General features: G+C 56.2%; 51 protein-coding genes and 1 pseudogene (2 of these 52 cut by a window edge). 41 read left to right on the plus strand and 11 right to left on the minus strand.

The genetic code is table 11. From position 1 onward, the window contains the following. The 5 genes in view from arnA to arnF are tightly spaced (each overlapping or abutting the next) and all read left to right on the plus strand, a layout consistent with a single transcriptional unit that may run on beyond the window. A protein-coding gene (gene arnA / locus NL510_RS02370) for a bifunctional UDP-4-amino-4-deoxy-L-arabinose formyltransferase/UDP-glucuronic acid oxidase ArnA (protein WP_253381281.1) crosses the window boundary here: on the plus strand, nt 1–1,244 show its 3' portion. 739 nt of this gene lie to the left of the window's left edge; only the last 1,244 of its 1,983 coding nucleotides appear in the window; its start codon lies beyond the left edge, outside the window; the stop codon is at nt 1,242–1,244. Further along, entirely contained in the window at nt 1,241–2,143 is a 903-nt protein-coding gene (gene arnD / locus NL510_RS02375; protein WP_253381283.1) for a 4-deoxy-4-formamido-L-arabinose-phosphoundecaprenol deformylase, read from the plus strand. The genes arnA and arnD overlap by 4 nt, the downstream gene beginning before the upstream one ends. Beyond that, on the plus strand, nt 2,140–3,795 hold the full coding sequence (arnT, locus tag NL510_RS02380; protein ID WP_253381285.1) for a lipid IV(A) 4-amino-4-deoxy-L-arabinosyltransferase: 1,656 nt from the start codon (nt 2,140–2,142) through the stop codon (nt 3,793–3,795). Before arnD ends, arnT begins: the two co-directional genes overlap by 4 nt. Then, nucleotides 3,792–4,130 carry a 4-amino-4-deoxy-L-arabinose-phosphoundecaprenol flippase subunit ArnE gene (arnE, locus tag NL510_RS02385; RefSeq protein WP_253381287.1) on the plus strand — a complete coding sequence of 113 codons (339 nt, stop codon included), beginning with the start codon at nt 3,792–3,794 and terminating at the stop codon, nt 4,128–4,130. The genes arnT and arnE overlap by 4 nt, the downstream gene beginning before the upstream one ends. After that, a complete protein-coding gene (arnF, locus tag NL510_RS02390) occupies nt 4,127–4,528 on the plus strand; it encodes a 4-amino-4-deoxy-L-arabinose-phosphoundecaprenol flippase subunit ArnF (protein WP_253381289.1) in 402 nt (133 codons plus the stop codon). The genes arnE and arnF overlap by 4 nt, the downstream gene beginning before the upstream one ends. Here arnF and NL510_RS02395 read toward each other — a convergent pair. The 3 genes from NL510_RS02395 to NL510_RS02405 all read right to left on the minus strand — a co-directional run bounded on the left by NL510_RS02395 (nt 4,517) and on the right by NL510_RS02405 (nt 7,021). Then, nucleotides 4,517–5,566: an AI-2E family transporter gene (locus NL510_RS02395; RefSeq protein ID WP_253381291.1), complete on the minus strand. Its 1,050-nt coding sequence runs from the start codon at nt 5,564–5,566 to the stop codon at nt 4,517–4,519. The genes arnF and NL510_RS02395 overlap by 12 nt on opposite strands. Nucleotides 5,567–5,725: 159 nt before the next feature. Next, complete coding sequence (locus tag NL510_RS02400; protein WP_253381293.1) at nt 5,726–6,283, minus strand: DcrB family lipoprotein; 558 nt, start codon at nt 6,281–6,283, stop codon at nt 5,726–5,728. A 72-nt stretch (nt 6,284–6,355) separates the two neighbouring features. Then, a complete protein-coding gene (locus NL510_RS02405; RefSeq protein WP_253381295.1) occupies nt 6,356–7,021 on the minus strand; it encodes a 7-cyano-7-deazaguanine/7-aminomethyl-7-deazaguanine transporter in 666 nt (221 codons plus the stop codon). Nucleotides 7,022–7,188: 167 nt separating this feature from the next. Between NL510_RS02405 and tusA the strand changes: the two genes are divergently transcribed. From tusA to NL510_RS02425, 4 genes are all read left to right on the plus strand, one after another. Beyond that, nucleotides 7,189–7,431 (plus strand): sulfurtransferase TusA, encoded by a 243-nt coding sequence (gene tusA / locus NL510_RS02410; RefSeq protein WP_253381297.1) that lies wholly within the window; start codon nt 7,189–7,191, stop codon nt 7,429–7,431. Nucleotides 7,432–7,622: 191 nt separating this feature from the next. Next, nucleotides 7,623–8,594 (plus strand): TRAP transporter substrate-binding protein, encoded by a 972-nt coding sequence (locus tag NL510_RS02415; RefSeq protein WP_253381299.1) that lies wholly within the window; start codon nt 7,623–7,625, stop codon nt 8,592–8,594. Between the two features lie 12 nt (nt 8,595–8,606). Beyond that, nucleotides 8,607–9,116: a TRAP transporter small permease gene (locus NL510_RS02420; protein ID WP_253381301.1), complete on the plus strand. Its 510-nt coding sequence runs from the start codon at nt 8,607–8,609 to the stop codon at nt 9,114–9,116. Nucleotides 9,117–9,126: 10 nt separating this feature from the next. Next, complete coding sequence (locus NL510_RS02425) at nt 9,127–10,413, plus strand: TRAP transporter large permease (protein WP_253381303.1); 1,287 nt, start codon at nt 9,127–9,129, stop codon at nt 10,411–10,413. A 43-nt stretch (nt 10,414–10,456) separates the two neighbouring features. Here the strand turns inward: NL510_RS02425 and zntA are convergent, their stop codons facing one another. The 4 genes from zntA to rsmD all read right to left on the minus strand — a co-directional run bounded on the left by zntA (nt 10,457) and on the right by rsmD (nt 14,493). Continuing rightward, the gene (gene zntA, locus NL510_RS02430; protein ID WP_253381305.1) at nt 10,457–12,628 is read right to left on the minus strand and encodes a Zn(II)/Cd(II)/Pb(II) translocating P-type ATPase ZntA; all 2,172 of its coding nucleotides are present in this window, start codon (nt 12,626–12,628) and stop codon (nt 10,457–10,459) included. Between the two features lie 76 nt (nt 12,629–12,704). Further along, nucleotides 12,705–13,331, minus strand: a complete 627-nt coding sequence (locus tag NL510_RS02435) for a lysoplasmalogenase (RefSeq protein WP_253381307.1) — start codon at nt 13,329–13,331, stop codon at nt 12,705–12,707. 294 nt (nt 13,332–13,625) lie between these two features. After that, the gene (locus tag NL510_RS02440; protein WP_253381309.1) at nt 13,626–13,907 is read right to left on the minus strand and encodes a DUF1145 family protein; all 282 of its coding nucleotides are present in this window, start codon (nt 13,905–13,907) and stop codon (nt 13,626–13,628) included. Beyond that, complete coding sequence (gene rsmD, locus NL510_RS02445) at nt 13,891–14,493, minus strand: 16S rRNA (guanine(966)-N(2))-methyltransferase (protein ID WP_253381311.1); 603 nt, start codon at nt 14,491–14,493, stop codon at nt 13,891–13,893. The genes NL510_RS02440 and rsmD overlap by 17 nt, the downstream gene beginning before the upstream one ends. Before the next feature lie 127 nt (nt 14,494–14,620). Between rsmD and ftsY the strand changes: the two genes are divergently transcribed. The 6 genes from ftsY to livJ all read left to right on the plus strand — a co-directional run bounded on the left by ftsY (nt 14,621) and on the right by livJ (nt 21,515). Beyond that, nucleotides 14,621–15,994 carry a signal recognition particle-docking protein FtsY gene (gene ftsY / locus NL510_RS02450; protein WP_253381313.1) on the plus strand — a complete coding sequence of 458 codons (1,374 nt, stop codon included), beginning with the start codon at nt 14,621–14,623 and terminating at the stop codon, nt 15,992–15,994. A 2-nt stretch (nt 15,995–15,996) separates the two neighbouring features. After that, the gene (gene ftsE, locus NL510_RS02455) at nt 15,997–16,662 is read left to right on the plus strand and encodes a cell division ATP-binding protein FtsE (RefSeq protein WP_006177946.1); all 666 of its coding nucleotides are present in this window, start codon (nt 15,997–15,999) and stop codon (nt 16,660–16,662) included. After that, complete coding sequence (gene ftsX, locus NL510_RS02460) at nt 16,655–17,710, plus strand: permease-like cell division protein FtsX (RefSeq protein ID WP_253381315.1); 1,056 nt, start codon at nt 16,655–16,657, stop codon at nt 17,708–17,710. The genes ftsE and ftsX overlap by 8 nt, the downstream gene beginning before the upstream one ends. Before the next feature lie 250 nt (nt 17,711–17,960). Beyond that, nucleotides 17,961–18,818: an RNA polymerase sigma factor RpoH gene (gene rpoH / locus NL510_RS02465; protein WP_253381317.1), complete on the plus strand. Its 858-nt coding sequence runs from the start codon at nt 17,961–17,963 to the stop codon at nt 18,816–18,818. A 133-nt stretch (nt 18,819–18,951) separates the two neighbouring features. After that, nucleotides 18,952–20,217 carry a 4-aminobutyrate--2-oxoglutarate transaminase gene (locus tag NL510_RS02470; protein ID WP_253381320.1) on the plus strand — a complete coding sequence of 422 codons (1,266 nt, stop codon included), beginning with the start codon at nt 18,952–18,954 and terminating at the stop codon, nt 20,215–20,217. A gap of 197 nt (nt 20,218–20,414) precedes the next feature. Further along, entirely contained in the window at nt 20,415–21,515 is a 1,101-nt protein-coding gene (gene livJ / locus NL510_RS02475) for a branched chain amino acid ABC transporter substrate-binding protein LivJ (RefSeq protein ID WP_253381322.1), read from the plus strand. A gap of 112 nt (nt 21,516–21,627) precedes the next feature. Here the strand turns inward: livJ and panM are convergent, their stop codons facing one another. Further along, nucleotides 21,628–22,011, minus strand: coding sequence for an aspartate 1-decarboxylase autocleavage activator PanM (gene panM / locus NL510_RS02480; protein ID WP_253381323.1), 384 nt, complete (start codon nt 22,009–22,011; stop codon nt 21,628–21,630). Nucleotides 22,012–22,435: 424 nt separating this feature from the next. On the opposite strand from panM, the gene livK reads away from it, so the two are divergent. The 10 genes from livK (at nt 22,436) to ugpQ (ending at nt 32,477) form a co-directional block, all read left to right on the plus strand. Further along, on the plus strand, nt 22,436–23,545 hold the full coding sequence (gene livK / locus NL510_RS02485; protein ID WP_253381326.1) for a high-affinity branched-chain amino acid ABC transporter substrate-binding protein LivK: 1,110 nt from the start codon (nt 22,436–22,438) through the stop codon (nt 23,543–23,545). A 46-nt stretch (nt 23,546–23,591) separates the two neighbouring features. After that, nucleotides 23,592–24,518 (plus strand): high-affinity branched-chain amino acid ABC transporter permease LivH, encoded by a 927-nt coding sequence (gene livH / locus NL510_RS02490; RefSeq protein WP_253381328.1) that lies wholly within the window; start codon nt 23,592–23,594, stop codon nt 24,516–24,518. Further along, the gene (locus NL510_RS02495) at nt 24,515–25,792 is read left to right on the plus strand and encodes a high-affinity branched-chain amino acid ABC transporter permease LivM (RefSeq protein ID WP_253381330.1); all 1,278 of its coding nucleotides are present in this window, start codon (nt 24,515–24,517) and stop codon (nt 25,790–25,792) included. Before livH ends, NL510_RS02495 begins: the two co-directional genes overlap by 4 nt. After that, complete coding sequence (gene livG / locus NL510_RS02500) at nt 25,789–26,556, plus strand: high-affinity branched-chain amino acid ABC transporter ATP-binding protein LivG (protein ID WP_253381332.1); 768 nt, start codon at nt 25,789–25,791, stop codon at nt 26,554–26,556. The genes NL510_RS02495 and livG overlap by 4 nt, the downstream gene beginning before the upstream one ends. 17 nt (nt 26,557–26,573) lie before the next feature. Next, nucleotides 26,574–27,287 (plus strand): high-affinity branched-chain amino acid ABC transporter ATP-binding protein LivF, encoded by a 714-nt coding sequence (livF, locus tag NL510_RS02505; RefSeq protein WP_253384719.1) that lies wholly within the window; start codon nt 26,574–26,576, stop codon nt 27,285–27,287. 246 nt (nt 27,288–27,533) lie between these two features. Next, nucleotides 27,534–28,850 carry a sn-glycerol-3-phosphate ABC transporter substrate-binding protein UgpB gene (ugpB, locus tag NL510_RS02510; RefSeq protein ID WP_253381334.1) on the plus strand — a complete coding sequence of 439 codons (1,317 nt, stop codon included), beginning with the start codon at nt 27,534–27,536 and terminating at the stop codon, nt 28,848–28,850. A gap of 79 nt (nt 28,851–28,929) precedes the next feature. Continuing rightward, on the plus strand, nt 28,930–29,817 hold the full coding sequence (ugpA, locus tag NL510_RS02515) for a sn-glycerol-3-phosphate ABC transporter permease UgpA (protein WP_253381336.1): 888 nt from the start codon (nt 28,930–28,932) through the stop codon (nt 29,815–29,817). Further along, entirely contained in the window at nt 29,814–30,659 is an 846-nt protein-coding gene (gene ugpE, locus NL510_RS02520; protein ID WP_253381338.1) for a sn-glycerol-3-phosphate ABC transporter permease UgpE, read from the plus strand. The genes ugpA and ugpE overlap by 4 nt, the downstream gene beginning before the upstream one ends. 1 nt (nt 30,660) lies before the next feature. Next, nucleotides 30,661–31,731 (plus strand): sn-glycerol-3-phosphate import ATP-binding protein UgpC, encoded by a 1,071-nt coding sequence (locus tag NL510_RS02525; RefSeq protein WP_253381340.1) that lies wholly within the window; start codon nt 30,661–30,663, stop codon nt 31,729–31,731. After that, nucleotides 31,728–32,477, plus strand: a complete 750-nt coding sequence (ugpQ, locus tag NL510_RS02530) for a glycerophosphodiester phosphodiesterase (RefSeq protein WP_253381342.1) — start codon at nt 31,728–31,730, stop codon at nt 32,475–32,477. Before NL510_RS02525 ends, ugpQ begins: the two co-directional genes overlap by 4 nt. Here the strand turns inward: ugpQ and NL510_RS02535 are convergent. Beyond that, the gene (locus NL510_RS02535; protein ID WP_253381344.1) at nt 32,458–32,838 is read right to left on the minus strand and encodes a DUF2756 family protein; all 381 of its coding nucleotides are present in this window, start codon (nt 32,836–32,838) and stop codon (nt 32,458–32,460) included. The genes ugpQ and NL510_RS02535 overlap by 20 nt on opposite strands. Nucleotides 32,839–32,964: 126 nt before the next feature. Here NL510_RS02535 and ggt point away from each other — a divergent pair, with 126 nt between their 5' ends. The 8 genes from ggt (at nt 32,965) to NL510_RS02575 (ending at nt 43,350) form a co-directional block, all read left to right on the plus strand. After that, on the plus strand, nt 32,965–34,707 hold the full coding sequence (gene ggt / locus NL510_RS02540) for a gamma-glutamyltransferase (RefSeq protein WP_253381346.1): 1,743 nt from the start codon (nt 32,965–32,967) through the stop codon (nt 34,705–34,707). Nucleotides 34,708–34,987: 280 nt separating this feature from the next. Next, nucleotides 34,988–36,025, plus strand: coding sequence for an oxidoreductase (locus NL510_RS02545; RefSeq protein WP_253381348.1), 1,038 nt, complete (start codon nt 34,988–34,990; stop codon nt 36,023–36,025). 123 nt (nt 36,026–36,148) lie between these two features. Further along, nucleotides 36,149–36,844 carry a pirin family protein gene (locus NL510_RS02550; RefSeq protein WP_253381350.1) on the plus strand — a complete coding sequence of 232 codons (696 nt, stop codon included), beginning with the start codon at nt 36,149–36,151 and terminating at the stop codon, nt 36,842–36,844. A gap of 91 nt (nt 36,845–36,935) precedes the next feature. Next, a complete protein-coding gene (gntR, locus tag NL510_RS02555) occupies nt 36,936–37,931 on the plus strand; it encodes a gluconate operon transcriptional repressor GntR (RefSeq protein WP_253381351.1) in 996 nt (331 codons plus the stop codon). A 126-nt stretch (nt 37,932–38,057) separates the two neighbouring features. Beyond that, nucleotides 38,058–38,585 (plus strand): gluconokinase, encoded by a 528-nt coding sequence (gene gntK / locus NL510_RS02560; protein ID WP_253381353.1) that lies wholly within the window; start codon nt 38,058–38,060, stop codon nt 38,583–38,585. Between the two features lie 3 nt (nt 38,586–38,588). Further along, nucleotides 38,589–39,929: a gluconate transporter gene (gene gntU / locus NL510_RS02565; protein ID WP_253381355.1), complete on the plus strand. Its 1,341-nt coding sequence runs from the start codon at nt 38,589–38,591 to the stop codon at nt 39,927–39,929. A gap of 140 nt (nt 39,930–40,069) precedes the next feature. Next, on the plus strand, nt 40,070–42,169 hold the full coding sequence (locus NL510_RS02570; protein ID WP_253381357.1) for a RecQ family ATP-dependent DNA helicase: 2,100 nt from the start codon (nt 40,070–40,072) through the stop codon (nt 42,167–42,169). After that, entirely contained in the window at nt 42,166–43,350 is a 1,185-nt protein-coding gene (locus NL510_RS02575; RefSeq protein WP_253381359.1) for a DNA-processing protein DprA, read from the plus strand. Before NL510_RS02570 ends, NL510_RS02575 begins: the two co-directional genes overlap by 4 nt. Before the next feature lie 36 nt (nt 43,351–43,386). Here the strand turns inward: NL510_RS02575 and yhgN are convergent, their stop codons facing one another. Continuing rightward, nucleotides 43,387–43,980 carry an NAAT family transporter YhgN gene (yhgN, locus tag NL510_RS02580; protein WP_003861574.1) on the minus strand — a complete coding sequence of 198 codons (594 nt, stop codon included), beginning with the start codon at nt 43,978–43,980 and terminating at the stop codon, nt 43,387–43,389. Between the two features lie 179 nt (nt 43,981–44,159). On the opposite strand from yhgN, the gene asd reads away from it, so the two are divergent. The 6 genes and pseudogenes from asd (at nt 44,160) to glgP (ending at nt 54,864) form a co-directional block, all read left to right on the plus strand. After that, complete coding sequence (gene asd / locus NL510_RS02585) at nt 44,160–45,263, plus strand: aspartate-semialdehyde dehydrogenase (RefSeq protein WP_253381361.1); 1,104 nt, start codon at nt 44,160–44,162, stop codon at nt 45,261–45,263. Nucleotides 45,264–45,494: 231 nt separating this feature from the next. Next, nucleotides 45,495–47,682 (plus strand): annotated as a pseudogene (gene glgB, locus NL510_RS02590) (1,4-alpha-glucan branching enzyme). Next, a complete protein-coding gene (gene glgX / locus NL510_RS02595; protein WP_253381363.1) occupies nt 47,679–49,652 on the plus strand; it encodes a glycogen debranching protein GlgX in 1,974 nt (657 codons plus the stop codon). The pseudogene glgB and the gene glgX overlap by 4 nt, the downstream one beginning before the upstream one ends. Nucleotides 49,653–49,669: 17 nt before the next feature. Then, nucleotides 49,670–50,965, plus strand: a complete 1,296-nt coding sequence (gene glgC / locus NL510_RS02600; protein WP_253381365.1) for a glucose-1-phosphate adenylyltransferase — start codon at nt 49,670–49,672, stop codon at nt 50,963–50,965. Continuing rightward, nucleotides 50,965–52,398, plus strand: coding sequence for a glycogen synthase GlgA (gene glgA / locus NL510_RS02605; RefSeq protein WP_253384721.1), 1,434 nt, complete (start codon nt 50,965–50,967; stop codon nt 52,396–52,398). Before glgC ends, glgA begins: the two co-directional genes overlap by 1 nt. 18 nt (nt 52,399–52,416) lie before the next feature. Continuing rightward, nucleotides 52,417–54,864, plus strand: a complete 2,448-nt coding sequence (gene glgP / locus NL510_RS02610; protein ID WP_253381367.1) for a glycogen phosphorylase — start codon at nt 52,417–52,419, stop codon at nt 54,862–54,864. An 85-nt stretch (nt 54,865–54,949) separates the two neighbouring features. On the opposite strand, the gene glpD is transcribed toward glgP, so the two are convergent. After that, the gene (glpD, locus tag NL510_RS02615) at nt 54,950–56,458 is read right to left on the minus strand and encodes a glycerol-3-phosphate dehydrogenase (protein WP_253381369.1); all 1,509 of its coding nucleotides are present in this window, start codon (nt 56,456–56,458) and stop codon (nt 54,950–54,952) included. A gap of 188 nt (nt 56,459–56,646) precedes the next feature. Here glpD and glpE point away from each other — a divergent pair, with 188 nt between their 5' ends. Beyond that, nucleotides 56,647–56,979, plus strand: coding sequence for a thiosulfate sulfurtransferase GlpE (gene glpE, locus NL510_RS02620; protein ID WP_253381371.1), 333 nt, complete (start codon nt 56,647–56,649; stop codon nt 56,977–56,979). Nucleotides 56,980–57,026: 47 nt separating this feature from the next. After that, a protein-coding gene (gene glpG, locus NL510_RS02625; RefSeq protein ID WP_253381373.1) for a rhomboid family intramembrane serine protease GlpG crosses the window boundary here: on the plus strand, nt 57,027–57,671 show its 5' portion. 186 nt of this gene lie beyond the right edge of the window; the window shows 645 of its 831 coding nt (coding positions 1–645); the start codon lies at nt 57,027–57,029; its stop codon lies off the right edge, out of view.

Raw genomic sequence — 57,671 nt, forward strand, 5'->3', positions numbered from 1 at the left:
TGCGTGACGATGTCCCGGCGGCTAAACCGGGAACCGTTATCTCCGTCTCGCCGATGATTGTAAGCTGCGGCGAGCAGGCGCTGGAGATAGTCACCGGGCAAACCGACAACGGCGTGTACGTTCAGGGCGCACAGCTGGCACAGTCTCTCGGGCTGGTGGCGGGCGCGCTTATCACCAGCGCCCCAGTTGTGGCGATCAAACGCCGCACGCGCGTGCTGATCCTCGGCGTGAACGGGTTTATCGGAAACCACCTGACCGAACGCCTGCTGAAGGACGATGGCTACGAAATTTATGGCCTGGATATCGGTTCTGACGCCATCAGCCGCTTCCTGGACAACCCGCGCTTCCACTTTGTAGAAGGGGATATCAGCATCCATTCCGAGTGGATCGAATACCACATTAAAAAATGTGATGTGGTGCTGCCGCTGGTGGCGATTGCCACGCCTATCGAGTACACCCGCAACCCGCTGCGCGTGTTCGAGCTGGACTTCGAAGAAAACCTGAAGATTATCCGCGACTGCGTGAAATATGATAAACGCATCATCTTCCCGTCCACTTCGGAGGTGTACGGCATGTGTACCGACGATAACTTCGACGAAGACGCTTCCAACCTGGTGGTGGGACCTATCAATAAACAGCGCTGGATCTATTCGGTTTCAAAGCAACTGCTGGATCGCGTTATCTGGGCCTACGGCGACAAAGAGGGGCTGCGCTTTACCCTGTTCCGTCCGTTTAACTGGATGGGGCCGCGGCTGGATAATCTGAACGCGGCGCGCATCGGCAGCTCCCGTGCCATCACTCAGCTGATCCTCAACCTGGTGGAAGGTTCGCCTATCAAGCTCATTGAAGGCGGTAAACAGAAGCGCTGCTTTACCGACATCAGCGACGGTATCGAAGCGCTGTTCCGCATCATTGAAAACAAAGATGGCCGCTGCGACGGGGAAATCATCAACATCGGCAACCCGGAAAACGAAGCGAGCATTCGTGAACTGGCAGAAATGCTGCTGGCAAGCTTCGAGCGCCACCCTTTGCGTGACCAGTTCCCGCCGTTTGCCGGTTTCCGCGAAGTGGAGAGCAGCAGTTACTATGGCAAAGGTTATCAGGACGTTGAGCACCGTAAACCGGGCATTCGCAATGCAAAACGCTGCCTGAACTGGACGCCGACCGTGAAGATGGAGCAGACCATCGATGAGACGCTCGATTTCTTCCTGCGTACCGTGGAGCTGTCGGAACAAGCTTCATGAAAAAAGTTGGCTTACGTATTGATGTCGATACCTTTCGTGGCACGCGTGACGGCGTGCCACGCCTGCTGGAGCTGCTGAGCAAGCACAATGTGCGCGCCAGCATTTTCTTCAGTGTAGGGCCTGACAACATGGGGCGCCATTTGTGGCGTCTGATTAAACCGGCATTTCTGTACAAAATGCTGCGCTCGCGCGCAGTGTCCCTTTACGGCTGGAATATCCTGCTGGCCGGAACGGCATGGCCCGGCAGACGCATCGGCGCGGGTAATCACGCGGTTATCCGTGAGGCGGCTCTCCACCATGAGGTGGGATTACACGCCTGGGATCACCACGCCTGGCAGGCCTGGGCTGGCGTGTGGGACATTCCGCGCCTGACGCGTGAAGTGGAACGCGGCATGCTGGAACTGGAAGCCATTATCGGCCAGCCCGTGCGCTGTTCCGCCGTGGCGGGATGGCGCGCCGACCAGCGCGTGGTCACAGCCAAACAACCTTTCGCGTTTCGCTACAACAGCGATTGTCGCGGGACGGGCCCGTTTTTGCCGCTTGTAGGGGACAACAGGTTTGGTACGGTGCAAATTCCGGTCACGCTGCCCACCTGGGATGAAGTGGTCGGGCGCGACGTTACTGTAAAGGGTTTTAATCGCTACATTCTGGGCTGCATGCACCGCGACAAGGGCACACCGGTCTATACCATCCACGCTGAAGTGGAAGGGATTGCGTATCAGCATGATTTCGACGCCTTGTTAACGATAGCCGCTCAGGAGGGCATTACGTTTTGTCCGTTGAGCGAGCTACTGCCAGAGGATCTCAGCACGCTGCCGGTGGGCAATATTGTGCGTAATGAAATGGCTGGCCGGGAAGGCTGGCTTGGCTATCAACAAACCGTGAGCCCGGTATCATGAAAACAGCCCGTTATGGCGTAGCGCTGCTCGCCGTGTTTATCGTTTATTATTTTATTCCGGTCGATTTCCGCCTGTTATGGCAGCCTGATGAAACCCGCTATGCGGAAATCAGCCGTGAAATGCTGGCATCGGGCGACTGGATTGTGCCGCATTTTCTCGGCCTGCGTTATTTTGAAAAGCCGATTGCCGGATACTGGGTCAACAGTATTGGGCAAATGCTGTTCGGACACTCCAATTTTTCCGTGCGCGCGGGGTCAATCTTCTCGACCGGGTTAACGGCGCTACTGGTAATCTGGCTGGCCTGGCGAATCTGGCAGGATAAGCGGGTTGCCATTTTCTCCGGTCTTATCTTCTTAACCCTGTTTCTGGTCTACGGCATTGGCACCTATGCGGTGCTCGATCCGATCGTTACCCTGTGGCTGGTCGCCGCAATGTGTAGCTTCTGGCTGGCCTCGCAGTCGACGACGGTTGCCGGAAAAGCGGGCGGCTATGTGCTTCTCGGGCTGGCCTGCGGCATGGGGGTGATGACCAAAGGCTTCCTGGCGCTGGCGGTGCCGGTGATTGGCGTGCTGCCGTGGGTGGTGGCCCAAAAGCGCTGGAAAGAGGTGCTGATTTTCGGCTGGCTTGCGGTGCTGAGTTGCGTGCTTATCGTTCTGCCCTGGGGGCTGGCAATTGCCCAGCGTGAGCCTGATTTCTGGCGCTACTTCTTCTGGGTTGAACATATTCAGCGTTTTGCCCAAAGCGACGCCCAGCACAAAGCGCCATTCTGGTACTACCTGCCGTTCCTGATTGCGGGAAGTCTGCCGTGGCTGGCGCTGCTGCCGGGCGCACTGCATCTGGGCTGGCGTGACCGGCAAAACGCAGCGGGCGGGCTGTATCTGCTTGGATGGGTAGTGATGCCGCTGATTTTCTTCAGCATTGCTAAAGGTAAGCTGCCGACCTATATCCTGCCGTGCTTTGCCCCGCTGGCGATCCTGATGGCGCGCTATGCGGTTAGCGCGGCAGAAAAAGGCGCCAGGGTGTTACGCATTAACGGTGGGATTAACCTCGCGTTCGGGGTGGTCGGTATTCTGGCGGCGCTGGTGGTCTCACCGTGGGGGCTGGCAAAACATTCGGTCTGGACCTCGTTCGAGCTGGAAAAAGTCCTCTGCGCGGTGGTGGCCTTCCTTGTCTGGGCTGGGGTGGGCTGGGTAACGCTCAAACAGAGCCCACGGCGCTGGTGGCTTGCGGCGCTGTGTCCTGCGGGGCTGGCGATGCTCATTGGCTTTGCCGTCCCCAACCTGGTGGTGGATTCAAAACAGCCGCAGTCGCTGGTCGAAACCGTACGTCAGCCGCTGGAGGAGAGTAAATTCGTGCTGGTGAACAACGTCGGCGTCGCCTCCGGGCTGGCGTGGGAACTCAAACGTAATGACATCATTCTGTACGGTCAGAGCGGTGAGTTACGCTACGGGCTGAATTACCCGGACGTTCAGGGCCGGTTTGTAGGGAGAGATGAAATTGCGCAATGGCTGGCGGAGCACCGCCAGCAGGGTGCGGTGTCGGTGGTCATTTTGTTGTCGAGAGACGACAACCTGGCCCACGCCAGCCTACCAGAACCGGATAACCTGACCGTTCAGGGCCGTCTGGCCTGGCTGCAATATTTGCCGCAATGATGACCTGGATCGGGCTGATACTTGCAAGCTTGCTCAGCTGTGCAGGGCAGCTATGCCAAAAACAAGCGACCCGTCCGGCGAAAGCCGGGCGGCGTGGCGCGCATGTTGCGCTGTGGCTGGGCCTGGCGCTGCTGGCGCTGGGGGGTGGCATGCTGCTCTGGCTGGTAGTTTTGCAACGTCTTCCCGTCGGGATTGCCTATCCGATGCTGAGCCTCAATTTTGTCTGGGTAACTCTGGCGGCGAAGGCCTTCTGGAAAGAGAGGATCGCGCCGCATCACTGGGCAGGCGTCGGGTTGATTATTATCGGCATTATATTGCTGGGAGGAAGCCTGTGAGGGCGGCATTGTGGGCCTTATGCAGCGTAGTGCTGGTCAGTGCGGCGCAGCTTTTACTGCGTTACGCCATGCTGGCTCTGCCGCCTGTGAATGAGGTGCAAGGGTTTATCACCGCCCTCTGGCATGTTTCAGCCGGTACGGGCGCGCTGGTGCTGGGGCTGATGGGGTATGCAGCGTCAATGGGCTGCTGGTATCTGGCGTTGCGCCGTATGGCGCTCAGCAAAGCCTATGCCTTGCTGAGCCTGAGCTACGTCCTGGTGTGGGGAGCCGCAATTTTAGTGCCCGGCTGGGAAGAGCGCTTCTCCTGGCCTGGCTTAGCGGGGGTGGGGCTGATTATTCTGGGCGTAGCGACCATTTTTCGGCCACCGCGTCGTCAGGCGAACAGATCAACCCGGTAATCGGCTCTTGGGCCGTCCTGGCCCGAGCAGTATCGCCAGCTTGCTGCCGCCTTTCGTGGTCTCCATCCAGATTTTACAGACGCTGGTGAGCGGTACTGACAGCAGCATCCCGACCGGACCCAGCAGCCATCCCCAGATCAGTAGCGATAAAAACACCACCATCGTCGACATCCCCAGCCGGTGCCCCATCATACGCGGCTCAAGAATATTGCCCAGCAGCATATGAACGACGAGGAACAACGCCCCCACCAGCATGCATTCGTAAAATCCATTGAACAAGAATGCCTGGATCATCGGCGGCACGGCGGAGAGCGCCGCGCCTATGTTTGGCACGTAGTTCAGCAGAAACGCCAGTACGCCCCACATCAGGGCGAACTGCACCCCCATCACCACCAGCCCCAGCCAGACAATGACGCCGGTCCAGAGGCTTAATAAGGTTTTCAGCGCCAGATATTTTGAAACGCCCTTTAATGCACGATGCAAACCGGCAATGTGAATTTGCGGGTTGTTCAACGCGAAGCGCAGTTTGTACGGCACGTGGCGAACTTCAAACAGCATGAATACTACCGTCATCACCAGCAGCAAAATACTGGCCATCGCGCCGGAAAGACCGGTCATCAGCGTGGTGGCATAGGTCATGACTTTTTCTGAATCCATCCGGCGCAGCATCCGCTCGGGTGAGAAATGCAGGTTAAGAAACGGCATCGCCTCCTGCAAATCCACCAGCTTGCGGGTCAACTCTTTATTATATTGCGGCAGCATGGTCGAAAACTCGCTTAACGAGGCGGCCAGCACGCCAAAGAGCGCGGTCAGAACAATTAGCATGACAATAACGACGATGGTAATCGCCACCGGCCTTTTTATGCCCCGGCGTAAAAACCAGGTCACCAGCGGGTTAAGCACAATGGCGAAAAAGAGCGCCAGCAGGAGTTGAACAATAATGTCGGCCGCCGCATGGATACCCGCGAGGATAACCACAAGGCAGGCGAGTTTTAACAGGATATGAAGACCCGCTTTGTCGGGCTGGTTGGGTAGCATGCTTTTTCCTTAATGTGATAGCTCGTTAAGTGTAGTGCGCCCGCGCCGCTTCGTCTGGAAGGGTAATCTGAAAGTTATTGCTGTTTTTGTATCCCGTCGTGACGGTAAAAAAATGGCCCCCGGTGCCAGCACCGGAGGCCACGTCACCTTCGTGAAGCGTTACTTAATCACGATAGTGTTGATGATGTTTTCCGCAGCGGTCTGCGCTTTTTGCTGATCGTCTGCTGGCAGGGTGATCTGAATAGTCAGCAGCTGGTTGTCGACCTTGCCCAGCACCACAGAAGAGTAAGCGGTCTGGCCTTTAGCCGAAATAATGCTGTCCAGCTGTTGTAGCGTGTGGCCTTTCAGTTCGATGGACTTGTTGGTCACTACCTGCAACTGCGGGTCGCGACCACGCTGCTGCTCTTCCAGACGTTTGGTCAGCACGGCCAACTCTTCGCGGGTATCGTCGCCGACAATCACAATCACCGCTTTCTGACCGGTTGCATCGGAATAGACGTGCATATTATTCGACTGGGTACCCAGCTTTCCGCTCTGGTCGGTCATATCCGCAGGCAGAGAGAAACTCAGTTTGCCGTCCAGCAGGTTCACCGGCTGGCCGGTCGCGTTGCTCTCTGCAGACGCGCCCTGAGCAGGCGTTTTCGTGTCGCTGTTATCACAGGCCGCCAGACCTACAACCAGCAGGCCAATCCCGACGTATTCAACCAGATTGCGCATTGACTTCTTCCTTTCGATAAACGGCCATAACGGCTCATGCACTTATCTTATCACAACTGATAAAGCGAACCTTTAACCCGCCTGCAATGCTGTGATTTCAGATTTATCTGCCAGCCTTTTCAACAGCATATTTAACAGTACGCCGTACATTGGCAGGAAGAACACCATGCTGATGAGCACCTTGAAGCAGTAGTCGACCACGGCTATCTCCATCCAGTGTTCGGCCATAAACGCGTCCGGACTGCGCCAGAAGGCAATGAAAAAGAAGGCCAGCGTATCGCTCACGTTACCGAACAGCGTGGAAGCGGTTGGCGCCATCCACCAGCGGTGATTTTGACGCAGGCGGTTGAACACATGCACATCAAGAATTTGTCCCAGCGCGTAGGCCATAAAGCTGGCGGCGGCGATACGGGCAACAAACAGGTTGAAGTGGGTTAACGCCTCAAACCCTTGCCAGCTCCCCATATAAAACAGCGACGAAATCACGTACGACACGAACAGCGCCGGGAGCATCACGGCAAAAATAATGCGTCGGGCCAGTGGTGCGCCAAAAATACGCACCGTTAAGTCGGTGGCGAGAAAAATAAACGGAAAGCTGAATGCGCCCCAGGTGGTATGGAAACCGAAAAGGGCGATCGGGAGCTGCACCAGATAGTTGCTGGAGGTGATCACCAGCAGATGAAAAAGCGAAAGCCAGAACAACGCTTTTACGCGCTGCGATTGAGAAAACTGCGTCATATTGTGACCTTTTTGAACGTTGGGGTGAGGGAACCCAATAAAAACCGCCGCATGATACTGCTTTGACTGGACTTTGCAATGGCTAATTTTCACGCAATCGTTAACCTGGTTTGCTTTGCTGACGTCGGGGGGTAAACTACAGCCGTTTTTACCTGAAAGAGAAAAGCATGAAAGACCAGTTTTCCAGCCCGGATCATACCCTTGACGCCCAGGGCCTCCGCTGCCCGGAGCCGGTAATGATGGTGCGCAAAACCGTGCGCACTATGCAGACCGGCGAAACGCTGCTGATTATCGCCGACGATCCGGCCACCACCCGCGACATCCCCGGTTTTTGTACCTTCATGGAACATGAGCTGGTCGCGCAGGCGATCGCGTCGTTACCGTATCGGTATATGATTCGTAAGGGATGAGGGCGGCGCCATGCCCTGCATCCGGCTCTCCTGTCGGGGAGGAGAGATCCAACCGTTATAAACCATCGTTTCAGAAATTTGCACTTTTGTGAGGCGCTTCACCTCCGCTTTTCCAGCCGTAGTCTAGTTTTTAAGCGTATAAAAATAAAACGCTGTTTTAACGCTTACCTCACTACCCTGGAGTTGACTCGATGAAAACGACCCTTAAGCCGTTGCTGGCCGCTCTGTGTCTGTCTGCTGTTACCTGCTCCGTTGCCGCTCAAACCATTAAAGCTGCTGATGTTCACCCGGAAGGCTACCCCAACGTGGTGGCAGTGCAGCAGATGGGTGAAAAACTCAAACAACAAACCGACGGTAAGCTGGAGATTAAGGTTTTCCCCGGCGGCGTGCTCGGGGATGAAAAGCAGATGATCGAACAGGCGCAGATGGGGGCGATCGACATGATCCGCGTCTCGATGGCGCCGGTTGCCGCCATCCTGCCGGATATCGAAGTCTTTACCCTGCCCTACGTGTTCCGCGATGAAGACCATATGCACAAGGTGATCGACGGGGAGATAGGCAAGCAGATTGGCGACAAGCTGACCGCCAACCCCAAATCGCGGCTGGTGTTCCTCGGCTGGATGGACTCCGGTACCCGCAATCTCATCACCAAAGAATCCATCGTTAAACCTGAAGATCTAAAAGGGAAGAAAATTCGCGTGCAGGGCAGCCCGGTCGCGCTGGCGACGCTGAAGGCCATGGGGGCAAACTCGGTGGCGATGGGCGTCAGTGAAGTCTACAGCGGTATGCAAACCGGCGTCATTGACGGTGCGGAAAACAATCCGCCGACTTTTATCGCCCACAACTACATGCCGGTCGCCAAAAACTACACCCTGAGCGGCCACTTTATCACCCCGGAAATGCTGCTCTATTCGAAAGTGAAATGGGACAAGCTCAGCACTGACGAGCAACAAAAAGTGCTGACCCTGGCCCGCGACGCGCAGCTTGAGCAGCGCAAGCTCTGGCAGGCCTATAATGACCAGGCGCTGGCGAAAATGAAAGCGGGCGGGGTGCAGTTCCACGACATTGATAAAACGGTGTTTATTAAAGCCACAGAGCCGGTGCGCGCCCAGTATGGCGACAAGCACCAGGGTCTGATGAACGCCATCGCTGAAGTCCAGTAAACCGGAGTACGTATGTCCGAATTCTACCTGAAGTGGATGGACCGCCTGTACCTGCTGGCCATGACCGTGGCGGGCCTCTCGCTGCTGGTGATGACAATAGTGATCCCGATTGGCATTTTCTCGCGCTACGTGCTCAATCGCGGCGAATCCTGGCCGGAACCTATCGCCATTATCTGCATGGTGACGTTTACCTTTATCGGTGCGGCTGTCGGCTACCGCGCCGGGTCGCATATTGCGGTGAACATGCTCACCGATAGGCTGCCCGACATGCTGAAAAACCTGTGCGTCCGCGTGGTCGACCTGCTGATGCTGCTGATCTCCGCGCTGATGTTCTGGTACAGCCTCTGGCTGTGCGTAGACCTCTGGGAACAGCCCGTTGCCGAGTTCCCGCTGCTGACCTCCGGCGAAAGCTATCTGCCGCTGCCGGTCGGCTCGGCGATTCTGATCCTGTTTGTTATTGAACGTCTGCTATTCGGCTCACAGGAAAACCGTCCTGTGGTGTTGATCGGTAACCACAGTTAAGGGGTGAACGATGGATGCTTTTATTTTGTTATTCACCCTCGCCATTTTGCTGGCGCTGGGGATGCCGGTGGCGTTTGCCGTCGGCTTAAGCGCCGTGGCGGGCGCGCTATGGATTGAACTGCCGCTGGAGGCGCTAATGATCCAGATAACCAGCGGGGTGAACAAATTTACCCTGCTGGCGATCCCGTTCTTCATCCTCGCCGGGGCAATCATGGCGGAAGGGGGCATCGCCCGGCGGCTGGTGAATTTTGCCTACGTTTTTGTCGGTTTTATTCGCGGCGGGCTGTCGCTGGTGAACATTGTGGCCTCGACGTTTTTTGGCGCAATTTCCGGCTCGTCGGTGGCGGATACGGCCTCTATCGGCAGCGTAATGATCCCTGAGATGGAGAAGAAGGGATATCCGCGTGAATACGCGGCGGCGGTGACGGCCAGCGGTTCGGTACAGGCGATCCTGATCCCGCCGAGCCACAACTCGGTGATTTACTCTCTGGCGGCGGGGGGGACGGTTTCTATCGCGACGTTGTTTATCGCGGGGGTACTGCCGGGATTGTTGCTGGGGCTTTGCCTGATGATCCTGTGTCTGGGTTTTGCCCATAAGCGGGGTTATCCCAAGGGCGAAAAAATCCCGTTTAAGCAGGCGCTGAAGATTTTGCTCGATGCCCTGTGGGGGCTGATGACGGTGGTCATTATCCTCGGCGGGATCTTGTCCGGGATATTCACCGCAACAGAGTCTGCCGCGGTGGCCTGCCTGTGGGCGTTCTTCGTCACCATGTTTATCTATCGTGATTACACGTGGAGCGAACTGCCGAAGCTGATGTGCAGGACGGTAAAAACGGTCACCATCGTCATGATCCTGATTGGCTTTGCCGCCGCGTTTGGCGCGGTAATGACCTACATGCAGTTACCGACCCGCATCACCGAATTCTTCACCTCGCTGTCCGATAACAAGTACGTGATCCTGATGTACCTCAACGTCATGCTGCTACTGATTGGCACGCTGATGGATATGGCGCCGATCATTTTGATCCTGACGCCGGTCCTGTTACCCGTGACCAACTCGCTGGGGATCGATCCGGTGCATTTCGGAATGATCATGATGGTCAACCTGGGGATTGGGCTGATCACTCCGCCGGTCGGATCGGTGCTGTTTGTGGCCAGTGCGGTAAGCAAGCAGAAGATTGAAACCGTAGTACGCGCCATGCTGCCATTTTACGCCATGCTGCTGGTCGTGCTGGGAATGGTGACGTACATCCCGGCAATTTCATTGTGGCTGCCGGGCGTATTAGGAATGCAGTGAATGATGTTTTGCCGGGTGGCGACTACGCCATACCCGGCATGTTTTACCTTTGGCGCAATAGCCTCAGCGCGTTTGCCGTCACCAGCACTGTGGCGCCGGTATCCGCCAGAACCGCCAGCCACAAACCGGTCATACCCAGCAGCGTGGTGACAAGGAAAATTCCCTTCAGGCCCAGCGCAATAGCGATGTTCTGGCGGATATTGGCGCCTGTGGCGCGTGCGAGACTCACCATCTGCGCCAGCCCGGTCAGGCGATTGTGGGTCAGTGCCGCGTCGGCGGTCTCCAGCGCCACGTCGGTGCCGCTGCCCATCGCAATGCCGATGGTTGCGGCCTTCATCGCCGGGGCATCGTTAATCCCATCACCTACCATCGCCAGTGGGGCCTGAGCGTTCAGCGCCGTGACTGCGCCGACTTTATCCGATGGCAGCAATCCGGCTTTACATTCCAGCCCCAGCTCGGCGGCAATCACCGCCGCCGCGCGCGGGTTATCGCCGGTCAGGATCACGCCCTGTACGCCCAGCTGGCGCAGCGCCGCGACGGCTTCTTTTGCATCATCACGTAGGGTATCGCGCAGTGCGAGCATACCTTTCGCCACGCCGTCCTGCATAACTGCCACCACCGTCTGCCCGGCCTGCTCCAGCGCCTGGACCTGTGCGGAAGGCGTGTGACCTGCCGCGACGATCAGCACTTTTTTGCCTTCGACCACTGCCTCAATCCCTGACCCAACCAGCGCTCTCTGGGTGGTTGCCGGAGGGATAGTCAGCCCGCGTGACTGCGCCTCACGCACAATCGCCTGCGCCAGCGGATGCGTTGAACCCTGCTCAACGGCAGCGGCCAACATCAGCAGTTCATCTTCGCTGATGTACAGTGGGTAAACGCCGGTCACCTGCGGCTTACCGACGGTCAGGGTGCCGGTTTTATCGAAGGCGATATGCTGAACCTGGCTTAGCTGCTCCAACGCCGCGCCGCCTTTAATCAACGCGCCGCGGCGGGCCGCTGCCGCCAGGCCAGACGTAATGGCCGCAGGGGTAGAGATCACCAGCGCACACGGGCAGCCAATCAGCAGCAGGGTCAAGCCTTTGTAAATCCAGCCCTCCCAGGGTGCGCCAAAAAACAGCGGCGGAACGACGGCAACCAGCAGGGCAACCAGCATAATGGCGGGAGTATAAATCCGGCTGAAGCGGTCGATAAAGCGCTCGACCGGCGCACGGCGCGCTTCGGCTTCTTCGATAAGCGTGAGGATGCGATCAATGGCGCTGTCGCCCGGCTCTGAAAGTACCTGTAGCTGCACCAGGCGGTCGACACTGGTGGCTCCGGCAGGCACTTTTTCCCCTGCTGCGCGTTCCACCGGAATGGATTCCCCGGTCAGTGCGCTTTCATCGAAGCTAGCTGTGGTGGTGATGAGCGCACCGTCCGCAGGCAAACGTCCGCCCGCGGCGACTTCAATCACGTCACCCGGACGCAGGGTAGCGATCGCCACCGTTTCGCGGTTGCCCTTCATCACCCGCGTGGCGGTCTCCGGCTTCAGCGCCATCAGCGCGCTGACCCCTTTACGGGCACGGCTTGCCGCCCAGCCCTCAAGCCGTTCGCCGATTAAGAACAACAGCAGCACCATCGCCGCTTCCGCCGTTGCACCGATGAACAGCGCGCCAATCGCCGCCACGCTCATCAGGGTTTCGATGGCAAACCAGCTACCGCTTTGCATCAGACGCAGCGCCTGGCGGGTAATCGGGAACAGCCCAACCAGCGTGGTCGCAATAAACGCCAGGTTGGCGAACAGAGGGGTAATCTGCTCCAGACCCCAACTGATAACCATCATGATGCTGAGCGCGATCAGGGGCAGGTTTTCTTTTAACGGGACGGTTTTTTCAGCGGGGGCCGTTTCGCTACGCAGGGTATAACCCGCCTTGCTGACGGCGGCTTCCACCTGTTTACTGACGTCGTTATCGGCGCTGACCAGCAGCTTTTCGGTGGCGAACAGCACTTGCACGTGACTGACCCCCGCCACCTGTCTGACGGCTGTTTCCACCTTGCGCGCGCAGGCGGCACAGTCCATGCCGTTGACGACCCAACTGTAGCGATTTCCCCTGTCAGGCAGCGCTTCACGCTGCGTTTCGCAAGGGCCTTCGCAGCAGCAGGTCCCTTTCGATGGAACAGGGCTGAGCTTAAATGCCGAAAATTGAGGCACTTTTTTTGGGATTTCTGGAGTCGACATGGCAGTCTCCGGCAATGATAATTTTCTCATTAACCGCAGTATGCACTCTGGAGCCGACTCCAGAGTCAAGCGTTATTTAGATATACAGCGAACGCACAATCAGGAAGTGCCCGGCAAAGTAACAGGCGGCGGCAATCGCGTTATCCGCCCGGAAACGGCGACGATAATGGCTGCCCAGCCAGACGATATGACCCAGTAACAACAGCGCCGCGCCGAAGAACGCGGACATTGCCGGAGAGGTTGGACGGAAGAACCACAGCTCACCGGCCAGCCACACCATCACCAGCGTCATGGCGATAAAGGTACAGACCGGCAAACGCATCTCTTCGAGGCGCGTCCAGATCACCGCGACCAGCAGCGCGCCAATCACCAGCAGCACCAGCGGAAGCGGCCAGAAGAAAGAGAGCGTCATTTGGCTGGCAAAGTAGATGGTATAGAGCAAATGCGACAGGAAAAACGCACCCACAGCATACAGCAGGCGCTGGCGCGGGAGCAGGGTTAGCGCATCCCCTACCAATGAGGCACACAGCCCGGCGAGCACCAGATAACAAATGGCGTTGAACATCGGCGCTTGCCAGGCCAGCAGCAGCAGGAGTAGCAGCGTGACGGGTTTAAACAGCCAGCGCTGCCAGGCGGGGCCACGGTAGGACGCATCGACATAAAGCCATGCGGAAAAACAGACAGCGATAAATGACCAAAGCATAGTAACTCCCTGTAGCGGGTGAGGCTGAATAATCAGTTTCTGATTTAGTGTAGTGATGCCGACAGGCGTTTGGCAATGCCGGTGCAGGCAAGGTATTCTGAAATGCGCATAATCTGATGGGATTTTTTATGGAGCAAACTGCCGCTGTTTTTGGTGATGGTGAGCAATAAGCGTCAAAAACGATTAACCACCGGCGTTCGCGTCAGCAGCAGGTAACCTCCGCGGGAACGGCTATACGCTTACGCCAGAGCTGTAATTCCCCTCCCCCCTGAGGGCGAGGGGACAAAAATCACCTTACTGCTTCACCTGCGCCTTAAACTTCTTCATCCACACCAGCAGTTCAAACACCCCGAAAATAAACACCCGAAGCTGCTGCCAGCCAGTCATTTGCGGGCCATCTTTCGGCAGGCCGTTTTTCAGCATCACCATCTGCAGGGCGTGCATGAACGAGGTAAAAATCAACGCCACGTTGACGAAGATGTTCATCGGGCGCGGGAACGGGTGCACCAGGTTGAGAATTAGAAACGCCCAGACGCCCAGCATCAACAAACGTCCCAGGTTAATCAGTACGGGCATCGGAGCCTCCTTGTGCCTGACGGTGATAAAGACGATAAGCCACCTGTCCGGCGACCTTTTCGCGGTGCAGATCCCAGTGCGCGGGGACTGGCGGTAAACCCTTTTCCACTTCACTTTCAACGTAAATCAGCGCGTCGTCTGCCAGCCAGCCATTTTTTTCCAGCAACGATAACGTCTCTTCCAGCAGCCCCTTACGGAACGGCGGATCGACAAACACAACATTATGCGGCGTCCCCGGCTGCGCGAGAAACGTCAGCGTATTGGTATTCACTACCGTTGCATTCGCTGTTTTCAGCGTAGACAGATTTTGCTTCAGCGTCTGCGCAACGTTGCGCTCCATCTCCAGCAGCGTGGTGCTGGCGGCATAGCGCGACAAAGCTTCCAGCCCGAGCGCGCCGCTTCCGGCGAAGCAGTCCAGGCAGTGGGCATCCACCATTGACGGCGCCAGCCAGTTAAACAACGTTTCGCGAACGCGGTCGGTGGTGGGGCGTAAACCGGGGCTATCCGGCACCGGTAATTTCCGGCCGCGCCATTGGCCGCCGATAATACGAATTTGACCGGCCGGGGCGCGGTTGGGTTTCTTCATCTCAGGAAAGCTCTGTTAACAATTGGCCTGCGATTGCGGGCGGTGATGTCAATTAAGTAAAGTGTTAGACTATTTCATCATTTTTTTAGCTTCCCTGTATATAGCGCCGCGAGGAGTGGAGTCGCAGATGGCAAAACAAAAAAAACGTGGCTTCTTTTCCTGGTTGGGCTTCGGTGAAAAAGAGCAAGAGACAGAACAGAAAACCGAAGAACAACAAGCCGTTGAAGAGCCGTCGCAGCCTGAAACGCCTGTAGAAACCGCCGCGGTTGTCGACGCGGAAGAGCCCGTTCACAGCAAAGAAGAGATTGCCTCTTTTGCTCAGGAGGTGGTTGAGGTCACCGAACAGGTTCAGGAGAGCGAGCAGCCTGAGCCGGTTGCGAAGGAAGAGGTTTCAGCCGAAACGGAAACCGTTGAAATTGTCGACGCGGTGGAAGAAGACGCAGAGCGTGAACCCGAACTACCCGACGAAGAGCCTGAAACCCAGGCGCTGGCGGCAGAAGCTGCGGAAGATGCGGTTATCGTGGTGCCGGTGGTAGGGCCAGCGGAAGAGGACATCGTTCAGGAGCAGGAAAAACCGACCAAAGAAGGTTTCTTCGCCCGTCTGAAACGCAGCCTGTTAAAAACCAAAGAAAACCTGGGTTCCGGATTTATCAGTCTGTTCCGCGGCAAAAAGATCGACGACGATCTGTTTGAAGAGCTGGAAGAGCAACTGCTTATTGCCGACGTCGGTGTGGAAACCACCCGTAAGATCATCGCAAACCTGACCGAAGGCGCAAGTCGCAAACAACTGCGCGACGCCGAGGCGCTGTACGGCCTGTTGAAAGACGAGATGGGCGAAATTCTCGCAAAAGTTGACGAACCGCTTAATATTGAAGGCAAAACGCCATTTGTTATTCTGATGGTTGGCGTCAACGGCGTAGGGAAAACCACCACCATCGGCAAGCTGGCGCGTCAGTTTGAGCAGCAGGGGAAATCGGTCATGCTGGCGGCGGGTGATACCTTCCGTGCGGCTGCGGTTGAGCAGCTTCAGGTCTGGGGGCAGCGCAATAACATCCCGGTGATTGCTCAGCATACCGGCGCGGATTCCGCCTCCGTTATCTTCGATGCCATTCAGGCGGCGAAATCGCGTCACGTGGACGTGTTAATTGCCGATACCGCAGGACGTTTGCAAAATAAAGCGCATCTGATGGAAGAGCTGAAAAAAATCGTCCGGGTGATGAAAAAGCTGGACGAAGACGCACCGCATGAAATTATGCTGACTATCGATGCCAGCACCGGACAGAACGCCATCAGCCAGGCGAAGCTGTTCCATGAGGCGGTAGGACTGACGGGGATCGCGCTGACCAAGCTGGACGGCACCGCGAAAGGCGGGGTGATCTTCTCCGTGGCCGATCAGTTCGGTATTCCTATCCGTTACATCGGTGTGGGCGAGCGTATTGAGGATTTACGTCCGTTTAAGGCGGACGACTTTATTGAGGCATTATTTGCCCGAGAGGACTAACAATGATTCGCTTTGAACACGTCAGCAAGGCCTATCTCGGCGGGAGACAAGCGCTGCAGGGGGTAACATTCCACCTGCAGCCGGGCGAGATGGCATTCCTGACCGGCCATTCCGGCGCGGGGAAAAGTACCCTGCTCAAGCTTATCTGTGGGATCGAACGGCCCAGCGCCGGGAAAATCTTTTTCAGCGGCCATGACATCAGCCGCCTGAAAAACCGTGAAGTGCCGTTCCTGCGTCGTCAGATCGGTATGATTTTCCAGGATCATCACCTGCTGATGGATCGCACCGTTTTCGATAACGTGGCTATCCCGCTGATTATTGCCGGCGCCAGCTATGATGATATCCGCCGTCGCGTCTCTGCGGCGCTGGACAAAGTCGGGCTGCTGGACAAAGCGAAGAACTTTCCGATCCAGCTTTCTGGCGGTGAACAACAGCGCGTGGGGATCGCCCGTGCGGTGGTGAACAAGCCTGCGGTGCTGCTGGCGGATGAACCGACCGGTAACCTGGACGACGCCCTGTCAGAAGGGATTTTACGTCTGTTTGAGGAATTCAACCGCGTAGGGGTAACGGTATTGATGGCGACGCACGATATCGGGCTAATTTCCCGTCGTTCGTACCGCATGCTAACCCTGAGCGACGGTCATTTGCACGGAGGCCACGGTGAATAAGCGTGATGCACTGAACCAGATTCGGCAGTTCGGGAACCGGTTTGACCGCTTCCGCAAGCCGCAGGGTGGTAGTGACGGTAATCGTCATGCGCCAAAGCGCGCGAAAGCGACGCCGAAGCCGAATGCCCGCAAAACCAACGTCTTTAACGAGCAGGTGCGTTACGCCTTCCACGGCGCAGTGCAGGACCTGAAAAGCAAACCACTGGCGACGTTTCTGACGGTGATGGTTATCGCCATCTCCCTGACGCTGCCAAGCGTGTGCTACATGGTGTATAAGAACGTTAACCAGGCCGCATCGCAGTATTATCCGTCGCCGCAGATTACGGTCTATCTGGATAAAGCCCTTGATGATAACGCCGCCGCACAGGTGGTCGGGCAAATCCAGGCCGAGCAGGGCGTGGAAAAAGTAAACTATCTCTCGCGTGATGAAGCGCTGGGTGAGTTCCGTAACTGGTCAGGCTTCGGCGGCGCGCTGGACATGCTTGAAGAGAACCCGCTGCCTGCGGTGGCAGTGGTCATTCCCAGGCTCGACTTCCAGGGGACCGATTCACTCAATACGTTGCGCGACCGTATCACCCGCATCAACGGTATTGATGAAGTGCGGATGGACGATAGCTGGTTTGCCCGTCTTGCCGCGCTCACCGGGCTGGTGGGGCGCGTGTCGGCGATGATTGGCGTACTGATGGTGGCGGCGGTATTCCTCGTCATCGGTAACAGCGTGCGCCTGAGCATCTTTGCGCGTCGTGACACCATCAACGTGCAAAAGCTGATTGGCGCAACGGATGGCTTTATCCTTCGTCCGTTCCTTTACGGCGGCGCATTGCTTGGTTTTTCCGGCGCATTTCTTTCATTGATCTTGTCAGAAATTTTGGTGATGCGGCTGTCGTCTGCCGTCACCGACGTGGCGCAGGTCTTCGGAACTAAGTTTGATATCAGTGGCTTAGGCTTTGATGAGTGCCTGCTTCTGCTGTTGGTTTGCTCGATGATCGGCTGGGTAGCCGCATGGCTGGCAACCGTCCAACATTTACGCCACTTTACTCCCGATTAATAAAAGCGTGATATAATCTTTCCCTGCATCAGGCTAATCACTCTGCAGGGAAAGAGCACGTTTTTCTCTTGCCCCTGTCTCATTTAATGTCACAATTTGAGTGTAATTTATCCACTGTTACACTGGAACTTGTGGGTAAAATCACGGTCTGATTAAAGAGTGAATGATAACCTCGTTGCTCAAACGCTTTGGCATGGTTGTTGCCTGATGGGGATAACCTGGACCAGAAGAGAAACATTGAGAGGAATGAATGACCAAAGAAATGCAAACTTTAGCTTTAGCCCCTGTTGGTAACCTGGAGTCTTATATCCGGGCTGCAAACACCTGGCCGATGTTAACGGCCGAGGAAGAAAAGGAGCTTGCTGAAAAGCTGCATTACCAGGGCTGCCTGGAATCAGCTAAGACGCTGATCCTGTCTCACCTGCGCTTTGTTGTTCACGTTGCTCGAAATTACTCGGGCTACGGCCTGCCGCAGGCGGACTTGATTCAGGAAGGTAACATCGGCCTGATGAAAGCTGTACGTCGCTTTAACCCGGAAGTGGGTGTGCGACTGGTCTCCTTCGCCGTGCACTGGATCAAAGCTGAAATTCACGAATACGTTCTGCGTAACTGGCGTATTGTGAAAGTCGCCACGACAAAAGCGCAACGCAAGCTGTTCTTCAACCTGCGTAAAACCAAGCAGCGTCTGGGCTGGTTTAACCAGGATGAAGTTGAAATGGTGGCGCGCGAGCTGGGCGTATCCAGCAAAGATGTGCGTGAGATGGAATCCCGTATGGCCGCGCAGGACATGACTTTTGACATGTCTTCTGACGACGACGCCTCCGATAGCCAGCCAATGGCGCCGGTCCTGTATCTGCAGGATAAAACCTCTAATTTTGCGGACGGCATTGAAGAGGATAACTGGGAAGACCAGGCCGCGAACAAGCTGAGCTTTGCAATGGAAGGCCTCGACGAACGTAGCCAGGACATCATTCGCGCCCGCTGGCTGGACGAAGATAACAAGTCCACGCTGCAGGAACTGGCCGACCGCTATGGCGTCTCCGCTGAACGCGTGCGTCAGCTTGAAAAGAACGCCATGAAGAAACTTCGCGCCGCTATCGAAGCGTAATTTCAGCGAAGTCCCCCGATAACCCCTGGGTGCGAGTCCGGGGGTTTTGTTTTTTTATCGCCCACTCTGGCGAATTCCTCCCCCCTGGCAAACACTTACCAGTGCGCAACGCATGCGATTTTCGGGGGACAGGGTGAAAAATAACGAACTGAATGAACGACGTTTACAGGCAACGCCAAGGGGCATCGGCGTCATGTGCGGGTTCTACGCTGAAAAAGCCGAAAACGCTACGCTGTGGGATAGAGAAGGCAACGAGTATATCGACTTCGCCGCCGGAATCGCGGTGCTGAATACCGGTCACCGTCATCCCAAAGTGATCGCCGCTATCGAACAACAACTCCGCGCCTTTACCCATACCGCCTACCAGATTGTGCCGTACGAAGGCTATGTGACGCTTGCCGAGCGCATTAACCAGCGCGTACCGATCGACGGCCCGGCCAAAACCGCCTTTTTCTCGACCGGCGCTGAAGCGGTCGAAAACGCCATCAAAATTGCCCGCGCCTGGACCAAACGCCCTGGCCTTATCGCTTTCAGCGGCGCCTTCCACGGCCGCACCTCCATGACCATGGCCCTGACGGGTAAAGTGGCACCCTATAAGCTTGGCTTTGGCCCCTTTCCTGGCTCGGTCTATCACGCGCAGTTCCCTCACGATCTGTACGGTATCAGTACGGCTGAAGCCTTAAAAAGCCTGGATCGCATCTTTAAGGCTGACATCGCCCCGGATCAGGTCGCGGCCATCATCCTTGAACCGGTGCAGGGCGAGGGCGGTTTCAACGTTGCGCCCGCAGATTTTATGCAGGCCCTGCGCGCGCTGTGCGATACCCACGGGATTTTGCTGATTGCTGACGAGGTGCAAACTGGCTTCGCCCGCACCGGCAAGCTCTTTGCCATGGAACACCACTGCGTCAAACCGGATCTTATCACCATGGCCAAAAGCCTGGCGGGCGGGATGCCGCTCTCTGCGGTGTCGGGGCGGGCAGAGGTGATGGATGCGCCCGCGCCTGGTGGGCTGGGCGGGACCTATGCCGGTAACCCGCTGGCGATTGCGGCGGCACATGCAGTGCTGGATGTCATTGATGAAGAGGATCTCTGCACGCGGGCGGCGCACCTGGGCCATCACCTCGTCGAGGTACTGCATAAAGCGAAAGAAGGTTGTCCGTATAGTGCTGATATTCGTGCCCAGGGTTCGATGGTGGCGGTGGAGTTTAGCGATCCCCAGACTGGTGAGCCGTCGCCGGAGTTTACCCGTCAGGTACAGGATCGCGCCTTGCAGGAAGGGCTACTGCTCTTGAGTTGCGGCGTGTATGGCAACGTTATTCGCTTCCTGTATCCGCTCACCATCCCCGAGGCTCAGTTCCGTAAAGCGCTGGATATTATTTCCGCCTCGCTGACACGATAAAGCCGAAAGCCCGGCATAAATCACCGTCGGGCTTATCATATATTCATTTCAAATTAGCTATTCCAAAATCATAAAAATGGGGTATGTTTTAGCAGAGTATGCTGAAAAAGCGCGAGTAGCAGACCTATTATTGAAATAAAGCGCTACACAACAACACCACAACAATCGTTATAACCATAATAATGGGGATTATCAGGATGAAAATGAAGGGTAAAGCGTTACTGGCAGGATGTATGGCGTTGGCATTCAGTTCCATGGCGCAGGCCGATATTAAAGTGGCGGTTGTCGGGGCAATGTCCGGCCCGGTCGCGCAGTACGGTGACCAGGAATTTACGGGCGCAGAACAGGCGGTTGCAGACATTAATGCTAAAGGCGGAATCAAAGGCGAAAAACTGCAGATCGTAAAATATGATGATGCCTGTGACCCGAAACAAGCCGTAGCGGTTGCTAACAAAGTGGTGAACGATGGGATCAAATACGTTATCGGTCACCTCTGTTCCTCCTCCACGCAGCCCGCGTCTGACATCTACGAGGACGAAGGCATTCTGATGATCACCCCGGCAGCAACAGCGCCAGAGCTGACCGCGCGCGGCTATAAGCTTATCCTGCGCACCACCGGCCTGGACTCCGACCAGGGCCCAACCGCCGCCAAATACATCGTTGATAAAGTGAAACCGAAGCGCATTGCCATCGTTCACGACAAACAGCAGTATGGTGAAGGACTGGCGCGCTCGGTGCAGGATAACCTCAAGAAAGCGAATGCGGAGGTGGTGTTCTTCGACGGTATCACCGCCGGAGAGAAAGACTTCTCTACCCTGGTGGCGCGTCTGAAGAAAGAGAATATCGACTTCGTGTACTACGGGGGTTACCACCCGGAAATGGGTCAGATCCTGCGTCAGGCGCGCGCAGCCGGTCTGAAAACCCAGTTTATGGGGCCGGAAGGCGTGGCGAACGTCTCTCTGTCTAACATCGCGGGTGAAGCGGCGGAAGGTCTGCTGGTCACCAAACCGAAGAACTACGATCAGGTGCCGGCGAACAAACCGATCGTGGATGCGATCAAGGCGAAAAAACAGGATCCAAGCGGCGCGTTCGTCTGGACCACCTACGCTGCGTTGCAGTCCCTGCAGGCGGGCCTGAACCAGTCAGCCGATCCGGCGGAGATTGCCACCTGGCTGAAAGCGAATTCGGTAGAAACCGTGATGGGGCCGCTCTCCTGGGATGAGAAGGGCGACCTGAAAGGCTTCGAGTTCGGCGTGTTTGACTGGCATGCTAATGGCACGGCGACCAACGCCAAATAATTTTCCCGCCGCCTTTCGCGCCGCAGGTGCGTTGGCTGCATTATTCAACCCCGGTCACTTACTTATGTAAGCTCCCGGGGGTTTTCATCACTTGCTGCCTTCCTGCTTTCTTTTAGCGCTTCTCCCACCCGTTCGCCTGCGCCGTAAACCCTAACGCCTGCATAAACGCCGCCATCACGCCCCGGTCTTCCACGCCCACGTCGGCCATCCACCAGGAGGTCACGCTCGGGTTTTCGCGGATCGCTTCTTCAATCAAATATTGCCCGACCCCACGGCGGCGGGTCACGTCGCGCACGCGAAGCGAGTCCAGCGCCCCTTGCGTGCCGCTCAGCGTGACGCGTACGGCGGCCAGAAGGCGCTCGTTAAAGCGTGCGGCATAAATGCGGTGGTTCTCATCGACGGCGAGCGACGAAGAGGAATATTCCGGCCAGATCTTGCCCAGGTCGATATGATCCTGTTCGCTAAAGGTCACCAGACGAACGATAGTCAGTTTCATTAGCTGCTTGTCCAAATCAAAAAGAGTAGGGCCAGTGTACTCAATTTATTTGCTCAGGCGCGTTCTCTTTTTATTCCCGTTTGCCAGGTAATTCGTTTTTTAGCGTGGCACTGCGCAGTTCGAAAACATATGGATCGAAAAATAAGCAGAGTTTTAACCTGACAGGCAGTGATTTATTCGGCGCTTTGTACCGTTATTTTATGCTGTAAACTGCGCTTTTATTTGTTTATCTCTGCCTTATTTCAGAATATTATCTTTTCTTAATCTCCTGAAAAATAGAGATATTAGTCTGGTTTTTGACGAAAAGCTGCGCTAAACCCTTAAAGGCACTGGTAAAAATAGCGTTGTTCATTAAAAGTACAGAATGCTTTTTAACCATAATAAAACAAAATATAAACATCACATCACGAATGGGGATTCAGAGATGAAAAAGAACGCGAAGACATTAATCGCGGGGATGGTCGCACTGTCGATCTCGCATGTTGCTATGGCGCAGGATATTAAAATTGCGGTAGTGGGCGCGATGTCCGGTCCTGTTGCCCAGTGGGGTGATATGCAGTTCAACGGCGCGCGTCAGGCTATTAAAGATATCAACGCTCAAGGCGGCATCAAAGGCGACAAGCTGGTGGCGGTGGAATATGACGACGCCTGCGATCCTAAACAGGCCGTCGCGGTCGCCAACAAAATCGTTAATGATGGCATCCAGTTCGTGATTGGCCACCTCTGCTCCTCCTCCACGCAGCCCGCGTCTGATATCTACGAAGACGAAGGCATTCTGATGATCTCTCCGGGCGCTACTAACCCGGAGCTGACCCAGCGCGGCTATCAGCACATCATGCGTACCGCAGGTCTGGACTCTTCTCAGGGGCCAACCGCCGCTAACTACATTCTCGAGACCGTCAAACCGCAGCGCATTGCCATCATCCATGACAAACAGCAGTACGGCGAAGGCCTGGCGCGATCCGTGCGGGACGGCCTGAAAAAAGGCGGCGCGAATATCGTCTTCTTTGATGGCATTACCGCCGGTGAAAAAGATTTCTCCGCGCTGATTGCGCGTCTGCAGAAAGAGAATATCGACTTCGTTTACTACGGTGGCTACTACCCGGAAATGGGCCAGATGCTGCGCCAGGCGCGCGCAACCGGCCTGAAAACCCAGTTCATGGGGCCTGAGGGCGTGGGCAATGCGTCCCTGTCGAATATTGCGGGCGACGCGGGCGAAGGCATGCTGGTCACAATGCCAAAACGCTATGACCAGGATCCGGCGAACAAGGCTATCGTGGATGCGCTCAAGGCGCAGAAGAAGGATCCGAGCGGTCCGTACGTCTGGATCACCTATGCCGCCGTGCAGTCTCTGGCCACCGCGCTGGAGCGTACCGGCAGCAAAGCGCCGCTGGATCTGGTGAAAGATTTAAAAGCACACGGGGCGAACACCGTGATTGGGCCGCTGAACTGGGATGAGAAAGGCGATCTGAAGGGATTTGAGTTTGGTGTCTTTAAGTGGCACGCCGATGGTTCATCCTCGGTCGCCAAATAATTATCCCGCCGCCCGGGCCGCCGGGCGGGTATAAAAAGGTTTGCATATGTCCGAGCAGTTTCTCTATTTCCTGCAGCAGATGTTTAACGGCGTCACGCTGGGAAGCACCTACGCGCTGATCGCCATCGGCTATACGATGGTTTACGGCATAATCGGCATGATCAACTTCGCTCACGGCGAGGTGTACATGATCGGTAGCTACGTCTCCTTTATGATTATCGCCGCGCTGATGATGATGGGCATCGACAGCAGCTGGCTGCTGGTCGCCGCCGGGTTTATCGGCGCAATTGTGATTGCCAGCGCCTACGGCTGGAGCATCGAACGCGTGGCCTACCGACCGGTGCGTAGCTCCAAACGCCTGATTGCGCTCATCTCCGCCATCGGGATGTCTATCTTCCTGCAAAACTACGTCAGCCTGACTGAAGGCTCGCGCGACGTGGCCCTGCCAAGCCTGTTTAACGGCCAGTGGATTGTGGGGACCAGCGAGAACTTCTCTGCCTCTATCACCACCATGCAGCTGGTTATCTGGATTGTGACCTTCCTGGCGATGCTGGCCCTGACCATTTTCATCCGCTACTCCCGCATGGGACGCGCCTGTCGCGCCTGTGCGGAAGACCTGAAAATGGCGAGCCTGCTGGGGATTAACACCGACCGCGTGATTGCCCTGACCTTTGTGATCGGCGCAGCGATGGCGGCGGTGGCAGGCGTACTGCTCGGCCAGTTCTACGGCGTGATTAACCCGTACATCGGCTTTATGGCTGGGATGAAAGCCTTCACCGCAGCGGTACTGGGCGGAATCGGCAGTATTCCGGGCGCGATGATCGGCGGGCTTATCCTGGGCGTGGCTGAAGCGCTCTCCTCGGCCTACCTGAGTACCGAATATAAAGACGTGGTGTCGTTTGCCCTGCTGATTCTGGTTCTGCTGGTCATGCCTACCGGTATTCTGGGCCGTCCGGAGGTAGAGAAAGTATGAAACCGATGCATTTTGCAATGGCGCTGCTCTCTGCCGCTATGTTCTTCGTGCTGGCGGGCGTCTTTATGGGCGTTCAGTTAGAACTGGACGGCACGAAACTGGTGGTAGATACCGCGTCCGACATCCGCTGGCAGTGGGTGTTTATCGGCACGGCGGTGGTGTTCCTGTTCCAACTGCTGCGTCCGGTTTTCCAGAAGACGCTGCAAAACGTCTCTGGTCCGAAATTCATGCTGCCGGCTATCGATGGCTCTACCGTGAAGCAGAAGTTATTTCTCGTGGCGCTGATGGTGGCGGCCGTGGCATGGCCGTTTATGGTCTCACGTGGGACGGTAGACATTGCCACCCTGACCATGATCTACGTTATCCTCGGTCTGGGTCTGAACGTGGTGGTCGGTCTTTCTGGTCTGCTGGTGCTGGGTTACGGCGGCTTCTACGCCATCGGCGCGTACACCTTCGCCCTGTTGAACCACTATTATGGCCTCGGCTTCTGGACCTGCCTCCCGCTGGCGGGGCTGGTGTCTGCGGCGGCGGGTTTCCTGCTTGGCTTCCCGGTGCTGCGCCTGCGCGGTGACTACCTGGCGATTGTGACCTTAGGCTTCGGTGAAATCGTCCGTATTCTGCTGCTCAACAACACTGAAGTGACCGGTGGCCCGAATGGTATCAGCCAGATCCCGAAACCGACCTTTTTCGGCCTTGAGTTCAGCCGTACCGCCCGCGAAGGCGGCTGGGATACCTTCAGCAACTTCTTTGGCATTAAGTATGACCCGTCTGACCGCGTGATCTGGCTCTATCTGGTGGCGCTGCTGCTGGTGGTGATTACGCTGTTGGTGATAAACCGCCTCCTGCGCATGCCGCTGGGCCGCGCGTGGGAAGCGCTGCGTGAAGATGAGATTGCCTGCCGCTCGCTGGGCCTGAATCCGACCCGCATCAAGCTGACTGCATTTACCATCAGCGCCGCGTTTGCCGGTTTTGCCGGGACGCTGTTTGCCGCGCGCCAGGGCTTTATCAGCCCGGAATCGTTCACCTTTGCCGAATCTGCCTTTGTGCTGGCGATTGTGGTGCTCGGCGGGATGGGTTCGCAGTTCGCCGTTATCCTCGCCGCCATCCTGCTGGTGGTCTCGCGCGAGCTGATGCGCGACTTTAACGAGTACAGCATGCTAATGCTGGGTGGATTAATGGTGTTGATGATGATCTGGCGTCCGCAGGGCTTGCTACCGATGACGCGTCCCCAGCTAAAGCTGAAACGCACCCAGGTGAAAGGAGAGCAGGCATGAGTCAGCCATTATTATCGGTCAAGGGTTTGATGATGCGTTTTGGCGGCCTGCTGGCGGTCAACAATGTGTCTCTGGATCTGCACAGAAAAGAGATTGTCTCCCTGATTGGCCCGAACGGCGCGGGGAAAACCACGGTGTTTAACTGCCTGACCGGTTTCTACAAACCGACGGGCGGCGCCATCATGCTGCGCGACCAGCACCTGGAAGGGCTGCCGGGCCAGCAGATTGCCCGCATGGGCGTGGTGCGTACCTTCCAGCACGTGCGGCTGTTCCGCGAAATGACGGTGATTGAAAACCTGCTGGTGGCACAGCACCAGCAGCTCAAAACCGGTCTGTTCTCCGGCCTGCTGAAAACGCCAGCCTTTCGCCGCGCGCAGGAAGAGGCGCTCGACCGCGCTGCCACCTGGCTCGACCGTATTGGTCTGCTCCAGCACGCCAACCGTCAGGCGAGCAACCTGGCTTACGGCGATCAGCGTCGGCTCGAGATTGTGCGCTGCATGGTGACCCAGCCGGCGATCCTGATGCTTGACGAACCGGCGGCGGGCCTCAACCCGAAAGAGACCAAAGAGCTGGACGAGCTGATTGCCGAGCTGCGCGATCGTCACGACACCACCATCCTGCTGATTGAGCACGACATGAAGCTGGTAATGGGCATTTCTGACCGTATATACGTGGTAAATCAGGGCACGCCGCTGGCGAACGGCACGCCGGAAGCGATCCGCAACAACCCGGATGTGATCCGCGCCTATTTAGGTGAAGCATAATGGGGGCGAGCCATAAGATGGATAAAGCGATGTTAACGTTCGACAAGGTCAATGCGCATTACGGTAAGATCCAGGCGCTGCACGATGTCAGCCTGTATATTAATCAGGGCGAAATTGTCACCCTGATTGGCGCCAACGGGGCGGGTAAAACCACGCTGCTCGGCACCTTGTGCGGCGACCCGCGCGCTACCAGCGGGCGGATTGTGTTTGATGACAAAGACATTACCGACTGGCAGACCGCCAAAATCATGCGCGAAGCGGTAGCGATTGTTCCGGAAGGGCGGCGCGTGTTCTCCCGTATGACGGTTGAAGAGAACCTGGCGATGGGGGGCTTCTTTGCCGAGCGCGAGCAGTTCCAGACCCGCATCAAGTGGGTATATGAACTCTTCCCGCGCCTGTGGGAGCGTCGCATCCAGCGTGCGGGCACCATGTCCGGCGGGGAGCAGCAAATGCTGGCGATTGGCCGCGCGCTCATGAGCCAGCCGCGCCTGCTGCTGCTGGATGAACCGTCGCTCGGTCTTGCGCCGATCATCATCCAGCAGATTTTCGACACCATCGAGCAACTGCGCAAAGAGGGGATGACCATCTTCCTCGTCGAGCAAAACGCCAACCAGGCGCTGAAGCTGGCCGACCGCGGCTACGTGCTGGAGAACGGCCGCGTGGTGCTGTCCGACACCGGCGACGCGCTTTTGGCGAACGAGGCGGTGCGGAGCGCGTACCTGGGCGGCTGAGTCGTCTGTGACGCCCGGCGGCGCTACGCTTACCGGGCCTACGGGATAGCCCAGGCCGGGTAAGGCGAAGCCGCCACCCGGCTTTTTTTGCCGCATACCTTCTTCACATTTCCATCATCCCCCTGACGCCTTGTTGTCACATCTCTGTAAATAAACAGTTATTTTTCTGTCATTCGAGCATGTCATGTTACCTCGCGAGCACAAAACGCGTGATTTCGCGCATCCGGCACAATAAGAGAGATGACAATGATATTGTTACGACACACGGCTTTAGGTCTGGCGCTGGGTCTGGCTTTTGCGGCGAACGCAATGGCGGTGACGACCATTCCATTCTGGCACTCCATGGAAGGGGAGTTGGGGAAAGAGGTTGACTTCCTGGCGCAGCGTTTCAACGACTCCCACCCGGATTACAAAATTGTGCCGGTCTATAAAGGCAACTACGAGCAGAGCCTGAGCGCAGGTATTGCCGCCTTCCGTACCGGCAACGCGCCCGCACTGTTGCAGGTTTATGAAGTCGGCACCGCCACCATGATGGCCTCTAAAGCCATTAAGCCCGTGTATGAGGTGTTCAACGACGCGGGTATCAATTTCGACGAATCCCGTTTCGTCCCCACCGTTGCCGGTTACTACACCGACTCCAAAACCGGACGCCTGCTCTCTCAGCCGTTTAACAGCTCTACGCCCGTGCTGTACTACAACAAAGATGCCTTCAAAAAAGCCGGTTTAGACCCGGAGCAGCCGCCGAAAACCTGGCAGGAACTGGCAGAGTACACCGCGAAGCTGAAAGCGGCGGGCATGAAGTGCGGCTACGCCAGCGGCTGGCAGGGCTGGATCCAGATTGAAAACTTCAGCGCCTGGCACGGCCTGCCGGTTGCGACCCAAAACAACGGTTTCGACGGCACGGACGCGGTACTGGAATTTAACAAGCCTGAGCAGGTGAAACACATTGCCCTGCTTGCCGATCTCAACAAGAAGGGTGATTTCAGCTATTTCGGTCGTAAAGATGAATCCACCGAGAAGTTTTATAACGGTGACTGTGCTATCACCACCGCCTCTTCCGGCTCGCTGGCGGACATCCGTCACTACGCCAAATTCAACTACGGGGTGGGCATGATGCCTTACGACGCTGACGTACAAGGCGCGCCGCAGAACGCCATCATCGGCGGGGCGAGCCTGTGGGTGATGCAGGGTAAAGGCAGCGGCACCTACAAAGGGGTGGCCGAGTTCCTCGACTTCCTGGCAAAACCTGAAAATGCCGCCGAGTGGCATCAGAAGACCGGCTATCTGCCGATCACCACTGCCGCGTATGATCTGACTCGCGAGCAGGGTTTCTACAGCAAAAACCCGGGCGCGGATATCGCTACCCGTCAGATGCTAAACAAGCCGCCGTTGCCATTCACCAAAGGACTGCGTCTGGGCAACATGCCGCAGATCCGTACCATTGTCGATGAAGAGCTGGAAAGCGTGTGGACCGGTAAGAAAACGCCACAGCAGGCGCTGGACTCAGCAGTAGAGCGCGGTAATCAACTGCTGCGCCGCTTTGAGCAGTCGACGAAATCGTAATTAAAACCTGCCCCTCACCCTCACCCTCGGCTCTTTGGGGAGAGGGCCGGGATGAGGGGAAACCAACCTGAGCTAACCTATGTCATCTTCCCGTCCGGTGTTCCGTTCCCGCTGGCTACCGTACCTGCTGGTCGCGCCGCAGCTGGTCATCACCGTTATCTTTTTTATTTGGCCTGCGGGCGAAGCGCTGTGGTACTCGGTACAACGCGTCGATCCGTTCGGGCTTTCGAGTCAGTTTGTCGGCCTGGATAACTTCGCTGCCCTGTGGCACGACAGCTATTACCTCGACGCCTTCTGGACGACGATCAAATTCAGCACCCTGGTGACCGTCAGCGGTTTGGTCGCCTCGCTGTTCTTCGCCGCACTGGTGGATTACGTGGTGCGCGGCAGCCGTCTTTACCAAACGCTGATGCTGCTGCCTTACGCCGTCGCGCCCGCCGTGGCCGCCGTGCTGTGGATCTTCCTCTTTAACCCCGGGCGCGGGTTGATTACCCATGTGCTGGCGGAGCTGGGCTATGACTGGAACCACGCCCAGAACAGTGGGCAGGCGATGTTCCTGGTGGTATTCGCCTCGGTGTGGAAGCAGATCAGCTACAACTTCCTGTTCTTCTTTGCCGCGCTGCAATCCATTCCGCGCTCGCTGGTTGAAGCCGCGGCGATTGATGGCGCAGGCCCGGTCCGCCGCTTCTTTCGGCTTTCGCTGCCGCTGATCGCCCCAGTGAGTTTCTTCCTGCTGGTGGTCAACCTGGTGTACGCCTTCTTCGACACCTTCCCGGTGATTGACGCCGCCACCGCAGGCGGCCCGGTACAGGCCACCACCACGCTGATTTATAAAATCTACCGCGAAGGGTTTGCCGGGCTTGATCTTTCGGCCTCCGCCGCCCAGTCGGTGGTGCTGATGTTCCTCGTCATCACCCTTACGGTGGTGCAGTTCCGTTATGTCGAAAGTAAGGTGCGCTACCAATGATTGAGAACCGTCGCGGGCTGACGATTTTCAGCCACACCATGCTGATTTTGGGGATTATCGTTATCCTGTTCCCGCTGTACGTGGCCTTTGTGGCCGCCACGCTTGACACCAAAGCGGTGTTCGACACGCCGATGACGCTGATCCCAGGCGGGCATCTGTTGGAGAACATGGTGACCATCTGGACGCAGGGTGTGGGGGCTAACAACGCGCCGTTCTGGCTGATGATGCTCAACAGCTTCATTATGGCGTTCGGCATCACGGTGGGCAAAATCACGGTGTCGATGCTCTCGGCCTTCGCCATCGTTTGGTTCCGCTTTCCGCTGCGTAATCTGTTCTTCTGGATGATTTTCCTCACCCTGATGCTGCCGGTGGAAGTGCGCATCTTCCCGACCGTGGAAGTGATCGCCAACCTCGGCATGCTGGACAGCTACGCGGGCTTAACTCTGCCGTTGATGGCCTCGGCAACCGCCACCTTCCTGTTCCGTCAGTTTTTTATGACCCTGCCGGACGAGCTGATTGAAGCCGCGCGCATCGACGGCGCGTCGCCGATGCGCTTTTTCCACGACATTGTGCTGCCGCTGTCGAAAACCAACCTCGCGGCGCTGTTTGTGATCACCTTTATCTACGGCTGGAACCAGTACCTGTGGCCGCTGCTGATTATCCAGGATGTCAACCTCGGTACCGCCGTGGCGGGCATCAAGGGCATGATCGCCACTGGTGAAGGCACCACCCTCTGGAACCAGGTGATGGCGGCGATGCTGCTCACCCTTATCCCACCCGTCGTCATTGTTTTAGCCATGCAGCGTGCGTTTGTCCGCGGCCTGGTCGATAGCGAGAAATAAAATGGCAGGTTTAAAACTTCAGGCAGTCAGCAAAAGCTGGGACGCTAAATCTCAGGTTATTCAGCCGTTAACCCTCGACGTGGCGGACGGTGAATTTATCGTGATGGTCGGCCCGTCCGGCTGCGGAAAATCCACCCTGCTGCGCATGGTGGCGGGGCTTGAGCGCGTCACCGGCGGCGATATCTGGATTGACCGCCAGCGGGTTACCGAGATGGAGCCGAAAGACCGTGGCATCGCAATGGTGTTCCAGAACTATGCGCTCTATCCACACATGAGCGTGGAAGAGAACATGGCCTGGGGGCTGAAAATTCGCGGGATGGGCAAAGGCCATATCGACGAGCGAGTAAAAGAGGCAGCCCGCATTCTGGAGCTGGACGGCCTGCTGAAGCGTCGCCCGCGCGAGCTTTCCGGCGGCCAGCGTCAGCGCGTGGCGATGGGGCGCGCCATTGTGCGTGATCCGGCGGTATTCCTGTTTGACGAACCGCTCTCTAATCTTGATGCCAAACTGCGCGTGCAGATGCGCCTTGAACTGCAGCAATTGCATCGCCGTTTGAAAACCACCTCCCTGTACGTGACCCACGATCAGGTTGAGGCGATGACCCTCGCCCAGCGCGTGATGGTGATGAATAAAGGCATCGCCGAGCAGATTGGCACCCCGGTTGAGGTGTACGAGAAACCTGCCACCCGCTTTGTCGCAAGCTTCATCGGCAGCCCGGCAATGAACCTGCTGGAAGGGCACATCAGCAGTTCAGGCACGCACTTTGAACTGGGAAGCGGTATGGCGTTACCGATCAACTGGTACTATCGTGGCTACGCAGGGCGTAAAATGACGCTGGGTATCCGCCCGGAGCATATTGCTTTAACCGCTCAGGCAGAAGGCGGTGTTCCGTTGGTGATGGACACGCTGGAGATGCTGGGCGCGGACAACCTGGCGCACGGGCGCTGGGGTGAGCAAAAGCTGGTGGTGCGCCTGCCACATCAGGAGCGCCCGAAAGCAGGCAGCACGCTGTGGCTGCATTTGCCGGAAAATCACCTGCACTTATTTGACGGTGAAACAGGACAACGCATATGAGTAACTGGCCTTATCCCCATATTGTCGCCCACCGTGGCGGTGGAAAACTGGCACCGGAAAACACCCTTGCGGCGATCGACAAAGGGGCCTGTTTCGGTCATACCATGATTGAATTTGACGCCAAACTGTCGAAGGATGGCGAAATATTCCTGCTACACGATGACAACCTCGAACGCACCAGCAACGGCTGGGGCGTGGCGGGCGAACTGCCGTGGCGCGATCTGCTGAAGGTGGACGCCGGAAGCTGGTTCAGCGGGGAATTCAAAGGCGAACCGCTGCCGCTGCTGGCGGAAGTGGCCGACCGCTGTCGTCAATACGGGATGATGGCTAACATCGAAATCAAACCCACCACCGGTACCGGGCCACTCACGGGCAACGTGATAGCGCTGGCCGCACGGGAGCTGTGGGAAGGAATGACCGCGCCGCTGCTGTCATCGTTTGACATCGATGCCCTGGAGGCCGCGCAGGCGGCGGCGCCTGAGCTACCGCGCGGGCTGCTGCTGGACAACTGGCGCGAAGACTGGCGCACGCTGACGGCCCGTTTAAACTGCGTGTCAATTCACCTGAATCACAGGCTGCTGGATAACGCGCGGGTGAAGATGTTGAAAGAGGCCGGGCTGCATATCCTGGTCTACACCGTCAACAAACCCCAGCGGGCAGCCGAATTGCTGCGCTGGGGCGTGGATTGCATCTGTACCGATGCAATTGACCTGATAGGCCCGAACTTTAGTTCTGCGGATTATTAAGCATACTGCCATTGGACTGCGGCGACAGCATATGTTGCTGGCCGCTGTTCAGGGTTGATCCCCCGCCTAACATGCCGCCGTTTTTGTTTTGCAGCGGCTGCTCACGTACCTGCCCCTGCTGAATGCGCTGGGTGTTGCTATTCATCTGATTTTGCAGGCTTTGCTGCTGTATCTGCGTCTGGGTTCTCAACTGCTGGTTGAGCATCCCCTTTTGCTGTTGCTGCTGGCTCATCATCTCCGACTGCATCCGCTGCTGGCTCGGAATAACATAGCCTGGCTGGTTCGGGTTATTCATCGTATTCAGTGGCTGTGCGAGCGCGGCGAAGGGAAGCAGCGCCGTAAGGATCAATAATCGTTTCATCGTCAATTCCTCCTTTGAGGGCCTCTCTTAAGTTTACTCTGATTCCACCATTACGATGATTTTTTAGGAGTTGTGAACCAGGCTTAATCGGGGAATATGGACCCTATCACCTGGAGAATAATACTGATGAAACCAACGTTTTTGCGCTGGGTAGCGATCGCTGCGCTGATGGCTGGCGGTACGTTTAGCGTGGCGGCCAACCCGCCGGCGGCCCTGCCCGTATCCTACGGCGTAGAAGAAGATGTTTTCCATCCCGTGCGGGCGACCCATGGCATGGTGGCTTCTGTGGACGCACTGGCAACGCAGGTGGGCGTGGATATTCTTCGGCAGGGGGGGAACGCCGTGGATGCGGCGGTCGCCGTTGGCTATGCCCTGGCGGTGACGCACCCGCAGGCGGGTAACCTGGGCGGCGGCGGGTTTATGATGCTGCGTACCAAAGATGGTAAAACGACGGCTATCGACTTCCGCGAGATGGCGCCTGACCGGGCATCACGCGACATGTTTCTCGACGACCAGGGCAACCTGGACAGCAAAAAATCTTTGACGTCGCACCTTGCCACCGGTACGCCGGGCACCGTCGCGGGTTTCTCGCTGGCGCTGGAAAAATACGGCACGTTGCCGCTGAATAAGGTGGTGCAGCCCGCCATTAAGCTGGCGCGCGAGGGGTTCGTGGTAAACGACGCGCTGGCCGACGATCTCAAAACCTACGGCAGTGAAGTCATTCCCTATCACGAAAACAGCAAGGCTATCTTCTGGAAAGACGGCGAGCCGCTGAAGAAGGGCGACAAGCTGGTGCAGGCGGATCTCGCGAAAAGTCTCGAGCTGATTGCTGAAAATGGCCCGGATGCCTTCTACAAAGGGGCGATTGCCGACCAGATTGCCGACGAGATGCTTAAAAACGGCGGGCTGATCGTCAAAGCGGATTTAGCGGCGTACAAAGCGGTAGAGCGTGAGCCGGTTAGCGGAACTTATCGCGGCTACGCGATCTTTTCTATGCCGCCCCCGTCCTCCGGCGGTATTCATATCGTGCAGATCCTCAATATTCTTGAAAACTTCGATATGCGCACGTTCGGCTTCGGCAGCGCGGACGCTATGCAAATTATGGCCGAGGCGGAAAAACACGCTTACGCCGACCGCTCGGAATATCTCGGCGATCCGGACTTCGTGAAGGTGCCGTGGCAGGCGCTGACCAACAAAGCCTATGCTAAATCGATTGCCGAACAGATTGATATCAATAAGGCCAGGGCGTCGAGCGAGATCCGACCCGGCAAGCTGGCACCATATGAAAGCAACCAGACCACCCACTTTTCGGTGGTGGATAAGGACGGCAATGCGGTGGCGGTGACCTATACGCTCAATACTACGTTCGGTACCGGAATCGTGGCGGGCAATAGCGGTATTCTGCTGAACAACGAGATGGATGACTTCTCCGCCAAACCTGGCGTGCCAAACGTCTACGGGCTGGTGGGCGGCGATGCCAATGCGGTAGGGCCGAAAAAACGTCCGCTGTCGTCGATGTCGCCCACCATCGTGGTGAAAGACGGTAAAACCTGGCTGGTAACCGGCAGCCCGGGCGGCAGTCGAATTATTACGGCCGTGCTGCAGATGGTGGTGAACAGCATCGATTTTGGCATGAACGTCGCCGAAGCGACCAACGCCCCGCGTTTTCACCATCAGTGGCTGCCGGATGAACTGCGCGTTGAGAAGGGCTTTAGCCCGGACACCCTCAGGCTGCTGGCGCAGCGCGGGCAGAAGGTGGCGGTGAAAGAGGCGATGGGCAGTACCCAGAGCATTATGGTCGGGCCGGACGGCGCGTTATTTGGGGCGTCGGACCCGCGTTCGGTAGATGATTTAACTGCGGGGTACTGATTTTTCATCTCCTCCACAGGCCCTTTTCCCGGCGGGAACGCTACAGACCTTATGGTAAGTAAAGGGCCTTAAAATTAGAGTCGACCGTTATTTTTTTTTCAAAAAGTATTGGACAAGTGCGAATGAGAATGATTATTATTGCTTTGCATTCAGGAAGACCGCTACGGGAAACTGAAAGCACGACATTGCTCACATTGCTTCCAGTATTATTTTAGCCAGCGTCTCGCTGGCTTTTTTTTTGTTATGGTTAGACTCAGTAACCTTCAAAAAGGACTGAGCCATGACACTACATTGCGCATTTATTGGATTTGGCAAAAGCACCACGCGTTACCACCTTCCGTATGTTCTCAACCGTAAAGACAGCTGGCACGTTGCCCATATCTACTGCCGCAGCGCAAAGCCGGAAGAGCAGTCCCCGCAGTATTCGCACATACATTTCACCCGCGATCCTGGTGAAGTGTTAAACGATCCGCAGGTGAAACTGGTGATTGTCTGCACCCATGCCGACAGCCATTTCGACTACGCGAAACGCGCGCTGGAAGCGGGCAAAAACGTACTGGTGGAAAAACCCTTCACCCCGACCCTCGCCGAAGCGAAGGAACTGTTCGCGCTGGCGAAAAGCAAAGGACTGACCGTTACCCCGTATCAAAACCGTCGTTTTGACAGCTGCTTCCTGACGGCGAAAAAGGCGATTGAGAGCGGCAAGCTCGGCGATATTGTGGAGATCGAAAGCCACTTCGATTACTACCGCCCGGTGGCAGAAACCAAACCCGGCCTGCCGCAGGACGGTTCATTCTATGGCCTGGGCGTACACACCATGGACCAGATCATCTCCCTGTTTGGCCGCCCGGACCACGTGGCGTACGACATCCGCAGCCTGCGCAACAACGCCAACCCGGACGATACCTTCGAGGCGCAACTGTTCTACGGCGACCTGAAGGCCATCGTTAAAACCAGCCATCTGGTGAAAATCGACTACCCGAAATTTATCGTTCATGGCACGAAGGGCTCGTTTATCAGGTACGGCATCGACCAGCAGGAGACCAGCCTGAAGGCCAACATCATGCCAGGTGAACCGGGCTTTGCGGCGGACGATTCCGTTGGCGTGCTGGAGTATGTGAACGACGAAGGCGTGACGGTCAGGGAAGCGCTAAAATCGGAAACGGGCGACTATGGCCGCGTCTATGATGCGCTATTTGAAACGCTGGTCAACGGTGCGCCTAATTACGTCAAGGAATCTGACGTTCTGGCCAATCTTGAAATCATTGAGCGCGCCTTTGAACAGGCTTCTCCTGCCACAATAACCCTTGCCAGATAAGAAAAAGTGGCTCCTCTGGGCTTGTTCATAATTTTTGAACAGAGGAGTCAATTTTCACCCTCTATGATCCCAGGTGGTTTGCGTCCACACTTACTCCATCGAAACGAACTGGGGGTGAAAACAATGATCTACTTACGCAAAGCAAACGAACGCGGTCACGCGAATCATGGTTGGCTGGACTCATGGCATTCATTCTCGTTTGCCGACTATTACGACCCGAATTTTATGGGCTTCTCCGCCCTGCGCGTCATTAACGACGACGTGATTGATGCAGGCCAGGGCTTCGGTACCCACCCGCACAAGGATATGGAGATCCTGACCTACGTGCTGGAAGGGGCGGTAGAGCACCAGGACAGCATGGGTAATAAAGAGCAGGTTCCGGCGGGCGAGTTCCAGATTATGAGTGCAGGTACCGGTGTGCGTCACTCTGAGTACAACCCGAGCAAAACGGAAAAACTGCACCTGTATCAAATCTGGATCATTCCGGAAGAGACCGGCATCACGCCGCGCTACGAGCAGCGCCGCTTTGACGCCAAACAGGGCAAACAACTGGTGTTGTCCCCGGATGCGCGTGAAGGTTCCCTGAAAGTGCATCAGGACATGGCGCTGTACCGCTGGGCGCTGGCAAAAGATGAACAATCCGTGCATCAGATTGCCGCCAACCGCCGGGTGTGGATCCAGGTGGTAAAAGGTGAAGTGACCATAAACGGCACCACCGCCACCACGGCGGATGGTCTGGCAATCTGGGACGAGCAGGCGCTGTCTGTCCATGCCGACGGCGAAAGTGAAATTTTGCTGTTCGATCTGCCACCGGTCTAAATAATTGCTCAACCTTCCCTTTAAACGGGGAAGGTTGAGCGTTGTCCGTGATAAACTGAGAAAATCTCTCACTGCAAGATTTCTCAGGACGATGAAAAAGAAACGCCCCGTGCTTCAGGATGTCGCCGATCGCGTCGGTGTAACCAAAATGACGGTCAGCCGTTTTTTACGTAACCCGGAACAGGTTTCCGTCGCGTTACGTGGCAAGATTGCCGCAGCCCTCGATGAACTAGGTTATATCCCCAACCGCGCGCCCGATATTCTCTCCAACGCGACCAGCCGTGCGGTGGGCGTCCTGCTGCCTTCCTTAACTAACCAGGTCTTCGCCGAGGTGTTACGCGGTATTGAAAGCGTGACCGATGCCTTTGGCTATCAGACCATGCTCGCCCACTACGGGTACAAGCCGGAACTGGAAGAGGAACGTCTTGAATCAATGTTTTCCTGGAACATCGACGGCCTGATTTTAACCGAACGTACTCACACCCCACGCACGCTGAAGATGATTGAAGTCGCCGGTATTCCGGTGGTGGAGCTAATGGACAGCCAGTCGCCGTGCCTTGATATCGCCGTTGGCTTTGATAACTTCGAGGCGGCGCGTCAAATGACGTCTGCAATCATCACCCGTGGTCATCGCCATGTGGCCTATCTGGGCGCGCGTCTTGATGAACGTACTATCATCAAACAGAAGGGATATGAGCAGGCGATGCTTGACGCCGGGTTAACCCCGTACAGCGTGATGGTGGAGCAATCCTCTTCCTATACGGCGGGTATTGAACTGATGCGCCAGGCACGGCGCGAGTATCCGCAACTGGACGGTATTTTCTGTACCAATGATGATCTTGCGGTCGGCGCGGCGTTTGAATGTCAGCGCCTGGGGCTTTCCATTCCGGATGATATGGCAATTGCCGGTTTCCACGGCCACGACATCGGCCAGGTGATGGAGCCGCGTCTGGCGAGCGTCCTGACCCCGCGTGAACGCATGGGCCGGATTGGTGCGGAACGCCTGCTGGCGCGTATTCGTGGCGAGGTAGTTACCCCTAAAATGTTAGATTTAGGTTTCACCTTGTCACCGGGTGGATCTATTTAATCCGACAAATTTGAAGTAGCTCACACTTATTCATTTCGCGCACGTTTGGATATTGCTTCTCTTTTGCCCCGGCAGGACAATGTTACCGATAACTGTTACCCGTAACAATTGACTGAGGGGCACCCTTTGAGCACGACTAATCATGATCACCACGTTTACGTCCTGATGGGCGTTTCCGGTAGCGGTAAATCGGCTGTCGCAAGCGAAGTGGCGCACCAGCTTCATGCCGCGTTTCTTGACGGTGACTTCCTCCATCCGCGCAGCAATATCACCAAAATGGCAGCAGGCGAGCCGCTGAACGACGACGATCGCAAACCCTGGTTACAGGCGCTGAACGATGCCGCATTCGCCATGCAGCGTACCAATAAAGTCTCCCTGATCGTCTGTTCTGCGTTGAAAAAAACCTACCGCGACCTGCTGCGGGACGGCAACCCGAACCTCTCTTTCATCTATCTGAAAGGCGATTTCGAGGTGATTGAAAGCCGTCTGAAGGCACGTAAAGGCCACTTCTTCAAAACCCAGATGCTGGTGACGCAGTTTGACACGTTGCAGGAGCCGGGTGCGGACGAGAAAAATGTGTTAGTGGTTGATATCGATCAGCCACTGGAAGGTGTTGTCGCCAGCACCATCGAGGTTATTAATAAAAGGCCGTAAGTTGTGAGTACATTAACGCTTGTTTTGACTGCAGTTGGCTCGGTGTTGCTGCTGCTGTTTTTAGTAATGAAAGCGCGTATGCACGCTTTCGTTGCTTTGATGGTTGTTTCTATAGGTGCAGGTCTCTTTTCCGGCATGCCGCTCGACAAGATCGTCGTGACGATGGAAAAAGGGATGGGCGGTACGCTGGGCTTCCTGGCAATTGTGGTCGCGCTCGGCGCGATGTTTGGCAAGATTTTGCATGAGACGGGCGCGGTCGACCAGATTGCGGTCAAGATGTTGAAATCCTTCGGCCACAGTCGCGCGCATTATGCGATTGGTCTGGCGGGGCTTATTTGCGCGCTGCCGCTGTTCTTTGAAGTGGCCGTCGTGCTACTGATTAGCGTGGCGTTCTCAATGGCGCGCCATACCGGCACCAACCTCATGAAGCTGGTTATTCCGCTGTTTGCGGGCGTGGCGGCCGCGGCGGCGTTTCTGCTGCCGGGGCCTGCGCCGATGCTGCTGGCTTCCCAGATGCACGCTGACTTCGGCTGGATGATCCTGATTGGCCTGTGTGCCGCGATCCCGGGGATGATTATCGCCGGTCCGCTATGGGGCAATTTCATCAGCCGCTACGTTGAGCTGCATATTCCGGATGACATCACCGAGCCGCATCCTGGCGAAGGCAAAATGCCCTCTTTCGGTTTCAGCCTGTCGCTGATCCTGCTCCCGCTGGTGCTGGTTGGTCTCAAAACCATCGCGGCGCGCTTTGTTCCGGTGGGCTCTTCCGCATACGAGTGGTTTGAGTTTATCGGCCATCCGTTCACCGCGATTTTGGTGGCGTGTCTGGTGGCGATTTACGGCCTGGCGATGCGTCAGGGCATGCCGAAGGACCGCGTGATGGAGATTTGCGGCGCGGCGCTGCAGCCGGCAGGTATTATTCTGCTGGTGATCGGTGCGGGCGGTGTGTTCAAGCAGGTGCTGGTCGATTCCGGCGTAGGCCCGGCTCTCGGCGAAGCGTTGACCGGGATGGGGCTGCCCATTGCGGTGACCTGCTTCGTACTTGCTGCGGCGGTGCGTATCATTCAGGGGTCAGCAACCGTGGCCTGCTTAACCGCCGTGGGCCTGGTAATGCCGGTCATTGAACAACTGAACTACTCCGGCGCGCAGATGGCGGCGCTCTCTATCTGTATCGCGGGTGGATCGATTGTGGTATCACACGTGAACGACGCGGGCTTCTGGCTGTTCGGTAAATTTACCGGCGCCACCGAAGCGCAAACCCTGAAAACCTGGACGCTGATGGAAACCATCCTCGGCACCACGGGTGCGGTTGTCGGGATGATTGCGTTTACGCTGCTGAGCTGATGTTTATTATTCGTAAAGCTGCAGGCCTTCTCGCAGCTTTTCACACCTGATTTTCTATTGTCTAACTTTCTGATTTTCATCACAAATCAAATTTATTATCTCCGGCTTAATATCTCCACTGATCTTAAAAGGAAAGTGTCATGGATAAGAACGGAGCAGAATCACTCCTACGCAGGATGCTAAATAGCGCTACTGCAGATTTCAGAGAGGGCCAATGGGAGGCAATTGACGCGTTGGTTAATCAGCGGCATAAGCTGCTGGTAGTGCAACGCACGGGGTGGGGTAAAAGCGCCGTCTATTTTATCAGCACCCGAATTTTTCGCGATCGCGGTCTTGGTCCGACGATTATTGTCTCTCCGCTGTTAGCGCTAATGCGTAATCAGGTCTCGGCGGCAGAAAGATTAGGTATTCGGGCGGAAACGCTAAATTCTGGCAACCGTGATAACTGGCGGGAGATTACCCGAAGGTTACTGGCGAATGAGCTGGATTGCCTGCTAATTTCGCCTGAGCGACTGGCGAATGAAGAGTTTATTCACACCGTTTTACATCCCATTTCAGATCGTCTGGGTTTGCTGGTGGTGGATGAAGCACATTGCATTTCAGACTGGGGCCACGATTTTCGTCCTGATTATCGCCGAATTTTAGGCATTCTCCGCCAGTTGCCAGCAAATACCCCCGTGCTGGGCACGACAGCAACAGCCAATAATCGGGTCGTGGAGGATATTCGACAGCAATTAGGGGATATCACCATCCACAGGGGCTCTCTGGCGAGAGAAAGCCTTGCACTGGATGCTTTTATGCTTGTCGATCAGCCCTCCCGGCTTGCCTGGATGGCGCAGACGATTCCCATGCTGGCGGGTTCCGGCATTGTTTACACCCTCACAACCCGTGATGCGGAACGCGTTGCCGATTGGCTAAGGCAGAACGGTATTGATGCCTGGCCCTATTATAGCGGAGTCACATCGCCTGAGTACCAGGATACCTTTGCTGCCCGAGAAATGCTTGAGGATGCGTTGCTCACTAACCGAATTAAAGTATTGGTGGCAACCACTGCATTGGGGATGGGGTATGACAAGGCAGATCTCGGGTTTGTTATCCATTATCAGATGCCGGGTTCAATCGTCGGTTATTACCAACAGGTCGGGCGTGCAGGGCGGGCAATAGATACGGCGAGTGGTTTTTTACTGGCTGGTGCAGAAGATCGTACAATTCATCAGTTCTTTCACGAAAGCGCTTTTCCTTCTGAAGCGCAGATCGATGATGTTCTTGAGTGCCTTAGCCGGCATGATGGTTTAACAATTAACGATATTGAGACTCAAACCAATCTCAGGCATGGGCAAATAGAAAAAGTTTTAAAATTACTCGTGACTGAAAACCCCGCCCCCGTCATTTTTGAAGAGCGGCTGTGGCGCAGAACGGCTGTACCCTTTACCCTGGACAATGAGCGTATCGATCATCTCACCCGGCAAAGAGAGCTGGAGCTTGCAGAAGTCGAAAGGTATATTGGCACCGACGAGTGCCGGATGGCTTTCCTTCAGCGTGCGCTGGATGAACCGACCAGCGCGCGCTGCGGCAGGTGTAGCAACTGTCTTAATCGCACCTCGCGTCATGACCCGCTGCACGAGGAGTTGCTGAATGCGGCGACTCTTTTTATGAATCATGCCGATTTACCGTTACATGTCAACAAGCAGGTGATAAGAGGGTCGTTTGGGCAATATAGCTTCAGCGGGAATTTACCCGCTGCGCTTCGTGGCGAGGAAGGACGTATTCTTTCTCGCTGGGGTGATGCCGGGTGGGGAGCGATGGTGGCCGCAGATAAGCGCGCGGGGAGGTTCAGGGATGAGCTGGTTGATGCCTGTGCTGAAATGATCCGCGAACGCTGGATTCCGGAACCCCCGCGTGAATGGGTATGCTGTGTGCCGTCAAGACAACATCCGGATCTTGTTCCCGACTTCGCCCGGCGTCTGGCTGATAAACTTGCGCTTCCCTTTGTTGATGTCGTTAGCAAGGTTGTAGACAATCAGCCTCAGAAATTGCAGCAAAACCGTTTTCATCAGTGCAAGAATCTGGATGGGGTCTTTAGCGTATCATCTCCACTGCCACAAGGCCCGGTACTGTTGGTAGACGATGTAGTAGATTCCGGTTGGACGATGACAATCATTGCGGCACTCATGCGCCAGTTAAATAGCGAAGAGGTTTATCCTGTCGCACTGGCTTCGACTTCGGTAAAAAATGGATGAATTTGACAGCAAGCGCGCAAGCAACGCTTTTACTCACTAGCTATTTTTCCAGCGCCAAAACGAGTGGGCACAAACCGCTCACTAACGCAGAGTGGGGAAAATTTGCATTATGGCTTAAACATCAGCGTCTCTCGCCCGCCAGTTTGTTAGTTCCTGAACCTCAAACTTTGCTTAGTGGGTGGAACGATCCATGTATTCCGTTAGAACGTCTTTTAGGATTACTTGGACGAGGGCATAGCCTGGCGCTTGCCGTGGAAAAATGGCAAAGGGCTGGGCTTTGGGTAATCACCCGCGCTGATGCTGATTATCCTCAGCGCTTAAAAAATAACTTGCGCAATGACTCTCCTGCCGTTCTGTTTGGGTGTGGTAATAAAGCACTATTGAAATTGGGGGGGGTGGCGATTGTGGGTTCCCGCAATGCTGTGGAAGAAGACCTAAACTTTACCAGTAAGTTGGCAAAAAAGCTGGCAGATCATGGCCTCAATGTTGTTTCTGGTGGCGCACGTGGCATAGATGAATGTGCCATGCTTTCTTCATTAAATGCAGGGGGAACGGCGACGGGCGTTTTAACCGACAGTTTGTTGAAGGCCACGACATCCGTAAAATGGCGCAATGGTCTTGCATCCGGCAGCCTTGCACTAATCTCTCCATTTTACCCAGAGGTCGGATTTAATGTCGCGAATGCAATGGCACGTAATAAATATGTCTACTGTCTTGCCGAAAGTGCAATCGTTGTCCATGCGGGTAAAAAAGGAGGAACCGTCACGGGGGCGCTTGAAGCAATTAAGCATCGATGGGTGCCCGTATGGGTAAAACCCAGCAAGGATGAAAATTCTTCAAATGCGATGATAGTACAAAAAGGGGCCGCCTGGCTGTTAGGGGCCATTGATCCCTTAAAGCTGAACAGATTCAGTGAATCGGATAGCTATACACAGCCGGAACTGTTTTCTCTACATGAGGAATTGGCGGGTTATGCCGCCTGCCCTAAAAAGGGGCAGCTGGATTTTTATCACCTGTTCCTGGAAGAGATCCAGCACCTCGCCCTGGAACCCGTGGCGAAAGAGACGTTAGCTGACGTATTGGGTGTAGTACCGGAACAACTGGATCTTTGGCTGGATAGGGCGATAAACGAAAAGCGACTGCAACAGTTGGCTGATTCCGGGCTTTACCAAATCCCCTGAATAGTCGTTACTGCGGCCGGAAGGTCGCAGTGCATGTCAACCCTTCATCCACGCCCGTATTCCGTCCAGGAACATCTGTGTCGCCATCATCACCAGAATCAGCCCCATCAGGCGCTCCAGCGCATTCACCCCTTTCTCGCCCAGCAGGCGCAGGAACAGCGACGACTGCAGCAAAATAATAAACGTCCCGCCCCAGGCAATCAGCAGGGCAATCACCAGGTGGCTCATCTGATTCGGATACTGGTGCGACAGCAGCATCAGCGTCGCCAGAATGGTCGGCCCGGCGACGAGCGGAATAGCCAGCGGCACGATAAACGGCTCTTCGCCCGCGGGCAGGCCGCTGCTGCTGCCCTCGGCGCTCGGAAAAATCATCTTAATGGCGATCAGGAACAAAATTATCCCGCCGGAAATCGAGACCGTTTCGGCGCGTAAGTTCAGGAAAGCGAGGATTTTCTCCCCCGCAAACAGGAAGATAAACATTACCAGCAAGGCGATGAGCAGTTCGCGGATCATAATAGCCCGGCGGCGCTTCGGCTCGGTGTGCTTTAGCACCGACATGAAAATCGGCAGGTTTCCGAGTGGATCCATAATCAGGATCAATAAAACCGCGGCGGAAATGATTTCACTCATCTTTCAATTATCCCTGATACTGAGTAGTGTTATTGCGATGATTAGCGCTTTTTCTGATTGCCGGGCAATCATCGATTAATTTCGCTTGCGACTTTGGCAGCATTTTGTAAGGTGAAGCATATCCCAGTTCGATACTGGCTTGCACAAACAGCACACACCCTCTGCAGGAAATAAATGCTATGAAAAACGTTGGTTTTATCGGCTGGCGCGGTATGGTCGGCTCTGTACTCATGCAACGCATGGTTGAAGAGCGCGATTTCGACGCCATCCGCCCGGTCTTCTTCTCCACTTCCCAGCTCGGCCAGGCTACGCCAACCTTTGGCGGCACCACCGGCACGTTGCAGGATGCTTTCGATCTGGAAGCGCTGAAGGCACTCGACATTATTGTCACTTGCCAGGGCGGCGATTATACCAACGAAATCTATCCAAAGCTGCGTGAAAGCGGCTGGCAGGGTTACTGGATTGACGCAGCCTCTTCACTGCGCATGAAAGACGATGCCATCATTATTCTTGACCCGGTAAACCAGGGTGTGATCGCCGACGGCCTGAACAACGGCGTGAAAACTTTTGTCGGCGGTAACTGTACCGTCAGCCTGATGCTGATGTCGCTTGGCGGCCTGTTCGCGCAGGATCTGGTCGAGTGGGTGTCGGTTGCAACCTATCAGGCGGCTTCCGGCGGCGGCGCACGTCATATGCGTGAACTGCTGGCACAGATGGGCCAGTTGCACCAGAGCGTTGCGAGCGAGCTGGCAAACCCGGCGTCCGCTATTCTCGATATTGAACGTAAAGTTACGCAACTGACCCGCAGCGGCGAATTGCCGGTCGATAACTTCGGCGTACCGCTGGCAGGTGGCCTGATCCCGTGGATCGATAAACAGCTGGATAACGGCCAGACCCGCGAAGAGTGGAAAGGCCAGGCCGAGACCAACAAAATCCTCGCGACCGCGAATACCATTCCGGTTGACGGTCTGTGCGTGCGCATCGGCGCGCTGCGCTGCCACAGCCAGGCGTTCACCCTTAAACTGAAAAAAGATGTGTCAATTCCGACCGTGGAAGCGCTGCTGGCGGCGCATAACCCATGGGCGAAAGTGGTGCCAAACGATCGCGAAATCACGATGCGTGAACTGACCCCGGCAGCCGTCACCGGCACCCTGACCACGCCGGTTGGGCGTCTGCGTAAGCTGAACATGGGGCCGGAGTACCTCTCTGCGTTCACCGTCGGGGACCAGCTCCTGTGGGGCGCCGCCGAACCGCTACGCCGTATGCTGCGGCAGCTGGCGTAATAATTTGTTAACTACCGGGGGTGATTTTCACCCCCTTTTTTTTGCTTATTACAGGGAGTAATACGCGGATGTCTTATTTTTATCAGGAGTCATGTAGCGCGTTGGCTATGCTTTAAGGAAGATTTGTTTCTTACCTGAGGTTAGGACGGGGCTGAGTGGATGCCCGTTCAGGTCACATTAAAGTCGTCCCAGGCGCTGAATAAGGGCGACATAAAAAACAGGATGAATACCATGTCCGATCGTGTGGATAGAGACGTGATTAATGCGCTTATTGCGGGTCATTTTGCCGACCCCTTTTCTGTGCTGGGAATGCACCAAACAGAGGCTGGACTGGAAGTCCGGGCACTGTTACCGGATGCCACCGAAGTATGGGTGATTGAACCGAAAACCGGCCGCAAGGTGGGTAATCTGGAATGTCTCGACTCGCGTGGCTTTTTCTCGGGCGTCATGCCGCGTCGTAAAAACCCGTTTCGTTATCAGCTCGCCGTTATCTGGCATGGCCAGCAAAACCTGATTGATGATCCCTACAGCTTTGGCCCTCTGTTAAAAGAGATGGACGCCTGGCTGCTGTCTGAAGGAACCCACCTGCGCCCGTATGAGACGCTGGGGGCGCATGCCGATACGATGGAGGGCATCACCGGAACGCGGTTTTCCGTATGGGCGCCGAATGCCCGGCGTGTCTCCGTCGTCGGGCAGTTCAATTACTGGGATGGCCGTCGTCACCCGATGCGCATGCGTCGTGAAACGGGCATCTGGGAGCTGTTTATCCCCGGTGCGCATAACGGACAGCTCTATAAATTTGAGATGATCGATGCGAACGGAAAGTTGCGCGTGAAGGCGGACCCGTATGCCTTTGAAGCGCAGATGCGCCCGGACACGGCCTCGCTGATTTGCGGTTTACCGCAGAAGATTGTCCAGAGCGAAGAGCGCAAACGGGCCAACCGCTTTGATGCGCCCATCTCCGTCTACGAGGTCCACCTCGGCTCGTGGCGGCCGCCACACCGATAACAACTATTGGCTCAGCTATCGCGAGCTGGCCGATCAGCTGGTGCCGTATGCCAAATGGATGGGCTTTACCCATCTTGAGCTGCTGCCAATAAACGAGCACCCGTTCGACGGCAGCTGGGGCTACCAGCCAACCGGGATGTATGCCCCGACGCGTCGTTTCGGTACGCGCGACGACTTCCGCTATTTCATCAACGCTGCGCACGCCGCCGGGCTGAACGTGATCCTCGACTGGGTGCCGGGTCATTTCCCCTCTGATGAGTTTGGTCTGTCTGAGTTTGACGGCACAAAGCTCTATGAACACAGCGATCCGCGTGAAGGTTATCACCAGGACTGGAATACGCTGATTTATAACTATGGTCGCCGCGAAGTGACGAACTATCTGGTGGGGAACGCCCTGTACTGGATCGAACGCTTTGGTATTGATGCCCTGCGCGTGGATGCGGTGGCGTCGATGATTTACCGCGACTACAGCCGTAAAGAGGGAGAGTGGATCCCCAACGAATATGGCGGGCGTGAAAACCTCGAAGCCATTGAATTTCTGCGCAATACCAACCGCATTCTCGGGGAGCAGGTCGAAGGTGCGGTGACCATGGCGGAAGAGTCGACCGATTTCCCAGGCGTCTCCCGTCCACCGTCAATGGGCGGCCTGGGCTTCTGGTACAAGTGGAACCTGGGCTGGATGCACGACACCCTCGACTACATGAAGCTTGATCCGGTTTACCGGCAGTACCATCACGACAAGCTCACCTTCGGGTTGCTCTACAACTACACCGAGAACTTCATGCTGCCGCTGTCGCACGATGAAGTGGTGCATGGCAAAAAATCGATCCTCGACCGTATGCCGGGCGATGCGTGGCAGAAATTTGCCAACCTGCGCGCCTACTATGGCTGGCTTTTCGCCTTCCCGGGTAAAAAGCTGCTGTTTATGGGCAACGAGTTTGCGCAGGGCCGCGAGTGGAACCACGACACCAGCCTCGACTGGCATCTGCTGGAAGGCGGCGATAACTGGCACCACGGCGTGCAGCGCCTGGTGCGCGACCTGAACCTGACCTATCGCCACCATAAAGCCCTGCACGAACTCGACTTCGACCCCTACGGGTTTGAGTGGCTGGTGGTGGATGACCACGCGCGTTCGGTCTTTGTCTTTGTGCGTCGCGATAAAGCAGGCAATGAGATTATCGTCGCCAGCAATTTCACACCGGTTCCGCGCGAACATTATCGCTTCGGGATTAATCAGCCGGGAAAATGGCGCGAGATACTCAACACCGACTCCCTGCACTACCACGGCAGTAATGCGGGTAACGGCGGTCTGGTACAAAGCGATACGATTGAGAGCCACGGCCGACACCATTCGCTGAGCCTGACGTTGCCGCCGCTCAGCACCATCTGGCTGGTCCGGGAGGGAGAATGACGCAACTTACGGCAGGTAAACCCGCACCGCTCGGGGCACGTTTTGACGGAAAGGGTGTGAACTTTACCCTCTTTTCTGCCCATGCTGAGCGGGTAGAACTCTGTGTGTTTGATGGTGAAGGCAATGAGCACCGTTACGCTTTACCTGCACGCACGGGGGATACCTGGCACGGTTACCTGGCCGGAGGGCGGCCCGGCATGCTGTATGGTTTTCGCGTTCATGGCCTGTGGGAGCCTTCGCAGGGGCACAGCTTTAACCCGGCGAAGTTGCTGCTTGATCCCTGCGCACATCGTGTTGACGGTGAGTTCAAAGACCACCCCATCTACCACGCTGGCTACGGTGAACCCGATCGCCGCGACAGTGCCCCCCTCGCGCCTAAAAGCGTGGTGGTTAACGATCTCTACGACTGGGAAGGGGATGAGCCGCTAAGAACCCCGTGGGGCAACACCGTGATTTACGAAGCCCATGTTAAAGGGCTGACGTACCTGCATCCGTTGATTCCAGCCGAAATGCGCGGCACCTATAAGGCGCTCGGGCATCCGGTCATGATTGCGTACTTAAAGCAGTTGGGGATCACCGCGCTTGAACTGCTGCCTGTCGCCCATTTCGCCAGCGAACCGCGTCTGCAACGGCTGGGGTTGAGCAATTACTGGGGCTACAACCCGCTGGCGATGTTCGCCCTCGACCCGCGCTATGCGGTGCATCCCGACAAGGTGCGGGATGAGTTCCGTGACGCGATAAAAGCGCTTCATGCGGCGGGCATTGAGGTGATTCTGGATGTGGTGTTGAACCACAGCGCGGAAGGCGATCTCGACGGTCCAACGCTCTCCCTGCGCGGAATTGATAACCGTAGCTATTATTGGATCAGGGAGGATGGCGATTACTACAACTGGACCGGTTGCGGCAACACCCTCAATCTCAGCCATCCGCCCGTGGCGCAGTATGCCTATGCGTGCCTGAAATACTGGGTTGAGACGTTCCACATCGACGGCTTTCGTTTCGACCTGGCCTCGGTGATGGGGCGCACCCCTGCGTTTAGCCAGCAAGCGCCGCTGTTTGAAGCGATAAAAAATTGTCCGTTGCTCTCGCGGGTGAAGTTGATTGCTGAGCCGTGGGACATCGGTGAGGGAGGGTATCAGGTGGGGAATTTCCCACCGCTGTTTGCCGAATGGAACGACCGTTACCGGGATGCCACGCGCCGCTTCTGGCTGGAGCGGAATCTGTCACTCGGAGAGTTTGCCGGACGCTTTGCGGGCTCCAGCGATCTGTTTAAACGTGACGGGAAATCCCCGTCTGCCACTATCAATCTGGTGACGGCGCACGACGGTTTTACGCTGCGCGACTGCGTCTGTTTTAACCAGAAACATAATGAGGCAAACGGTGAAGAGAATCGCGATGGTACTAACAGCAACCATAGCTTCAATCATGGTATAGAAGGGTTAGATGCAAGCCTTGATGTAATCGAGCGACGACGCGCCAGCGTTCATGCGCTGCTGACAACCCTTTTGTTGTCACAGGGTACGCCGATGCTGCTGGCAGGGGATGAACATGGCCACAGCCAGCACGGTAACAACAATGCATATTGCCAGGACAACTCCTTAACCTGGCTCGACTGGGGTGAGGCAAACGGTGGGTTAGCGCAATTTACCGCAGCGCTGATCCATCTTCGCCAGCACATCCCCGCCCTCACTGCCGATTGCTGGTGGGAAGAGGGCGATGGCAACGTTCTCTGGCTGAATAAAGACGCGCAGCCATTAAGCGCGCAAGAGTGGCAACACGGCATACCGTGCCTGCAAATCCTGCTTTCGGGTCACTGGCTGGTCACGCTGAATGCGACGGATAACGTCGCAGAGATTGTTTTACCTGACGGGGAGTGGCGCGCCATTCCCCCCTTCGCCGGAGCGGATAACCCGGTAGTAATGGCTGTCTGGCACGGGCCTGCGCACGGAGTATGCGTATTCCAGAGATGATAAAAAAGGAGTTAGTCATGGTTAGATTAGAGAAGAACGATCCCTTAATGTTGGCACGCCAGCTACCATTAAAAACTGTTGCCCTGATACTCGCAGGCGGGCGTGGAACCCGCCTGAAAGATTTGACCATCAAGCGCGCCAAACCGGCCGTTCACTTTGGTGGTAAGTTCCGCATCATCGATTTTGCGCTGTCCAACTGCCTTAACTCTGGCATTCGCCGCATTGGCGTTATTACTCAGTACCAGTCGCATACGCTGGTGCAGCATATCCAGCGCGGCTGGTCATTCTTCAGTGAAGAGATGAACGAGTTTGTCGATCTGCTGCCAGCTCAACAGCGCGTTCACGGTGAAAACTGGTATCGCGGCACCGCCGATGCGGTGACGCAGAACCTTGATATTATTCGCCGCTATGGCGCGGAATACATCGTGATCCTCGCGGGTGACCATATTTACAAGCAAGACTATTCCCACATGCTGATCGACCACGTCGAAAAAGGGGCGCGTTGCACCGTGGCGTGTCTGCCGGTGCCCGTTGCTGAAGCGAAGGCGTTTGGCGTTATGCACGTGGATGCTGACGACAAGATCATCGACTTTGTTGAAAAACCCGCCAATCCGCCAACCATGCCGGGAGACGATACGAAGTCGCTTGCCAGCATGGGGATCTATGTCTTTGAGGCCGATTACCTTTATGAGCTACTGGAAGACGATGACAAAGACGAAAACTCCAGCCATGACTTCGGTAAAGACATTATCCCGAAAATCACTAAAGCTGGCATGGCCTATGCACATCCTTTTCCCTTGTCCTGCGTACAGTCGGACCCGAATTCAGAGCCTTACTGGCGCGATGTAGGAACCCTGGAGGCCTACTGGAAGGCAAACCTGGACCTGGCGTCCGTTACCCCTGAACTGGATATGTACGACCAGAACTGGCCAATCCGCACGCATATGGAATCCTTGCCGCCGGCGAAATTTGTTCAGGACCGTTCCGGCAGCCACGGCATGACGCTCAATTCGCTGGTGTCCGGCGGGTGCATCATCTCCGGCTCGGTGGTAGTGCAGTCCGTGTTATTCCCACGGGTGCGCGTCAACTCATTCTGTAATATCGACTCGGCAGTGCTGTTGCCGGACGTCTGGGTAGGGCGCTCATGCCGCCTGCGCCGCTGCGTTATCGACCGTGCCTGCGTCATTCCTGAAGGGATGGTGATTGGTGAAAACGCGGAAGAAGATGCGCGTCGTTTTTACCGCTCGGAAGAAGGGATCGTGTTAGTCACACGGGAAATGTTGCGTAAGCTGCAGATCAAACAGGAGCGATGATGCAGGTTTTACATGTATGTTCTGAGATGTTCCCGTTGTTAAAAACGGGCGGTCTGGCGGATGTACTCGGCGCCTTGCCCGCGGCGCAAATCGCCGGTGGGGTTGATACCCGGGTCCTGTTGCCTGCCTTTCCGGATGTCCGGCGCGGTATTCCAGATGCAAAGGTGGTGGCCCGTCGTGGGACTTTCGCCGGGGGCATCACCCTGCTGTTCGGACATTACAAGGGCGTCGGCATTTATCTGATCGATGCGCCGCATTTATATGACCGTCCGGGCAGCCCGTATCACGATACCAATCTGTTCGCCTATACCGACAACGTGCTGCGCTTTGCGCTGCTGGGGTGGGTGGGCGCAGAAATGGCAACGGGGCTGGATCCTTTCTGGCGCCCGGATGTGGTGCACGCGCATGACTGGCACGCCGGGCTGGCGCCGGCTTATCTGGCGGCGCGCGGCAACCCGGCAAAATCGGTCTTTACGGTACATAACCTGGCGTATCAGGGGATGTATTACGCCCATCATATGAATGATATCGATCTGCCATGGTCGTTCTATAACATGCACGGACTGGAGTTTAACGGGCAGATTTCGTTCCTGAAAGCCGGTCTGTACTACGCCGACCATATTACGGCGGTAAGCCCAACTTACGCCCGCGAGATAACCCAGCCGGAATTTGGCTATGGGCTGGAAGGTCTGCTGCAACAGCGCCACCGTGAAGGACGCCTGACGGGCATATTGAACGGCGTAGATGAAAAAATCTGGAGCCCGGAAACCGATCTCCTGCTGGCGGCGCGCTATGGCCGTGATACGGTGGAAGATAAAGCGGAAAACAAGCGCCAGCTGCAGATTGCAATGGGGCTGAAGGTCAACGACAAAGTGCCGTTATTCGCGGTTGTCAGCCGCCTGACCAGCCAGAAAGGGCTGGATCTGGTGCTGGAAGCCCTGCCAGGGCTGCTGGAGCAGGGCGGACAACTGGCGCTGCTGGGCGCGGGCGATCCGGTCCTGCAGGAAGGTTTTCTTGCCGCAGCGGCGGAGCACCCGGGCCAGGTGGGGGTGCAGATTGGTTATCACGAAGCGTTTTCGCACCGCATTATGGGCGGCGCGGACGTCATCCTCGTGCCGAGCCGTTTCGAACCCTGCGGCCTGACGCAACTGTACGGCCTGAAATACGGTACTCTGCCGCTGGTACGCCGCACCGGCGGGCTGGCGGATACGGTGTCCGATAGCTCTCTGGAAAATCTGGCGGACGGTATCGCCAGCGGGTTTGCCTTTGAAGACAGTAATGCCTGGTCGCTGCTTCGGGCGATTCGCCGTGCTTTCGTCTTGTGGTCCCGTCCATCCCTGTGGCGTTACGTACAACGTCAGGCGATGGCCATGGACTTTAGCTGGCACGTGGCGGCGCAGTCCTACCGCGATCTTTATCAACGCTTGATGTAACGAGGCGAAGTTACTGATATGAATGCACCTTTTAGCTACTCTTCACCGACACTCAGCGTTGAGGCGTTAAAGCACTCTATTGCCTATAAGCTGATGTTCACCATCGGAAAAGATCCGGTTATCGCCAATAAACACGAATGGCTGAACGCCACGCTGTTTGCTGTGCGTGACCGTTTAGTCGAACGCTGGCTGCGCTCCAACCGCGCCCAGCTCTCACAAGAAACGCGTCAGGTTTACTACCTGTCGATGGAGTTTTTGATTGGCCGCACCCTTTCCAACGCCCTGCTGTCGCTCGGCATTTATGACGACGTAAAAAACGCCCTGGAAGAGATGGGGCTGGATTTAGAAGAGCTGATTGACGAAGAGAATGACCCCGGCCTCGGAAACGGTGGTCTGGGGCGTCTGGCGGCCTGCTTCCTTGACTCGCTGGCGACGCTGGCGCTGCCGGGGCGCGGGTACGGCATTCGCTACGACTACGGGATGTTCAAGCAGAACATTGTCGACGGACGACAGAAAGAGTCTCCGGACTACTGGCTGGAATACGGCAATCCGTGGGAGTTCAAGCGCCACAATACGCGCTACAAAGTCCGCTTCGGCGGGCGCATCCAGCAGGAAGGAAAAAAATCCCGCTGGGTTGAAACCGAAGAGATCCTGGCCGTGGCCTATGACCAGATCATTCCCGGCTACGACACTGATGCCACCAACACGTTGCGCCTGTGGAGCGCCCAGGCCAGTAGCGAGATCAACCTCGGTAAATTCAACCAGGGCGACTACTTTGCGGCGGTGGAAGATAAAAACCACTCCGAGAACGTCTCCCGCGTGCTCTATCCTGATGATTCGACCTACTCCGGTCGCGAGCTGCGTCTGCGCCAGGAGTACTTTCTCGTCTCCTCAACGATTCAGGACATCCTGAGCCGCCACTATCAACTGCACAAAACCTACGCCAACCTGGCGGAAAAAACCGCGATTCACCTCAATGACACCCATCCGGTGCTGTCGATCCCTGAGCTGATGCGCCTGTTGATTGACGAGCATAAGTTCAACTGGGACGACGCCTTTGAAGTGACCTGCCAGGTGTTCTCGTACACCAACCATACCCTGATGAGTGAGGCGCTGGAAACCTGGCCGGTGGACATGCTCGGCAAAATTCTGCCGCGCCATCTGCAGTTAATTTTTGAGATCAACGACTACTTCCTCAAAACGCTGCAGGAGCAGTATCCGAACGATACCGGCCTGTTAAGCCGCGCGTCGATCATCGATGAATCCAACGGCCGTCGCGTGCGCATGGCGTGGCTGGCGGTGGTGATTAGCCACAAGGTGAACGGGGTGTCTGAACTGCACTCGAACCTGATGGTGCAGTCTTTGTTTGCGGATTTCGCCAAAATCTTCCCGACGCGTTTTTGCAACGTGACCAATGGCGTCACGCCGCGCCGCTGGCTGGCACTGGCAAACCAGCCGCTGTCCGAGGTGCTGGATGCCAATATCGGCCGCACCTGGCGGACGGATTTGGCTCAGTTGAGTGAGCTTGAACAGCACATTGATTTCCCGACGGTGAATAAAGCAGTACGTGAGGCGAAGCTGCTGAACAAGAAACGTCTGGCGGTCTGGCTTGCGATGCACCTCAACGTAGTGGCGAACCCGAAAGCGCTGTTTGACGTGCAGATCAAACGTATTCACGAATACAAACGGCAGTTGATGAACGTGTTGCATGTGATCACCCACTATAACCGCATCAAGGCCGATCCTACGGCGGACTGGGTGCCGCGTGTGAAAATTTTTGCCGGTAAAGCGGCCTCTGCCTACTACATGGCGAAGCACATTATCCATCTTATCAACGACGTAGCGAAGGTGGTGAACCAGGATCCGGACATCGGCGACAAGCTGAAAGTGGTCTTTATCCCCAACTACAGCGTGAGCCTGGCGCAGCTGATCATTCCGGCGGCGGACCTCTCTGAGCAAATTTCCACGGCGGGTACGGAAGCGTCCGGCACCAGTAATATGAAATTTGCCCTGAACGGCGCGCTGACGATCGGCACCCTGGATGGTGCAAACGTCGAGATGCTGGAGCATGTGGGCGCAGATAATATCTTTATCTTTGGTAATACCACCGAAGAGGTGGAGGAGCTACGCAGGCAGGGCTACTCGCCTCGCGAGTATTACGAAGAGGATGAAGAGTTACGTCAGGTGCTAACGCAAATCGCCACGGGTCTTTTCAACCCTGACGAGCCGAGCCGGTATCGCGACCTGGTGGATTCGTTGATTAACTTTGGCGACCACTATCAGGTGCTGGCGGATTATCGCAGCTATGTGGATAGCCAGGACAAGGTGGACGAGCTGTATCGTCAGCAGGAGAGATGGACCAGCGCCGCGATGCATAACATCGCCAATATGGGATACTTCTCGTCGGACAGGACCATCAAAGAGTACGCCGACACGATCTGGCATATCGACCCGGTGCGGTTATAAAAACATGGCCCGGTGACGCTGCGCTTACCGGGCCAACGGGACAGAGTAAGCCGGGTAAGGCGAAGCCGCCACCCGGCTTTTTACATCAGGACGCGAGTGACAATTCACCCTTTCCCGCGTGTTGCGCCAGCCACTGCGCCACGCGAGACTGCTGCTCGGCATTCAGCCACATTCCTTCTTTGGTCCGACGCCACATAGCATCTTCCAGACGGCGCACCCACTCGTGCTCGACCAGATAACGCAGCTCGGCTTCGTACAGCTCATGCCCGAAATGTTCCCCCAGGTCGGCTATCGCTTTTGCGTCGCCCAGGAACAGATCGGTATTGCTGCCGTAAGTGCGGGCATAATGACGGGCCATGCCTTCGGTGATATACGGATAGCGACGACGCAGGGTCGCAGCATAATCATCCCGGTTGTCGCCAATATTGCCCCCGGGCAGTACCGCGCCTTTGGTCCACGCCGGGCCAATACCTTTATAGTATGGCGCCAGTTTTTCGAGCGCGTGCTCGGCCAGCTTACGATAGGTGGTGAGCTTTCCGCCAAACACCGACAGCAGCGGCGCCTGGCCGTCTACGTCATGAATATCAAGCGTGTAGTCGCGGGTGATAGCCTGCGGTGAGTCAGACTCATCATCGCACAACGGACGTACGCCGGAGTAAGTCCAGACCACGTCATCCCGTACCAGTTGTTTCTTAAAGTGAGCGTTATACACGTTGAGCAGGTAGTTAACCTCGCTCTCTTCAATCACCACATTCTTCGGATCGCCTTTATACTCCACGTCGGTAGTCCCGATGATGGAAAACTCATCCATCCACGGGATCACAAACACGATGCGCTTATCTTCGTTTTGTAGAATATAGGCCTGCTTCTGCGTATGTACGCGTGGTACGACAATGTGGCTGCCCTTGATCAGGCGGATACCGTACGGGGACGGCAGGTGCATGCCATCATCAAAGAACTGTTTCACCCACGGGCCGGTAGCGTTCACCAGACCGCGCGCTTTCCAGCTAAATTTCTCACCGGTATCCACGTCTTCCGCTTCCACAATCCACAGGCCATTCTCACGGCGTGCGGCGGTAGCGCGGGTACGGGTTTTCACCTCGCCGCCTTTCTTCTGAACCATCTGCGCATTCGCCAGTACCAGACGCGCATCATCTACCCAGCAGTCGGAATATTCGAATCCGCGCACGATTTCAGGTTTAAGAACCGATTCTGAGCCAAAACGCAACCCGTTCGAACCCGGCAGGCTGGTGCGTTTCCCCAGGTGATCGTACATAAACAGGCCAATGCGAATCATCCACGCTGGACGCAGGTGTGGACGGTGGGGCAGGCGGAAGCGCATAGGAATGGCCAGATGCGGCGCCATTTTTAACAGCACTTCACGCTCGGCCAGCGCTTCGCTGACCAGCCGGAATTCATAGTGTTCCAGGTAGCGCAGGCCACCGTGGATCAGTTTGGAGCTGGCGGAAGACGTCGCACAGGCGAGGTCGTTAGCTTCCAGCATCAGTACGGATAAACCGCGTCCTGCGGCATCGACCGCAATACCGGCACCGTTGATGCCACCGCCTATCACAATCAGATCTTTGGTTTCCATAACACCCTCATGCACTTTCGTTAAAGCTCATAAATGTTCGATATCGCTCATAATAGCAAAGGAGCGCGCTTTTGGTAACATCAAAAAAACAATTTAGAGTGATATGGATAACATAATGGCGTTTCCCCGCCGCCAGGACGTACACTAGGGGGTAAAATCCTGTCGTTGACCCTTGTAAAGAGAACACCATGGAACAGTTTGAATGTATTAACGTCGAAGAAGCCCATCAGAAAATGCACCAGGGAACGGCGGTGCTGGTGGATATCCGCGATCCGCAGAGTTTTGCCATGGGCCATACGCCGGGCGCGTTTCACCTGACCAACGACACTCTGGGCGCGTTTATGCACGATAACGATTTTGAAACGCCGGTAATGGTGATGTGCTACCACGGCAACAGCAGTAAAGGCGCGGCGCAGTATCTTCTCCAGCAGGGCTATGATGCGGTGTACAGCGTCGACGGTGGCTTTGATGCCTGGCACCGTCATTTCCCGGCAGAAGTTGAGCACGCGTTTGATCGCTGATACCGCTATACTGTTCCCTTTTGTGTGGAAATAAGCGACCGCCGCCCATGTTGATGATCACCTCTTTTACCAATCCGCGCGTTGCTCAGGCGTTTGTCGACTATATGGCGACGCAGAGCGTTATTCTGACTATTCAGCAACATCACCAGACCGATGTCTGGCTGGCCGACGAAAGCCAGGCTGCACGGGTGAACGAGGAGCTGGCGCGCTTCCTTGAAAACCCTGGCCACCCGCGCTATCTGGCGGCAAGCTGGCAATCTGGCCAGACCGGCAGCGGATTGCGCTACACTCGTTTCCCCTTCCTCGGCACTCTTCGCGAGCGTGCGGGCCCGTTTACGCTACTGCTCATGGCGGCCTGTATTCTGGTCTTCATTATTATGAATGTGGCGGGCGACCAGCGCGTAATGATTGCGCTGGCGTGGCCGTACGATCCCTCGCTGCAATATGACGTCTGGCGCTACTTTAGCCATGCGCTGATGCACTTCTCGATGATGCATATCCTCTTTAACCTGCTGTGGTGGTGGTATCTCGGCGGTATGGTTGAGAAACGGCTGGGAAGCGGCAAGCTGATAGTGATTACCGTTATCAGCGCGCTATTAAGCGGCTACGTACAGCACAAATTCAGCGGTCCGTGGTTTGGCGGATTATCTGGCGTGGTGTATGCCCTGATGGGTTACGCCTGGCTCAGAGGC

The sequence above is a fragment of the unidentified bacterial endosymbiont genome (genome assembly GCF_918797525.1).
Taxonomy (GTDB): domain Bacteria; phylum Pseudomonadota; class Gammaproteobacteria; order Enterobacterales; family Enterobacteriaceae; genus Enterobacter.

What these genes read in the sequence shown, in the direction of transcription:
- ftsE (WP_006177946.1), top strand. Translation starts at nt 15,997, where the DNA reads ATGATTCGCTTTGAACACGTCAGCAAGGCCTATCTCGGCGGGAGACAA.
- glgP (WP_253381367.1), top strand. Translation starts at nt 52,417, where the DNA reads ATGAATGCACCTTTTAGCTACTCTTCACCGACACTCAGCGTTGAGGCG.
- NL510_RS02495 (WP_253381330.1), top strand. Translation starts at nt 24,515, where the DNA reads ATGAAACCGATGCATTTTGCAATGGCGCTGCTCTCTGCCGCTATGTTC.
- livG (WP_253381332.1), top strand. Translation starts at nt 25,789, where the DNA reads ATGAGTCAGCCATTATTATCGGTCAAGGGTTTGATGATGCGTTTTGGC.
- glgC (WP_253381365.1), top strand. Translation starts at nt 49,670, where the DNA reads ATGGTTAGATTAGAGAAGAACGATCCCTTAATGTTGGCACGCCAGCTA.
- NL510_RS02415 (WP_253381299.1), top strand. Translation starts at nt 7,623, where the DNA reads ATGAAAACGACCCTTAAGCCGTTGCTGGCCGCTCTGTGTCTGTCTGCT.
- ggt (WP_253381346.1), top strand. Translation starts at nt 32,965, where the DNA reads ATGAAACCAACGTTTTTGCGCTGGGTAGCGATCGCTGCGCTGATGGCT.
- NL510_RS02405 (WP_253381295.1), bottom strand. Translation starts at nt 7,021, where the DNA reads ATGACGCAGTTTTCTCAATCGCAGCGCGTAAAAGCGTTGTTCTGGCTT.
- NL510_RS02535 (WP_253381344.1), bottom strand. Translation starts at nt 32,838, where the DNA reads ATGAAACGATTATTGATCCTTACGGCGCTGCTTCCCTTCGCCGCGCTC.
- ugpE (WP_253381338.1), top strand. Translation starts at nt 29,814, where the DNA reads ATGATTGAGAACCGTCGCGGGCTGACGATTTTCAGCCACACCATGCTG.
- NL510_RS02525 (WP_253381340.1), top strand. Translation starts at nt 30,661, where the DNA reads ATGGCAGGTTTAAAACTTCAGGCAGTCAGCAAAAGCTGGGACGCTAAA.
- glpD (WP_253381369.1), bottom strand. Translation starts at nt 56,458, where the DNA reads ATGGAAACCAAAGATCTGATTGTGATAGGCGGTGGCATCAACGGTGCC.
- NL510_RS02420 (WP_253381301.1), top strand. Translation starts at nt 8,607, where the DNA reads ATGTCCGAATTCTACCTGAAGTGGATGGACCGCCTGTACCTGCTGGCC.
- ugpQ (WP_253381342.1), top strand. Translation starts at nt 31,728, where the DNA reads ATGAGTAACTGGCCTTATCCCCATATTGTCGCCCACCGTGGCGGTGGA.
- NL510_RS02395 (WP_253381291.1), bottom strand. Translation starts at nt 5,566, where the DNA reads ATGCTACCCAACCAGCCCGACAAAGCGGGTCTTCATATCCTGTTAAAA.
- livK (WP_253381326.1), top strand. Translation starts at nt 22,436, where the DNA reads ATGAAAAAGAACGCGAAGACATTAATCGCGGGGATGGTCGCACTGTCG.
- glgX (WP_253381363.1), top strand. Translation starts at nt 47,679, where the DNA reads ATGACGCAACTTACGGCAGGTAAACCCGCACCGCTCGGGGCACGTTTT.
- NL510_RS02550 (WP_253381350.1), top strand. Translation starts at nt 36,149, where the DNA reads ATGATCTACTTACGCAAAGCAAACGAACGCGGTCACGCGAATCATGGT.
- NL510_RS02575 (WP_253381359.1), top strand. Translation starts at nt 42,166, where the DNA reads ATGAATTTGACAGCAAGCGCGCAAGCAACGCTTTTACTCACTAGCTAT.
- arnD (WP_253381283.1), top strand. Translation starts at nt 1,241, where the DNA reads ATGAAAAAAGTTGGCTTACGTATTGATGTCGATACCTTTCGTGGCACG.
- NL510_RS02400 (WP_253381293.1), bottom strand. Translation starts at nt 6,283, where the DNA reads ATGCGCAATCTGGTTGAATACGTCGGGATTGGCCTGCTGGTTGTAGGT.
- tusA (WP_253381297.1), top strand. Translation starts at nt 7,189, where the DNA reads ATGAAAGACCAGTTTTCCAGCCCGGATCATACCCTTGACGCCCAGGGC.
- NL510_RS02570 (WP_253381357.1), top strand. Translation starts at nt 40,070, where the DNA reads ATGGATAAGAACGGAGCAGAATCACTCCTACGCAGGATGCTAAATAGC.
- glgA (WP_253384721.1), top strand. Translation starts at nt 50,965, where the DNA reads ATGCAGGTTTTACATGTATGTTCTGAGATGTTCCCGTTGTTAAAAACG.
- rsmD (WP_253381311.1), bottom strand. Translation starts at nt 14,493, where the DNA reads ATGAAGAAACCCAACCGCGCCCCGGCCGGTCAAATTCGTATTATCGGC.
- ugpB (WP_253381334.1), top strand. Translation starts at nt 27,534, where the DNA reads ATGATATTGTTACGACACACGGCTTTAGGTCTGGCGCTGGGTCTGGCT.
- yhgN (WP_003861574.1), bottom strand. Translation starts at nt 43,980, where the DNA reads ATGAGTGAAATCATTTCCGCCGCGGTTTTATTGATCCTGATTATGGAT.
- ftsY (WP_253381313.1), top strand. Translation starts at nt 14,621, where the DNA reads ATGGCAAAACAAAAAAAACGTGGCTTCTTTTCCTGGTTGGGCTTCGGT.
- rpoH (WP_253381317.1), top strand. Translation starts at nt 17,961, where the DNA reads ATGACCAAAGAAATGCAAACTTTAGCTTTAGCCCCTGTTGGTAACCTG.
- asd (WP_253381361.1), top strand. Translation starts at nt 44,160, where the DNA reads ATGAAAAACGTTGGTTTTATCGGCTGGCGCGGTATGGTCGGCTCTGTA.
- livH (WP_253381328.1), top strand. Translation starts at nt 23,592, where the DNA reads ATGTCCGAGCAGTTTCTCTATTTCCTGCAGCAGATGTTTAACGGCGTC.
- NL510_RS02440 (WP_253381309.1), bottom strand. Translation starts at nt 13,907, where the DNA reads ATGCCCGTACTGATTAACCTGGGACGTTTGTTGATGCTGGGCGTCTGG.
- NL510_RS02425 (WP_253381303.1), top strand. Translation starts at nt 9,127, where the DNA reads ATGGATGCTTTTATTTTGTTATTCACCCTCGCCATTTTGCTGGCGCTG.
- ugpA (WP_253381336.1), top strand. Translation starts at nt 28,930, where the DNA reads ATGTCATCTTCCCGTCCGGTGTTCCGTTCCCGCTGGCTACCGTACCTG.
- NL510_RS02545 (WP_253381348.1), top strand. Translation starts at nt 34,988, where the DNA reads ATGACACTACATTGCGCATTTATTGGATTTGGCAAAAGCACCACGCGT.
- gntR (WP_253381351.1), top strand. Translation starts at nt 36,936, where the DNA reads ATGAAAAAGAAACGCCCCGTGCTTCAGGATGTCGCCGATCGCGTCGGT.
- livF (WP_253384719.1), top strand. Translation starts at nt 26,574, where the DNA reads ATGGATAAAGCGATGTTAACGTTCGACAAGGTCAATGCGCATTACGGT.
- livJ (WP_253381322.1), top strand. Translation starts at nt 20,415, where the DNA reads ATGAAAATGAAGGGTAAAGCGTTACTGGCAGGATGTATGGCGTTGGCA.
- arnT (WP_253381285.1), top strand. Translation starts at nt 2,140, where the DNA reads ATGAAAACAGCCCGTTATGGCGTAGCGCTGCTCGCCGTGTTTATCGTT.
- arnE (WP_253381287.1), top strand. Translation starts at nt 3,792, where the DNA reads ATGATGACCTGGATCGGGCTGATACTTGCAAGCTTGCTCAGCTGTGCA.
- panM (WP_253381323.1), bottom strand. Translation starts at nt 22,011, where the DNA reads ATGAAACTGACTATCGTTCGTCTGGTGACCTTTAGCGAACAGGATCAT.
- zntA (WP_253381305.1), bottom strand. Translation starts at nt 12,628, where the DNA reads ATGTCGACTCCAGAAATCCCAAAAAAAGTGCCTCAATTTTCGGCATTT.
- NL510_RS02435 (WP_253381307.1), bottom strand. Translation starts at nt 13,331, where the DNA reads ATGCTTTGGTCATTTATCGCTGTCTGTTTTTCCGCATGGCTTTATGTC.
- glpE (WP_253381371.1), top strand. Translation starts at nt 56,647, where the DNA reads ATGGAACAGTTTGAATGTATTAACGTCGAAGAAGCCCATCAGAAAATG.